The sequence below is a fragment of the Bernardetia sp. genome, from assembly GCF_020630935.1.
In the GTDB taxonomy this organism is placed as follows: Bacteria; Bacteroidota; Bacteroidia; order Cytophagales; family Bernardetiaceae; genus Bernardetia.
In genome coordinates this window covers 1-52,653 of record NZ_JAHDIG010000031.1, presented here as the reverse complement: position 1 = coordinate 52,653, position 52,653 = coordinate 1, and the positions used below count along the sequence as shown (strand labels likewise).

Below are 52,653 nucleotides of genomic sequence, written 5' to 3'. Positions count from 1 at the left end.
ATTCCACCATCCGTTTCTAAATAAGCTGGAAATTCTGCACTTAGTGAAATAGTTGCAGAAACCACCAAAGCACAGATAAGCATAGTAAAAGTCAAGCGATTGGTAATTGATTCAGCTTTCCTAAGAATCGGCTCATCTGCTTGAACTTTGATATCGAAGTTAAACTCTCCTTTTCTAAGTTTTTTGAGAATATATCGAATTTCAGAAGGGAAATTATATAAAAGTCCTCCAAATTCGGTCAGTGTGTAGGAAAGTTCTGAATTGACATTTGCTACTGAATATTCCTCTGCCAAAATCTTGACACCATAAGGACGAATATACTCCAAACTTTGAAATTCTGGATGAAGCGTGTTACCAATTCCCTCCAAAATTACTAAAGCACGCAAAATCAAGAACACCACTCCGGGCATTTCTAAACGATAGGTATAAATTATTTTTTGTAATCTTTCTGTCAAGTCTGCCATTCCCATATCGCCAGCAGCATCCAAAACAACAAACTCCTCAATCAGTTCGTGCAAATCGTACTCAAAACTTCGCATGTCTTCAATCTCACTATCAATGGCGAGCTTTCGAAGATTAGCAGCCATTCCACGAGCATCTTGTTTGGCAAGATTGATAAACACTCCAGCAAAAGCAAATTTTTGATGAGTCATTAGTTTTCCTACCATTCCAAAATCTAACAGAACAATTTTTCCGTTAGGTTTTATCAAAATATTCCCAGGGTGAGGGTCGGCGTGAAAAAGTCCGTATTCGAAGATTTGAGTTAGGTAAATATCCATTCCCTTTTCAGCTATGCGTTTTGAGTCTAAACCCCAAGCTTCAAGCTGTGCAATGTCCGTAATTTTACAACCACTTACATATTCAATTACCAAAACTTTAGAAGTTGAAATATCTAAATAAGGCTTCGGAACATGAAAATCTTCTTTTTTGTCTCTATACATTTTTCTGAACTGTTCCATGTGCCTTGCTTCAGTCATGTAATCCAGTTCTTTCTGCATTGTCTTTTCAAATGCCGTAACTACTTCTAAAGGGTTTAGAATACCAGCCGAGATAAAAAAGTTTTCTGTAAGACGAACAAATTCAGAGAGTAAGGCAAGGTCAGTCTTTACTTTTGCACGCACATTAGGACGCTGAACTTTTACCACTACATCTTCTCCTGTATGTAGCCTAGCACGGTGTACTTGTCCAATAGAGGCTGCTCCAATCGGCACTTCATCAAAAAATTGGAAAAGTTCTTCTGTCGTTTGTCCAGTCTCTATAAAAATAATTTCTTTAGCAATTTCTGTATCGAAAGGCTGAACACTGCTCTGTAATTTTTTAAACTCTACAATCAAATCTTCAGGCACAAAGTCTGGACGATTACTAAGCACTTGAGCCAGCTTTACGAAGGTTGGTCCTAACTCTTCAATAACCATTCTGACACGTTCGGAACGAGTGGAATATACCATCAGTGCCTCACTTTCTCCTGCTTCATTACTTGTCCAAGTGAGTGTTGTGCGTGGTGGAATCAGTTTTTGAAGAGGTGTATTCATTACAATATCTTCAAAACCATATTTCAACAATACTTGAATAAGCTGTCTGAGGCGATTTATATTTTTAACGGTATTTTGAAAAAACATATAGACTGAATTGATAATTCATTAATGGACAATGGATAATTATTCTTAGAGTACTGGACATGATAAAAAAATTGTTGGTGTTGCTACACTAAAAGACCAACGAACGGTGGTTTTTCTCTGTTCTGTGAATCAATGATTTAATTATCAATTATCCATTTTAAATTTTCCATTGACTTACTTATATAAAATTACATATATAAAGCAGAAAAGCCAAATTCCAGTCTTTTTGTTATGGAAAGACAGAAATTTGGCTTTATTTATCAATAACTAATTGCTAAGGTGCAAAAAGGTAATGCAATTTGTAAATCACCTTTGATTATTTTGCAGCAGCAGCTTTAGCAGGGGCTTTCTTTACAGTTTTAGTAGCTTTTTTTTCGCTTTGCTCTACTTCACCTACGATACCAGCGTTAGCTTCTAATACTTTAACACGCTCAGTAAGTTCAGTAACTTCTTTGTTTGAAGCAAATTTGAAAGAACGAACTACTTTTTCTACGATAGAAGAAAGCTGTCCTTCGAATTCTTTTTTCTTTTCTTCAGTAGTGTCGAAAAACTCATCTACTAATTTTTTTCCTTCATCAGCAGAGATTTTGCGCTCATCAACTAATTTGTCAACTACTTCTTGTAATTTTTCAGCAGTCAATGAAACAACACCAACACCAGTATAAACGAGTTTCTTTAATAAATCTTCCATAAGACTAAAATTTAAAAGGTTTTTATTTGGAATAAAAAGTTATACAGCAAGTCAGTAATTTAAGTTTTAAATCGCTGAAACAAGTTCACTTTTTACACACACTAAAAAAGTTTTTTTGTTATGCTTGCATACCAATAACGATACAAAGTAACAATAAGTTGCACTAAAATCCAAGTTTTTTATTACAAAAACTGAATATTTCGTTCATTTCTATAAAAATGATACTTTTGTTTCAATTTTTTCAATAAAACAAGTATTTTTTTTACAAAAAACAAACCAACATTTATAAAATGACCATTAGTCATTTTCAGCCATCTATTCATTGCTTGTTGGATAGAAAGAGTAAGTGTATTCTGTCCAAGAAGATAGTTTAGGCTCGCTTGAGCTTTCCAATGTATTATACTCTTCTAATTTAACTAAATAATCGTTATTGTATGTTTTTTTCTGATGCCAAGTAAGTTTTCCACTTGAAAAATGCCTTATCTCAACTGTATAAGAATCTTTACCTAGCTTTTTATAAGTATAGGTTATAATAGTTTCTGTTTTCGTATCAATATGCGAAAGTGTTGCTTTAAGCACTTTTTTCTTTACTTTTCCTTTGAAGTCTCCTTCTTCGATATAAAAATATTCTTCTGTTTTTATATCAGCACTCTCATAATTATGACTTTTTTCAGAAAAATGTTCACTTCTATTGAGCAAAGAGTTTTTGTTGTAGATGGCGTGCATCTCATAAATCATTTCTGTTGCAGAATCAAGAAAATGTAATTCTTCTGCTAAGTTTCCATATTTATCATACGAATAACTAATATTCACTTTATTACTAGAACCATAGTTATCCATTTTATCAAATGTAGAATCATATCTTACTTCTTGAACTATCTTATCTTTATCAAATACAAAGTTCGATTTTACATACTGATAGAAACCCATTTTATCATAAATTTCAATTTTCTGATTTTTTGAAAGGTAAGAATAAGAGACAGTTCCATTAGCAAAACTTTCGCCATATACCCCTTCTAATTCTGTAATTCTTCCTAACGAATCATATTCTCGTTCTTCGCCAGCATGGTAAAGAAATTGTTCCCATTTTATCAAATTTCCAGCTTCATCAAAATTGTATTCTGAAAAATCTTCTCTTGTAGTATCTTGTTTATAGATACTATATTGAACGCCACTTATTTTTTTGACTTTTTTAGGAATAGGTTGGAATTTTTCTAAGACAAAATTATCTTGAGAAAAAACAGCAAAAGGCAATAGTAAAAGTATAAGGGGGGCAACTATGTATTTCATAAGTTTTTTCTAGTAAAAAATGTATTGATAATATATCCAACAGTCGTTTCAAAATCATTTACAAATTCATACAAGGCAATTTGACTGTAAAAATAGAGCCTTCGTGAGGCTCACTTTCTAAGTGAATCGTTCCCCCTAATTTTTTGATAGCATTCTGAACAATGTAAAGTCCTAGTCCACTTCCCTTGGCTTGGTCGCTGGCACGAATAAACATATCAAATATAGTGGATTGATATTTCTTTGGAATACCAATTCCATTATCTAAAAACTCCATTTCTACGCCTCTGCTAGTGTCTTTTACTGTAACCTGCACCAGTGCATTGTCTTGAAAACGCTTAGAATACTTAATACCATTCTCAATAAAGTTCTGAATAATAGTATAAAGTAAACTTTCGTCTGTGCAAAACTCTTTTTTTGTATTTATATGCACTCTAAAATCAATATTTTCATAGTTTTCATAGAAAGAAAATGTATTGATGATACTGTTTATGAGTTCTTCAAAATCTATGACCTTTGTATTTAATTTTCCTTGTTTGATAGAGGATACTTTGGTCAAATCCTTGATGAGTTCGCTTAATTTTTTGACAGAGGTTTCTATCATTGTTGTGTATTGCTGTACAGTAGCATCTCCACTTTTTTCTATTCTGAAAAGATTCAAAACACCTTCTACTGAACTAATCGGTCCTTTCAAATCGTGCGACGAACGGTAGAGCAGCTGTTCCATTTCTTTATTTACAGAAACAATCTCATTTTGTGCTACTTTCAACGAATTTATATCAGCAACTGCCAAAATTGTCCCTAAAGACTCTACTTGGTCAGACTTTATTGGATTGCTACTTATCCATGTCCATAATCCATCACCAGATTTTTTGCGAAGTTGTAATTCATACTGTTCAGGTTGTATTTTTACTCTCTTTTGAATTGTACTGTGCGACTCTTCATCTATTGTATCTGGAAAAAGTAATTTATCAATAGTTTTACCAAGTAATTCACCTTGTACATGCCCTAAAAGTTCTAATACTCGCTCATTGACATATACAATTTCATCTTTACCATTTAATACAATGATTCCTTCACGCATTGTATCTATAAGCGTTCTATATTTCTGTTCACTTTGTTTTATTTTTCTTTCAGAACGTTTGCGCTCGCTAATATCACGTATCACAACAGCAATAGAAGTAGTCTCTTGAGTTTCGTTGAGCTTTATGGGAAAGAAAGAAACAGCTACATCTAATGGCATGTATTTTCTTCTATTGATAATTCGAAGTTCGGTTTCCCAAGACTCATACCTAGCAAACTGCAATACTTCTGTTCTTATTTTTTCTTGAGAAGAACGTGTAAAATATTCTAAAATACTTGTACCTATTACATCCTCTCTATTTTTTTTGTTGTATAGATTTTCTTCATCTACACCTAATAAGGTTTTGCCAGCTTCGTTTATAAATTTTATATTTCCGTCCTTATCTGTCAGTCCAATAAATTCATGACTACTTCCGATGAGCGAAATAAGTCTCTGATTTTCTTCTTTTGCAATTTTTTCTTGCGTTATATCTCTTGCCACTCCCAAAAACCCTATCAGATTACCCAAATTATCAAATTGTGGATTGATACGTTCTTCTAGCCACAAATATTTTTTTTCTGTGTGGTGTAAAATTCTGAATATTCTAGATATTTTAGTTTGTTTCCATATCGCTTCTTGTGTAGTTTCTAATACCTGCCTTCTATCTTTTGGATGAATAACACGCATCCAAGGAATAAATCCTTCATCAAAAAAATCAAGAGGGTAATTGAGAACGGACTGCAAGTGTTCGCTTACAAATGTGAGTTGATATGTGCCATTATTGGGGTCTATACCTACTGCATATACAATTTCATCAATATTATTGAGTAGTTGTTTATATTCTTGTCTATTTTTTACTATAGCTTCCTCATTTCGCTTTTGTTCTGTAACATTTCTAACAATCATCAAGACTTCTCCTCTCGTGCTGAGGTTCATACGAGCTTCCAAATGAATCAAGCCTTCATCTTTTGTAAGATGGTTGTATTGGATAGATTGTGGTTTTTTTGTCAGTAGCGTTTTCTGAATAGTTTGTTCTACTTTTCCAGAAACCATCAGTAGAAAAACATCTCCTATTTTCTTGCCCACAGGGTTTTGCAAATGATAGTAGTCTTGTTGGTCTGCTTTGTAATCCAAAATAGTTCCATCTTCTGAGAGTAAAAACATTTGGTCTGGAATAGTATCTAGTAAAACTTTGTTTTTAGCTTCACTTTGGCTCAACTGTTCTTGATTTTGTTTTGCTTTTGTAATGTCTGAAGCAATGAGAGCAAACCCTGTTACCTCGTCGTCTGTCATCATAGGAGCTATTCTGATGCTTAGCCATGTGGTACGAGATTGAGTATTAAAATTATAAATCAGACTTTCAAAACGTCCTATATTTTTAGTTTCATATACTTGTTCGAATATTTTTTTGAGTTGTCCTCTTTCATTAGGTGTAATGATGCCATAAACATTTCTACCCATCATTTCTGAAATAGAAGTTTCCTTCGGAGTACGGTTGATGTACTGTATATTACCATCTAAATCTACGTGCAATACATAATCAGGCGCAAATTTGATAAGAGAACGCCATTTGCCTTCATTATGACGACTCTTTGTAATGTCTGTAAACTGAAGTAGATAATGTTTTTGTTGGGCTATTTGCATCATCTGAACAGCCATCTTGACCCAAAAGAACTTTCCTTGCTCCTTGCGTCTCATCTTTATCTCAAATGTTCGTACAACTCTTCTTCTACGTGTACGGTTTCGAATTTGAGATAGGTCGCTACTACCAATAAGCATATTGATAGACTGCCCTATAATTTCTTCTCTATCATATTTGAATGATTTAAGAAATGGCTCATTGGCTACCTCTATTTCATTATCTGTGGCAGAAAAAATTAGTGTAGGGGAAGGGAGTAATTCTGCACATTTATAAATTAGAGCATCATTTGTTGAGCTTGAAGTAGAATCAGTGGTACTTTCGCTAGGTTGTCCTAGATTTATTTTGGTTAGCATTCCTGCTGTACCGACAAGTTTACTTCCTTTTTTGAGAGCCGTAATTTGAAGACGATAAAACTTTTCTTTATAATTTATAATTGAGTAAAACTCTTCTCCTAAAAGCACATCAGCGTGCGACTGCGCCGAAAAAACCCACTCATTGCCTTTTTCTTCTTCTAATACCCAAACTGTTTTTTGAATAATTTTAGTGGTATCAATTTCAAACTCCTCTGTCAATGCTCCCATAATATTCTCCACTACAAGCTCAGCATTTGTTTGCCAAACCAAAACAGGTAAATGCGACAACCATGCATACGGACTATTATCTGAATGAGCTAATTTAGGGTCTGAAAGTGGATTAAATTCTGGTCTTTCCATAAAAGTTATTTACTGCACCTATCTAAAATTATGAAGACTAAACTCAAATTACGTAAAAAAATTAGTATTAGAAATTTTCTGACCTTATAATTATAGTATTTTCATTTGAGTTAGATACCTTATTTTAATTTTATAGTTATTTTTATCTTCAAAAATACAAACTATTCGTACTTTTGATATATGCCAAAATTTTTAACAGGAAATGCTCTCAATCATAAGGTAGGAGAAATTATAGAAAAAGCTGAGAAAAGATTAATTCTTATTTCACCTTATATTCGTTTGCACTCATTTTATAAAAAACTTTTACAAGTAAAACTCATCAATCCTAATCTTGAAATTATTGTAGTGTTTGCCAAGAGTGGGAAAAATCCAATTAAAAATATTGCTGTCAGAGATGTTGAGTTTTTTAAACAATTTACCAATATCGAACTTCGAATTGAATCCAAACTCAATGCAAAATACTACGCCAACGAAAAAGAATCTATTCTAACCTCTATGGATTTGTACGACTACTCTCAAGAAAATCATATTGAAGCTGGCGTGTTGAGTAGCTCTCATGTTTTTAATAATATTTTGGGAGATTCCTTTGATATTCAAGCCTACGACCATTTTCTTACGGTGGTAGCTAAAAGTGAAATTATCTACAAAGCCGTTCCAGAATACTCCTATAATTTGCTTGGGCAAAAAAAATTTAAGGGAGTACATGTTGAAATAGATTTGATTCCTTTTGAGTAAAATGTATAGCTTTTCTGTCGTTATTTATGTATTGCCCAACAAGAATAAAAAATATCTTAGTCGAAAAACTATCTTTCCAAGAGTATTTTTTCAAAAAAAAATGCGTATTTTAGAATATTAGAGCAAAATTTCACAGTTTTGCATTCAAAAAATTAGTTGTATATTTTTCTATTACAACTTCTATCCTAACAACCAATAAGCCAACTCATCATTTTTCAATAGTATAGATTATGAATCCATTAGAAAGAGCCTTAAAAGCTGAACAGGAAGCTAAAGCTAAATCAGAAAAAGAAGAAAGCAAAGAAGAAGAGCAACAAGAAAAAAACAAAGACACAACAAGTAAAAAATCTGTCAGTCCGTTGGACATGGTTTTTGATAATGATGATGAAAATAAAACCAATAAAGATATAGAGGAAAAGACTACTTCTAAAAAAGCATCTAGTCCTTTAGATATGATTTTTGAAGAAGAGAAAGAAAGCACTCCCCAAAAAGCAAAAAATCCTTTAGATATGGCTTTTGATGATGAAGAGCCAAAAAATGACAGTATAAAAACTGAAGATTTAGAAGATGAAACTGCTACTTTTTCTAGTCCTTTAGACAGAGAAGATACTTTTTCGATAGAAGAGATGAATAGCCTAAGAGAAGAATTAGAGGAAATGCACAAAGAGTTGGAAGAAGAGAAAATAGAGATAGAAATCGAACTAGAAGGAAAAGAAATAGACAAAGACGACGACTTTTTTAGAAATATAGAGTTTTCACAAGATTTGCCTAAGCCTAAGGTTTATCTCAATGGTTTTTCTAAAAACCTCAATTCAAAAGAAAAAGAAGAAACTTCATCTTTGCAAGATAAAATTGATTCCATCCAAAAAGAATTGGAAATGGAAGCACAAACAATAGAAAACAATTTGTTAGAAGATAAAGACCACAAAACACAATTACTTACAGAAGAAGTGAACAACACAGAAGAACAAATCACAGTAGAGGCTACTCTTGAACAAAAAGTTGAAGAAAATAGCCTCACAAAAGAAAACAAAGATGCAGAAATCAGAAAAACCTATTCAGAGGAAGAAATGATTTTTGACAGAACAGATATTTCAGATGAACAACTTATCCATTTGTATAAAACTCTTTTGAAACCTCGTTTGATTGAAGACAGAATGCTCATTGCGCTCCGACAAGGTAAAATCACAAAGTGGTTTTCTGGATATGGACAAGAAGCTATCTCAGTAGGCGTTGCAGAAGCCATACAAACAGACGAATATTTGTTACCACTCCATAGAAACTTAGGACTTTTTACATCTCGTAAAATAGGTCTTAAAAAGCTTTTTGCACAGTTTCAAGGAAAAAAAGAAGGTTTTACGAAGGGTAGAGATAGGTCATTCCACTTCGGAACAAATGAACATCATATTGTTGGAATGATTTCCCACCTTGGCCCTCAACTGGCTGTTGCCAATGGTATTGCACTTGCTGATATTTTAGAAAGCAAAAAGCGAATCACAGTTACTTTCACTGGTGATGGTGGTACTTCACAAGGAGATTTTCACGAAGCATTAAATGTTGCCGCCGTATGGGATTTGCCTACTATTTTTGTGATAGAAAATAATGGATACGGACTTTCTACACCAAGCCACGAGCAGTTTCGTTGTAAGCAATTTATAGATAAAGGGATTGGTTATGGGATGAAAGCCGTACAAGTAGATGGAAATAATATTTTGGAAGTGTATTCGACAGTAAAAAAATTGGCAGAGGAAATGAGAGAAAATCCGAAGCCTGTTCTACTAGAAATGATTACTTTCCGTATGCGTGGACACGAAGAAGCATCTGGAACAAAATATGTTCCGAAAGAACTCTTTGAAGTGTGGGAGAAAAAAGACCCTGTAACAAATTATGAAAAGTTCTTGATAGAAAATAATATTCTGACAGAAGAACAAACACAAGAAATTAGAAAAGAATATTTTGAGGATATAAAAGATGCCTTAGATGCAGCTTTAGAACTTCCTCAAATTGAGCCGAACACAGAAGAAGAAGTTACAGACATGTATGCTTCTCATCAGCAAGAACTCATTGCACCTATTAGCAGTAATCAAACGCAAAAACGTTTAGTCGATGCTGTTTCAGATGCTCTGCGTCAGAGTATGGAGCGTTATCCAAAAATGACTATAATGGGGCAAGATGTAGCAGATTATGGAGGAGTTTTCAAAATTACAGAGGGTTTTGTAGAACAGTTTGGAAAAGAGCGTATCAGAAACACACCACTTTGCGAATCTGCCATTGTGGGGGCAAGTCTTGGACTTTCTATTCGTGGTTGGAAAGCTGTGATGGAAATGCAGTTTGCTGACTTTGTAACCTGTGGTTTTAATCAAATCATTAACAACCTAGCCAAATCGCATTACCGTTGGGGACAAAACGCAGATGTGGTGGTGCGTATGCCAACTGGTGCAGGCGTAGCAGCAGGTCCTTTCCACTCACAATCTAATGAGGCTTGGTTTGCACACACACCAGGATTAAAGGTAGTTTATCCTTCTTCACCTTACGACGCAAAAGGCTTGTTGAATGCTTCCATTGAAGACCCTAACCCAGTTATTTTCTTCGAACACAAGGCTTTGTACCGTTCTATTTCAGAAGAAATTTATGATGATTATTACACGCTTCCTATTGGGAAAGCTGCTACTGTTGCAGAAGGAGAAGATGTCAGTATTATCACCTATGGAATGGGCGTACATTGGGCAAAGAAAGCAGCAGAAGAATTAGGCGAAAATCATTCTTTAGAAATCACTGATTTAAGAACACTTTTGCCTTGGGACAAGGAAGCTGTAAGCGAAACAGTTAAGAAAACAGGAAAAGTAATCATTCTGCACGAAGACTGCCTCACAGGTGGAATAGGTGGAGAGATTTCAGCGTGGATTGCAGAACATCTTTTTACTAACCTTGATGCACCAATTATGCGTGAAGGAAGTCTTGATACGGCTGTTCCGTTTAGTGCAGACCTAGAGAAAAACTTCTTACCTTATAACCGTTTCTTAGAAAAACTTAGAACGCTGTTGCAGTATTAGGTTATCAGAATTATAATAATAAAAACCGTTATACTGACTCATAACCTTTCAGTATGACGGTTTTTAGTTAGATAAAATTAGATTTAGGAAACATGAGATTTATTATAATATCTGTGCTAATAATATTGGCTACTGCCTGTAACAAAAATAAGGAAGAAAAAATAAAGAATAATCATATAAACTATTCTAGTTATTCTAATGAAAATATTTCATTCGCATATGATATTTTAGATACTGTTAGGTATATTTCACACTATGATAGTGTTCCACAGCATGCAATGAAAATAAAATGTATTATTACCAATAACTCAGATACAACTATTTCATATCTAGGTAGAACTTGTGGTGAAATTGTTTATTCTCTTGAAATTATTCCTAGTAGCTATAAAGTGGATAAGGATTTTCATTGTAATGCTTCATGGTATTCATTATCAAACTTAAAAGCAAAAGAAAGTTTTGATTTTGAAACAACTATAGTAAGTGAAGGAGATTCTATAAATTTACAAAAAGTAGGTATAATGTTCATAAAAACCGTAAAAGGATTTCCACACGACACTCTTAGAAATAGTACTGACCAAGACGCCCTTCTTGACCAAATTATCATTGGAGGAAAAAATAGCGTTAATCAAAAAAATATAATATGGAGCTCAAATTAAGCTGAACACAGTATTAGCGAGAAATAATTTTAGCTCTCCTATCAAAGTGAGTAAATATAAAAATAGCTATCACTCATCTTTATATATTTTATGTGATTAGTTTAAACTATAAAAGAGTAAAAAGAAGAGAGAAGATTTTTCTACAATAGATCTGATTCTGTCTGAAGAAAATAAATTGTAACTGTATTTGAATAAGAATATAACTTTGCAATCACGAAAAATATACTAAGTAAGACGATATTTTACTATCTATCTTAAATATCTAAAGTCTTGACTTGATGTTATTAAACATAACTACCTCTTCAAGAGTTATTACTTTGACTGACGAAATGACAGAGCAATCAATTTTCTAAACATGACAATATAGAAAGCACTATATTTGTACACTCTTAGAAATATAAAGCTAATTCATTTTAGTTTGGGAAAGAATCCAACTATATTTTTATATAATTATTCATTTTTTACAAAGAAATTTAATATTATGGCAGCTATTGAAGCAACTCAAGCAACTTTTAAAGAGCTTATTAATACGGATCAACCTGTATTAGTTGATTTTTGGGCAGAGTGGTGTGGTCCTTGTCAGATGATGACACCTATCGTAAATGAGCTTTCAAAAGACTTTGCAGGCAAAGCAAAAATTGCAAAGGTAGATGTAGATTCTAATTCAGAACTTACTGTAGAGTTTGGTGTACGCAATATTCCTACTATTCTTATCTTCAAAAATGGAGAAGTAGTAGAGAAAATCGTGGGAACAACTACTAAAAAAGAACTTGAGGACCGTATTGGTAAACTTGTATAGTTCTAAAAAACCTTTCTAAATAAAAACTCTGTTTTCAAAGTTTGAAAACAGAGTTTTTTTATGCTAAAGTTTATTTGGAATAAAGATAAAAGTATTTGACTTTCTATAAATCTGCATCTAAAATGTTATCATCTTTTATGTACGTTTCTCTCTCTTGCTTGTTCCAAATATTTTTAAGAATGGTGTAGAACGTCCAACAGCCTGCAATTCCAAAGACAAGACCTATCAAAGCAATAGCAATATCATTTTCCATAAGTTCATAATATTGAGGAAGAAACAAGTCAATAATTAGAAATACGATTATTCCTCCTATGAATGTTCCCACATAATAAGAGAGAACACCTAAAAAAGCAAAGAGCCATTGCAAAGATGTAGATTTACCAGCTTTTTTAGCAAGGTTATAGAAGGCTTTCCCCAAAAAGTAGATAAGAAAAATTCCTATTATCATAATATTATAAACTTTAGAGTGTATTTTACTTCATTTTTTCCAATTCTTGTGCTACTAGCGCACTAGCTACTTTAGGGTCTGCTTTTCCTTTAGATTTTTTCATGACCTGTCCCATAAACATCCCCAAAAGTCCTGTTTTTCCACCATTGTATTCTTCTACTTTATCTGGAAACTGATTCAAAACTTCCTTTACGATAGGTAAAATAGAATCTTCATCACTACTCTGAATCATATCTAATTCTTTTGCCTTTTCTTCTGGCGACTTGCTTGTATCTTCAATAAGCGCAGGGAAAAGTTTTTGAGCAGCCAACGCAAAACTCACTTTATTTGCATCTACAAGAGCAATCAGTTCTACCATTTTATCTGTACTCATCTTTGAAGAAAAATCAGTAAAAGAAAGTTTGTTTTCATTCAAATAGGATTTGACAATATTGGTAATCCAATTAGAAGCAGCCTTATAATTATCTGTTTTTTGGCAAAGCTCATCGAAATAGAGAGCCGTCTCTTTATCATCAATCAGAATGTTTGTATCATATTCAGAAAGCTGATACGTTTTCATAAAACGCTCTTTTAATTCACGTGGAAGTGCAGGGAGCGATTTTTTAACCGTTTCTAAATATTCTTCTGTAACCACCAAAGGCTGTAAATCTGGTTCTGGAAAATAGCGATAGTCATTTAGTGTTTCTTTTGTACGAAGGCTGTACGTAATTCCTGTATTGGCATCAAACATACGAGTTTCTCCGTCTATTTTGCCTCCATTTTCATAAATTTCTATTTGTCTTACAGTTTCAAAATCAATCGCTCTCTGAACATTTCTAAATGAGTTCATGTTTTTGACTTCCACACGAGTGCGATACGTTTCTTCTCCTTTCAAGCGCACAGAAATATTGGCATCACAACGCATAGAACCCTCTTCCATGTTACCATCACAAATTTCTAAGTAGCGTAACAAACGACGAATTTCTTGCAAGTAATAATATGCTTCTTCACTAGCACGCAAGCACGGCTCTGAAACAATTTCTATTAGAGGAACACCAGCACGGTTCAAATCTACTAACGTATCTACTTCGGCAGCAAGGTGCATCGATTTTCCTGCATCTTCTTCCATGTGAATACGTGTGAGTTCTAGTTTTTTCTCTTCTCCACTTGGCAATGTAATCGTAACGAAACCTCCTCTACAAATAGGCGTTTTGTCTTGTGTAATCTGATAGCCTTTTGGCAAATCAGGATAAAAATAATTTTTTCTATCAAAAATATTGTACTCTGTAATTTGACTATCACAAGCTACTCCCATTTTGATTGCATACTCCAATACTTTTTTATTGCATTTTGGAAGCGTTCCAGGGTGAGCAAGCGTAATTACACTTACATTCGTATTTGGCAGACTGCCATATTCGTTAGGGTCAGAAGAATAGGCTTTTGTTTGGGTTAGAAGTTGGGCGTGAACTTCAAGTCCAATTACTACCTCATATTTTTCAAAATATTTATCTAATTTTTCTTGTACTTCTTGTAAACTCATTGTAGAACTTATATTGAAACGTATATTTTTATAGCAAAACTAAGATGCAAAGATAGTTTTTTTCTGTGTAAATTTATAGAATAAGAAGAAATACTATTTTTATCTAAACTTTAAATATATGAACTTAGAATGGTCAGATTTTTCGATTGACTTTACACACTTTGATTCTCTACAACTACTAGAGAGTTGGAAATGGCTTGTAGGAGAACAGAAAAAAGTAATTTTAATTACAAGTATCGGAGACTTGTTTTACACAGATGAAAAAGACAGAGTTTATTGGCTTATGACAGGACAAGGAGAATCTAAAAAAATAGCAGATTCATTACAAGAATTTGAAGCAGAGCTAAATAGTGAAAAAATATTTGAAGAATGGTTTTTACCTAACCTATTAAAAGAAATTCATCAAAACCAGCCCAAACTTACAAAAGGATTTCTTTATGGATACAAAAAAATACCAACATTAGGAGGAGAATATGAAGCTCAAAACTATGAAATAACAGATATAGAAGTTCATTTTACTATTTGCGGGCAACTTCAAGAAAAAGTCCAAAAGTTATCCAACGGAGTTATCATAAACTCTATTGAGTTGAAATCAAAATAAACAAAGTTGTTTTTTCTGTTGAAATATCTTATTCTTTTTTTTGCTCTGTTTTCTCTGCTTCAAAAAGTTTTTCAAAAAATTCTTTAGATTTGTTTCCTTCATAATGAAATGCCAAGCAGGTTATGACAGAAATAAGAATTGCCATCAGAATAGGCATGAAAAAAATTAGGCTTGTAAAAGATTGATTTTCTGGCTCTTGAAATAAAGTCAAACCAACTATCGAACCTACTCCTGTCATAAAGAAAAGCCAGATTATCAAAAATACTATGACAAAAGTGTGTAGTCTCATTTTAATATGAATAAGTGTATATTCTGTTTGGTCTTCTATTTCTCCCTTTATTTGTGGTAAAAAAGAGTTGCGATACCCAATAATTCGATTGATTTTAAAATTATTTGGCTGTATTTCTCCTTCATAGGCTTTATATTTTTTGTTAGAAGCCAAAAATCCCCTCATTCTAAACATCTGCTTAGGTTCGGTTTCTTGTTGTATTCGTCTAACTATTTCTTCTTTTGAAAGATGTGTTTTGTAAGTTAAGTTTTCGTAGGGCAGTAGAGTCATAGGTAAATTTAATTTTTATTGAAGTTCTGATTTCTTTAAGGTACAAAATCAATCATTATTTTTTACCTTTAACTCCAGTAAAATATTGCCAACTATTTATCAACAAACACAATGAAACAACTCATAGAATGCGTTCCTAATTTTTCAGAAGGTCGCAATATGAATATTATCAAACAGATTACAAACGAAATTGAAAGTGTAGAAGGTGTTTCTCTTCTTGATGTCGATCCTGGGAAAGCTACCAACAGAACCGTAGTTACCTTTGTAGGTGAGCCAGAGCCTGTTTTGGAAGCTGCTTTTTTAGCCATGAAAAAAGCTAAAGAACTTATAGATATGAGCAAACATACAGGAGAACATCCTCGTTTTGGAGCAACTGATGTTTGTCCACTCATTCCTATTGCCAATATTTCTATGGAAGAAGTTGCAAAACTTGCTCATAAACTAGCTAAAAGAGTAGGCACAGAATTGGATTATCCTGTTTACTTATATGAAAACGCTGCCACAAAGAAAGAACGTAAAAATTTGGCTTTTGTCAGAATGGGAGAATATGAAGGCTTAAAAGAACGTATCAAAACAGAAAAACCAGATTATGGAAAATCTGAATTCAGACCCAAAACAGGAGCAACAGCTATTAGTGCAAGAGATTTTTTGATTGCAGTCAATTTTAACCTAAACACAACTTCTGCAAGGCGTGCCAACTCTGTTGCTTTTGATGTTCGTGAAGCAGGAAGAGTATTGAGAGAAGGAAATCCGATTACTGGAAAAATAAAAACAGATGAAAATGGTGAACCTTTAAGACAACAAGGAACGTGTAAAGGCACAAAAGGAATTGGCTGGTATATCGAAGAATATGGCATTGCACAGGTTTCTATGAATATTACTGATGTGAGAGCAACCCCTCTACATACAGCCTTTGAAGAAACAAGAAAAAGTGCAGATTCTCGTGGAATGCGAGTAACAGGAACTGAAATAGTAGGTTTAGTGCCTTTAGAAATGATGACTTCGGCAGGGAGATATTTTTTAGAACAGCAACAACGCTCTACTGGCGTTTCAGAGGCAGAACTTATCAAAATCGCCATCAAATCTATGGGTTTGGATGATTTAAAACCCTTCTATCCACAAGAAAAAATCATTGAGTATAAAATTGCAGATACGTCTAACACGCCATTACTTCAAAAAAACTTAACTGAATTTGCAGAAGAAACAGCCTCTGAATCGCCAGCACCAGGAGGAGGCTCTATTTCTGCTTATGTAGGAAGTTTGGGAGCTGCTTTGGGAACGATGGTAGCTAACCTTTCTTCACACAAACGAGGTTGGGACAAACGTTGGAAAGAATTTTCAGAGTTAGCAGAAGAAGGGCAAAACTACAAAAATCAGCTTTTGGCTCTAGTAGATGAAGATACAAATGCTTTCAATGCCATTATGGATGCTTTTGGTATGCCAAAGGAAAACGAAGCAGAAATTGAAGCAAGAACACAAGCTATTGCTGATGCTACTAAAAATGCCATTGAAGTTCCTCTAAAAGTGATGGAAATTTGCGCTTCTACGTTTGAGTGGTTAGAAAAATTAGCTAAGACAGGAAATCCAAACTCTGCCTCAGATACAGGTGTAGGTGCGCTTTGTCTGCGTGCTGCACTTCGTGGTGCATATCTAAATGTAAAAATCAATATTGCTTCTTATAATGATGAAGTATTTGTTGAAAATGTCCTAACAAAGGCTAAAGAATATTATACAATAGCCAAAGAGGGAGAAAAGAAAGTTCTAAAAATTGTGGAGAAAGCAATAGAAGAGATGTAGCTAAAGAAAATTCTCGTTGAGGGTTAAACTATAACCTTCAACGAGTTTTTTTATATGAAAATCTTCTAAATCTCACATACCCACTAAAACAATAGTTTTAAATACTACTTTTTAAAAAACTTTAAACTATCACTTCAAAACTGAGTTAAGAAAAGACACAACACATTTTTTAGACTAAATATTTTTCTTGTAATGACATTTTTTACTCACTACAAAACACATTTTTTTGTACGATTATCTCTGTTTGTTTTATTTTCTATTCTCTCAATTTTCACTTTTGCTCAAAACGATAGTACCGAAAATACGGCTTCTAATAAAGATGAGCTTCCTGATAAAAAATTTGTAGTCGATACACTTTTAGATACAGATGATGAACGCTCTTTTATAGGGGAACACAATGATTATTATTTCAACCTAAAACAACTAAATAAAGGACTGTCAACTTCAGAAGAGTTTATTAATCTTCAAACTCCACAGGCAGCCATGGAGCATTTTATCTTGGCTTGTCAAGAAAAGAAATATGAATTGGCTGCTCATGCACTCAATTTTAACTTATTACCACAAAAAATACGTTCAGAAAAGGCAGCTACTCTTGCAGAAAAGTTGTACTATGTCATAGACAAACGAGTTAGCATTAACTGGGACGACCTTCCTGACCGACCTGACGGACAAATCAATCAAGCAGGAGCTGGGAATAAATCTATTTCTGGAAAAGCTCAAAAAAGTATTCGTTTTGGTTCACTTCCGTTAAATGGGCGTTCTATACCTTTGCGTTTGGATAGAGTAAAAATAAAGGACAAAGCTCCTGTATGGGTCATTTCTGCAAATACTGTCGAAAATATTGAGCTTTTGTACGAACAGTATGCACCTTCTAAGTTAGACCGTCTCGTTCCAGAATGGGGAGAGTTTGAAATCTTAGGCATTCAAGCCTGGAAAATGTTGGGCATGATTATTTTTGGCTTGGCTTGTTATTTATTAGGAAGACTCATTGCATTTGCTATAAATAAATTAGTAAAACTTTATGATAAACATTGGGTAGATGAGATTGGTGACAAAATAGCTCCTCCTGTTTCTTTAGCAGTAGGTGTGCTTGTTTTTTATTTCATAATGAACAATTTTCTTTCTATTTCTGGCTCACTGTCGCCTATTTTTTATGCGATAATGCTTGTAGTCGTCATTGGTTCTTTTACGTGGCTCATACTTCGTGTAGTAGAATATATTATTGATAGAATTTCAGAAACACAAGTAGGAGATATTTCAGACGAAGAAAATTTAGAATCTAGGCGTTATCTTACTCACATTTCAGTAGCTCGTAGAGTTTTTACGTTTGTGGTTATTGCGATAGGCATCGGCTTAGTTCTTTCACAATTTGAATCTTTACAAAACCTTGGTATTTCGCTGATGGCATCGGCAGGAGTAGCGACAGTTGTTTTAGGACTTGCAGCACAAAGTACACTCGGAAATATTATTGCAGGAATGCAGATTGCTATTACAAAACCAGCTAGAATTGGAGATACTATTTATTTTGAAAATCAGTATGGAACAGTAGAAGATATTCGTTTTACGTATCTGATTATCAAAACGTGGGATGAGAGAAGAGTCATTGTTCCCCTAAAACATTTTATCACAGAGCCTTTCGAAAACTGGTCTATGAACGACCCACATCTTATGAAACCAATAATGATTTACGCAGACTTTCATATTGATGTAGAAAAAGTACGACAAAAATTTTCAGAACTCTTGAAAGCATCAGATAATTATGATGAAGCAAAACCACCAAAATTACAAGTTATTGGAAGCTCAAAAGAAGGAATTGAGATGAGAGCTTTATGTAGTGCAAAAGACCCTTCAACAGCGTGGATTCTGCATTGTGATATTCGTGAGAAAATATTAAAATATGTTGCTGAATTAGAAAATGGTATCTATCTTTCAAAAGAAAGAGTCTTGCTTCAAAAATATGAAAATAACAGTTCTAGTAACAGTAAAAGCAAAGAAGTAAATCCAAAAAGTGATGAAGATGGAGTATTGACTAAAGACAGAAAAGAGTTTGAAGACTAAAACAGTTAATTAAGTAATCATATCCTACAATTTTGTTACTTTTGAATGTTAGTGCAATTTTCTAAAAAGCTAGTTTCAACTTTGTCAATGGTCTTTTTCGAAGAAAAAACAGACCTTGACAATAGTTGTTACGAAACAAATTGCACCCATCAATTACTTAATATTCCTCATTAAAAACTAACGTAAACTCGGTATTATAACGTGAACTTGGGATTAAAAACCAATCTTAAATGCTTCTCTATACACTACAAAAACTATTTTCGGTCTGCTCTAACGAGACTGACCTACTTTTAATCAAGGTCAGCCCAAAGGGCAGTACCGAAGATTAAAAGAATGCCATAACTTATTGATAATCAAGAAATACAATTCCGATTTCACGTTATTATACTAATTGATTATCAAAAATTCGTTTCTTCATAGGGTTTGCAAACCCAACGCTATGAAGAAAATAAGCTTTTAAACAAATAAAATTTGGTTGGCTTTTATTTTTGCAAAAATCCTACTTTTACTTTGGACAAAAAAATAAAGAGGCTGTATAAATAACATTTTTTATACAACCTCTTTTTTGCGATACACTTTATTTTAACTTTGCTGCTTATTTAATAACAACCGTTCTTGAATAAGTTGCTCCATTTTGATTAAAATGGATTAAATACACTCCTTTTTGCTGGTTAGTCAAATTAACTTTGAATTCTTGACTTCCTTCTTTGAAAGTTTGTGTACTTACCTTTCTACCAATACCATCAAATACTGTTACTTCTGTATCTGATAATAATATACTTTCAAAGTGTATTTTAAATATTCCCGCACTTGGGTTTGGATAAATACTAAAGATACCTTCTTTTGTAATGTCACTTACAGCTTTTATTTTGGTAAGTGGAGGTGCAGTAGAAGGAGTAGAACAGCTATTAAATGTTATTTTTGGCATTAATCCACTTGCTGAATGCATACTTACATCAGCAATCAATGCTCCACTACTACTTACTGTACTAGTGTAAAAAGATGCTCCATTTTTATAATATCTAACTGTAGTTCCTGTACGTCTGACTTCAAAGTAATCATCTGCTTCATAAGTAGTAAATTCTCCTCTGTACACCCCATTTTCATAGACAAATACTTTACCCAAAGCTAAATAAATAGCATAGTCAATAGTTGAATAACCAACTCCTTGTTCTTGAGATGAAAGCCCTACCATATAAGATAAATTAGTAACAGCTAAGAAAGACAGACCACCGTCTCCTGATATAGAAGATGTAGAATTAGCTGAACTACTCCAACTACCTGTGGTAGATGTCTTTCTTAAACGATTATCTTCTAAAGTAAAATCTGTTAAACCCGTCCAAGTAATTGGAGCTCCAACAAAGTAAGAACTTCTATCATATAGTTGCCCTCCTAAGGATAGCTCTAAAGTATAAACTCCAGCAGATAAACCACTAATATCTTGCGTAGTTGCACCATTTGACCAAGAATAAGTAAATCCTCCAACATCAGTAACATCAATACTTCCTAGTCCTGAACCTCCACAATCTAAGTCTGTAACTACTGCAGAATAACTCTCGCCACCTGTAGTACCACAAAAAGAATGTTGTAAAATACCTGTACTTCCACTAGCAGTATGAATAGCAACATCAGCAACAAGTCGTTCTTCAGTATTTACAGTTTGTTGATAAACTACAACTTCATTTTTATAAAATTTAACACTGTTCCCCTCTCTAGCTACACGGAAATTGTCTCCTAATTGATAAGAAACCGAAGTAGTTGTTTGAGAGTTATAACTAGGATAAGCAATTCCTCCTGCTACTATATACCAAGCATAAGTAACTGATGAAAAATAAGCAGAAGTATTAGGTAACCCTAAACCAAACATATATGAATTTGTAGTAGAGTTAACTGTATTGTTTACCCATCCATCAACTCTAGGGCTCAACTGGTCTGCTGAATTAGCACCACTTGTCCATCCAGAAGCATTTGTTTTACTTACTACATTTCCTGTCGTAGTAACGTTGACATTGTTAGAGGCTTCCCAATTAATAACATTACCTATACTTACCGTTTTACTTAAACTAAGACCTGCACTAGCTATAGTAGCTGTTACTTCATACAAACCTGCTGATTGGTTAGAGATAGTTGCACTTGTAGAACCTCCTGGTGTCCACGAGTAAGTTACTGGAAGACTTTCACCTACTAGACTTACAGTTGCAGAACCTACGTCTGATGAACAATTACTTAGGGTAGTTGCAATATCCAAAGAAATAGGACAATCTATAAATTGTACTTGAGGAGTGACTGCATTTGCATCATAAATGGATGCACTTGCAAAAAGATCAGATGGGTTAGCATTATTTTGTGTATAAAAAACACTACCATTTTTAGAATAACTGATAGTAGTACCACTGCGAGTAACACTAAATAAATCACCTGATGTATAAGAACCAAAATCACCTTTAAAAATACCTTGTTGATAGACTTCTACCTCGCCAAGTTTATTAAGATAAATAGCATAACCAATATCAGAAAAACCTCCTGTAGTATTAGTATATGATAAGCCTACCATATAAGAGGCACTACGAATAGAAGCTGTAAAAGCAATTCCTCCATCTCCTACAACACGCTCAACCGAGCTTGCATCACCTGTCCAACCTGTAGAAGCATCTTTAACTAAGTTACCAGATCCATTATCAGTTTGATTAACCAAACCTGTCCAATTCAAATCATAACCTACAGTATAACGAGCCTCATAGGTAAGTCCACTACCTACATCTGTAATAGTAACATTATAATTTCCTGCTGTCAAACCCGAAATATCCTGTGTTGTTGCACCTGTATTCCATAGGTAGGTATAAGTGCCACTTCCTTGAGTTACAGTAAGGTCAATAGCACCTACTGAACTTCCTGTTGCACAACTTACAGGGGTAATAGTAGCAGAACTTATAACATCACAATTAGTGAGTTGTACTTGTGGAACGGTAGCATTCGCTGAGAACATGGTAGCACTAACAAATAAAGAAGAACTTATAGCACTATTATTTGTATAGAATACACTACCATTTTTTGAATAAGTAATATCACCATTATTACGAGAAATTGTAAAAAGGTCTCCTGCTTGATAGGCACCAAATTCTCCTATAAATGTACCCAATTCATAAACTCGTACTACTCCTGTAGAAACTATATAAATTGCATAGTCTATATCACTAAATGAAAGAGTGGGGTCAGTGTCATTCGCAGAAAGTCCAACCATATAAGAAGAGGTAGTCTCAAAAGCTGTAAAAGCAACACCACCTGCACCAGGAACTGTTTCTACTGAGTTAGCATCACTATTCCAACCTGAAGTAGCTCCTTTTTGAAGATTTCCATCTCCATTCAGAGTAAAGTTTTGCAAATCTGTCCAACTTATGTCATAGCCTACGTAATAACGAGCGGTGTATGTATCTCCTCCATCACTCACAGTAACATCATATTCGCCTGGCAACAAACTTGAAATATCTTGAGTTGTGGCACCATTTGACCAAAGATAAGTTTCTGAGCCACTAAACCCACTTACTGTTAAATCAATAACTCCTGTGGCACCTCCTGCACAATCTACACTAGTAATGTTGGAACTTATCGTTTGAGAGTAAGCTGGAAGCCAAAATAAAAATAAGGTAAGAAGTAATACACCATACTTCATAAAACTGAATAAATGTTTCATATAAAGTTTAAATTAATAATTTTGAAAAATTGTGTGAAGTTAAAAATAAAATATTTTATAAATACCTATAATATTTATGCTTTTCTAAGGTAGTAAAAATTCGTATTTATTCCCAAATAAAAAAACACTATTTTTTTCTAAAAAGAAAGAAGGCAACAAAACTTTATCTTAACTAGATAAAAATATTAAGAATGTTGTTTGAATTAAATTTTGTTAGTAAGAGCTTATTCAAGAGTGGCAAAAACTGTGTTCTGTGTTACAAAAAATTCTGAACAGGTATTATGTTTTTCACGGTCTGATACTTTTATAAAGCATATTAATAAACTCAGGTACAATGCTTTAACCAAAGACATATTGCCACCTCTTTGCAGATGGTTTCTCATTATAGAAAATAGCAAACCAAACAAAACTTGCTACTTCTAGTTTTATTTTCAGTAACAAAACTACACAGATAAAGGTTGATTATTCAGATAGTTATCAACAAACTACAACTATTCATTTTTTAATATTAATCAAACAAAAATTTTTTAAACTATTTATTTTTATGATTTCGATTAGCTCATTACCCACAGACAAAAAAGATTCCCTAGAAAAGTTTGCTAAATCTGGCTACTTTATGAAAGGGTTAGTATATTTCCTTATAGGCATACTTGCCACTATGACAGCCTTTGGACTAGGAGGAGATGTAAATGGTAAGACAGGTATTTTTCAATTTATTCTAGAACAACCTTTCGGACGCATTTTGTTAAGTATTGTTGCATTAGGTCTGTTCGGATACACTGCTTGGCGATGGACACAGGCATTTATTGCTCCAGAAAAAGATAATGACGATAGTGCAATGGATAAAATAAATCGTATAGGCTATTTCATTAGTGGATTTACGTATGGTACTTTAGCAAGTTTTGCAATGAAAATGGCGATACAAGGCGTAAAAAATGATGCTGGTGGAGGACGTTCTACTGTAATAGCTCAAATATTAGACATGCCTGCTGGTAGTATTATTGTTGGTATTTTGGCTCTTGTTATTATTGGAAAAGGAGGGTATGAAATATGGAAAGGCTTTTCGGACAAACACATGAAGAAAATAAATACTTTAGCAAGGAAAACAAAAGAAGTTGTCAGAGAAGCAGGAAAAGTAGGTTACATCTCAAGAGGTATAGTCCTTTTGGTAATTGGTTATTTGACAGCAAGAGCTGCTATTGAAAACAATGCAAGTAAAGCAGGAGGGACAGAAAATGCCTTTGAATTTATGTTCTCCTCAACGAGTGCATGGTTAGTTGGTTTAGTTGCTCTAGGTTTGGCTCTCTACGGACTTTTTATGGTTATCAGAGCAAAAGAATTTAGAATTCAAGCGTAAAACCATAAAAAAAACTCAATCTATAAAAAAATGGATTGAGTTTTTTTTATGCTATAACTTTTCCTATAAATCATATTCTATTTTTACATTCACAATTCCATCACGAATAAAATCTAGTTCTCTTGCACCTCTACTTGTTAGGTCAATAATTCTGCCTGCTACAAAAGGTCCTCTATCATTTATCCTAACTCTAATACTCTTACCATTTTTCAAATTCGTAACTGTTACCATTGTACCGAAGGGCAATGTTTTGTGTGCTGCCGTCAATAAATCTTGTCTAAATATTTCGCCACTTGCTGTGGGTCTGCCTTCATATTTGTCTGCATAATAAGATGCAATACCTTCTTCTGTGTATTCTCCTGCACTTGTAGTGTCTTCAATAGGAGCAAATAGCTCATCACAAGAAGACATAGAAAATACTAATAAAAGAGAAAAGAAAAGCACATTTACTTTGTACTTCAAAATATTTTTAAACTTTAAATTCATTTTTCGAAGGGTTTTATAAGATAAACTTGGATAATTTTGATAAATAAAATTAGTTCTATACTTGTTAGTATTTTACAAAAGCCTTACCAAAAAATTAATTGAGATGCGTTTCATTTTTTTATTCAGAAGTACCATACTTGAAACTAATCAGTTGTATAAGGTCTTCTTCTTTATTCGGGTTTAGCTTGTTTTCTTTCGCTTTTTTCTTGATTTCGTCACCCAAGAATTTAAAAACCTCTTTTTTACTTGAAGGTATTTCTATTAGTTTTTCATCTTTTGATAGACGAATAAAGTAACTTTCTTTTATCTCACTAAAAGCATCAGCAATTTCAACTTGATAGCCTCCATTTCCTTTTCTGCCTTTCTGAAAAGTAACAACTTGTCTTTTGATTAGCTCAACACCTGTATTATTGTTCCATATTACTAATCCAAATCCTTTTCCAAGAGAAGGATAGGTTACAGCAATATAAGATTGATTTTTTCCTACCAAATCAAAACGATAAGATTTTGTAGGTTGAAGAATTTTTGCTTCACCATGATAATCTTTTTCTCTCAACTGCATTACTTGTTTGTAAGCATCATATCTTATGAGATAGCCTATACTGTCGCCTACTAAAGTAGCTTCTTGGAAAGAATCATTAGTGTAAGGAGTTCCTTTTACCTGTTCATATTTCAAATCTCCACCTTCAACAACACCAGTGTAAGTTGTATATGGAGTATCAGAAAATAAATTAACTTGAGATTTTTGTGCTTGTATTTGTAAAACAATACTTAAAGTACAAATCAGAGTGAATGTTAGTTTTTTCATTTTTGTGTATTTTTAAATTCAATAAAAATACAAAATATCAATAGACAAATAATTTTGCAAATTCTGAGGTTTAATAAACTCTTCATACATAAACTTAGATACAATGAAAATACGATTTTCTTTACTTCTATTTTTCCTCTCTTCCACTTGCTTTGCTCAAAAAGCTGTAGTGTTGTTGTCTTACAATGCTTTCAGTGCCAATCAAGATACTTTACAGATAGGCGACACACTTTCTTATGGTTCAAACAGCAAAAATGAACTCATTTCGTTGCAGAAAAATACCTACTTAGCTTTAATGGACACAGAAAACGGAAATATTTTAGAATGGAAAAATAAAGAAGCAGGAAGTTATAGAATTGAGTTTGATAAGAGTAATGATTCTACTTTCAATAAAATCAAGAGGTTTACTGTCCGTTCTTTTATTTCAGAAAGGGCAAGTAGAGGACGAAAAGGAAAAAACAAGTATTTTGGGATGAAAAAAACAGGAGCAGTTCATATATGTGGAGGATTAGATGAAATAGATATTTTGGCAGATATTAAAAGTACATATCTGAGAGACAGCACTAAAATTTTTATAGAATTACTTGATTTTGAATTAGCAGAGGACGAACAGTTTATTCTTGATTCTTTAGCTATTGAAGTAAAAGACTTGAGGAATAACATTATCACAACTCAAAAATTAGACACTAGCTATTTTTGTTTTCATTGGGACAGTTTACCACAATACAAAAAAACGATTACGAAGAAAATAAAGATACAAGGAAAAAGAAAACAACAGGAGATAGAAGAAAAAGTAGTTGTTTCTCCTCAATCAACCTCAGTCGTTTTATATGATTTTTCAATCAAAACAACAAAAGGAAGAGAGTGTAAAAGCTCTACAAAGGTGATAAGAAAACCAAAAAAACCATTACACTCAGAAGAAGAATATTTCAAAAGCAAAGAAACTACAGCCATCGGACTTTTCTTACAGTTTCTGATTTCTTGTGAAAATTCGGACTTGAATATTTATAGCTATGAACTCTACCAAGAAGTTTTGAAAGGCTTACCTAAAGAAGCTCATTCCATCATACCAACTTGGAGAGAATACAGGGAATACTATGGAATAGGGCAGCCAATATTTTATTTTGAACCTACTTCAAAAGATTAAAATAATTTCGTACCTTTGTGCTTTGAAAAAATAGCATTTTTAAAATCATAAGCTATTCATTTTCAGAATGTTACAAAATTGAATTATTCTCTTAGAAAATGCTTTCTATTTCTATTCAAAAAAGAAAACAATGAAGCATTTTTATTAAAAATATACACTCTCTTTATGTTAGATGTTTCTAATTTAGGCTTACAGTTTGGTAAGCGTGTTTTGTTTGATGAAGTAAATTTAAAGTTCACTAACGGTAACTGTTATGGTGTCATTGGTGCAAATGGAGCTGGAAAATCTACTTTCTTAAAAATTATTTCTGGTGAAATTGACCCTACTCGTGGAAATTATACGCTACAAGATGGCGCACGTATGGCAGTTTTGAAGCAAAACCACTTTGAATATGATGAAGTACCTGTTTTGCATACTGTAATGATGGGACACCGTCCGTTGTGGAATATTATGCAAGAGAAAGATGCTATCTATCAAAAGCCAGATTTTTCAGAAGAAGACGGAAATAAAGCTGCCGAACTAGAGGCAAAATTTGCAGAAATGGACGGCTGGAATGCAGAAAGCGATGCTGCTAACCTTTTGAGTGGTTTGGGAATTACAGAAGATAAGCACTACAAATTGGTAAATGAACTAGACGGAACAGAAAAAGTACGTGTTCTTTTGGCACAAGCTCTTTTTGGAAACCCTGATGTACTGCTTCTTGATGAGCCTACCAACGACTTAGACATCGAAACGGTAATGTGGCTAGAAGATTTCTTAGCTAACTTCAAAAATACAGTAATTGTAGTTTCTCACGACAGACACTTTTTGGATACAGTTTGTACACACATTGTCGATATTGACTACGGCAAAATTCAGATGCACACAGGAAACTATACGTTTTGGTACGAATCTAGTCAGCTTGCTCTTCGCCAGAGAAACGATAGAAACAAAAAAGCTGAAGAGAAAAAGAAAGAATTACAAGAATTTATCGCTCGTTTTTCTGCTAACGTGGCTAAATCTCGCCAAGCGACAAGCCGTAAGAAAATGTTAGAAAAACTCAATGTAGAAGATATTCAGCCTTCTACACGTAAATATCCAGCTATTATCTTCGACCAAGAGCGTGAAGCTGGAGATATTATTTTGGAAGTAGAAAAACTTTCTAAAACCTCTGCTGATGGCGACCGTCTTTTTCACGATGTAAACCTTTCAATGAATAAAGGCGATAAAATTGCTGTTTTGTCTAAGAATAGTTTAGCAGTTACAACGTTTTTCCAAATCTTGATGGGAGAGCAAAAAGCAGACGAAGGAACAGTAAAATGGGGTGTAACCATTACTCCAACCTACTTACCAAATGAAAATCACGAATATTTTACAGATGAACTAAATCTTGTTGATTGGCTTCGTCAGTACACTAAGACAGAAGAAGAAAGAGATGAAACTTTTGTTCGTGGTTTCTTAGGTAGAATGCTTTTCTCTGGAGAAGAAGCATTAAAGTCTTCAAATGTCCTTTCTGGAGGAGAAAAAGTGCGTTGTATGCTTTCAAGAATGATGTTGCAGCGTGGAAATGCTTTAGTTTTGGATGAGCCTACCAACCACTTAGATTTGGAATCTATTACAGCATTCAACAACGGTTTGAAGAGTTTCAAAGGAAGTGTTTTATTTACATCTCACGACCACGAGTTTACAGAAACTGTTGCCAATCGCATCATAGAAATTACTCCAAATGGAATGATTGATAGAATGATGACTTACGATGAATATATCACAGATGAATCAGTTAAAGAACTTCGTAAGTCTATGTACGAAAACGTGGCAGCAAAATAAATAATTTTTATTTATTCTAAACGACAACTCTACGCCTCGTTTACGGTCAGAAAATAAAAAATCCTTTATCAAACTATTTGATAAAGGATTTTTTATTAAATCAATCTAATAAACTGACTTCTAAAATCTGTGTCTGAGTAACATCCGATGTTTTATTTATTTTTTTTGATAAAGCCTTAATTACTACCTTCTCATTAAGGTTATAATGGAAATGTGATACAGAATCAAATGTAAAAGTAGGTATTTCTTCTTTATCAAGACTTCGGTTTTGTTCTTCAGTCATTCGTTCGAAAATATCTTTTAAAATTCTATTTACATCCTCATCTTCAATTTTTGAGGTATCTTTTACTTTTAATGTATCCTTTTCCACTGATTCAATCACAACTTTTCCCTTAACAGGAAATGCTTCTCCACCAAAGGGATTTGGATATAGACCTTCATAGTCATATACAGCATTCTTTTCCAAAGTATTTAAATACAAACTAAAATATAAGTCTATTTCTGGAAAGTAAGTAGCAAGTAATAGACTAGGTGTAGAATATGTAGCCTCTAACTGCTTCATAATTTGTATGCTTTGAGTAGAATCTATGTCAGCCGTAGCTTTATTTGCATACATTTTTGTAAAACTATTAGCAAGGTTATCCTTCATCTTTCCATAGTTCAACAATTTTATTTCCCCAGTTTGCTTGTCCAATGATAATTCTAACTCAAAATTTTTATATAAATTAATTAATTCAACATAATCTGAACCTATTTGACTTGTTATATCTGTTGTCTCCATCATTGCTTTTGTTTCTCCATACTTCCAAAGAAATCTTAATTCATTTTCGTCTAAACGAGTAAATTTCGTTGTTATCTGAGTAAGTTGTGATAAATCTTTTGTAGCAGGGTTTTGTGAAGAAATTTTAGCTCTTTTGACTGTAAAATTATATACTGTATCTAATTTAAACTTTGCCTCTATTGTATAAGTTTGGCTAGTAGCTTCAAAGAAGGTCAGCATAAATAAAAGAAGTAAGATCGTTTGTATTTTTCTTTTTTTTGTCATAGTATAAAATATAAATCTATTTGGTGTTCGTAATTCTCTTTACATTTTCCTCCAAAGTTCCATTTTCTTCCCACTCCAAATATTTTTCCATAGAATCAGTTCTATACTTTTTCTTGTCTTTAGTTTGTTGTCTAATTTTTTTATAAGTAACAAGCATCCCATTTACACCAGCCAAATTTGCCTCAAAATCTGTACTTTTTGAGCCTTCATTTTCTAAAAGATAGGTAGTTTTGGCAAACATCATGGCTAAAAGCAAATCTGACGAATACTTAAACTTCTTATCAGAAAGCATTCCACCTTCAATTTTTCCATCAATCGCCAAACTTACCTGTGGCGCACCTGTTAGCCACGCCATCAAATAGGCTTGTAAAACGTTTCGTAATTGAATCGTCGTATTATCAGTTTCTAGTGGATTGTAGGTAAACCAATCTTTCAGTGCCTTTTCCACTTGTGGCTGATGCTCATAGTAATCTTCTTTCGTCTTAAAGGTCTCACTAGAGAAGTTTTGTGCTTTTACATACGAAAACGCAACGAAGAAAAATAATAAAAGGAGAGTGTATTTTTTCATCCAATCATTTGTTTTAATGTATATCAAACAAACATCAGCAAAACTGATATAATCTGTAATTGACTTTCAATTCATAAAATCAGAAAATCTAAATTGGTTTTACTCTCCCATTGCCTTCAATCGTTCACTCAGTGGAGGATGTGAATAATTAAAAAACACGTACCACGGATGAGGTGTAAGGTTAGAGAGCGAATCTGCTGAAAGTTTTTTAAGTGCTGTTGCAAGTGGTTTGCTTCCATAGGTTTCCTTCGCATAATTATCGGCTTCGTATTCATTTTTACGAGAGAAAATATTGAAAAGTACACTCGTAATCGTAGAAATAGGCGAATATAAAAAACCAAAAGCTACCATATTCAGATGAATCTGCCACTGATTTGCTCCTAAAGCTAGTGAAATTTCTTTATTGAAAATAATTTGAGACAAAATAAAAAGCGTAATTCCTGTTTGTAAAATAGAAATTGCCATCGTCTGTAAAATATGATTTTTCTTGTAGTGTCCTACTTCGTGAGCAAAGATAGCTACCAGTTCTTCTGTACTGTGCTTTTCTAAAATTGTGTCGTAAAATACTACTTTTTTCTGCTTGCCAAATCCCATGAAAAAGGCATTGGCTTTCGTAGAACGTTTTGAGCCATCAATTACAAAAATATTCTGTAAAGGAAAATATACGCTCCCTGCATATTCTTCAATTGCATCTCTTAGCTCTCCTTCTTCTAAAGGCGTGAGTTTATTAAAAAGTGGCATAATCAGAGAAGCATAAAAAAACTGCATTCCGACAGAAAAAACAGTAATAATTATCCAAAAGTAAATCCAAAAATTTTGCCCAATTTCTAAAATTAGATATAGTAAAACATACCCTATAATTCCTCCCACAACTGCACCGAGTAAAAGTCCTTTTATTTTATCACTAAAAAACAGTTTTTTTGTAGTCTTATTAAACCCAAACTTTTCCTCAATGACAAAAGTTTGATACAATGAAAAAGGGAGTCCTAAAATTGTTGAAGCTACTGTTACAACACCAAAAAAGGCTAGAGCGTGCCAAATAGGGTTTTGAAAATAGGTTTCCAAATACTGACTTAGCCAACCAAAAGCACCTGTAATGAGTAAAACCAATGTGATAACAAAACTGACCGAGTTACTAATCAGAGAAAATGCTGAATTGGCTTTTTTGTAGGCTTTAGCTTTCTGATATTCGTCTTCTGTGTAAATATCTTTAAATTGAGGAGGTAAATTAGCTGGCTGTTTTTGAGCATTGAGCCACTCTAAAAAATTTTCCAACAAAAAATTTCCTATTAAAATAGCTATGATGAGAAGTAAAATTTGAGATGCGTTCATTACATTCCTTTTTGATTATGTTTGTTATTTATTTTATGCATTTTATTGAAATATTTATAGGGTAACAAGAAAAATGGTTCTATGGTTTGAGATAGCTATTTTTTTCTTCTTTTTTCTGAAAGAATAATCTGTTCAGCAAAACATAAAAATTCAATTTTAAATACTTTTTTTCTACAAAAATCCGTATTTTTCGGAAAAATATCATAACCATACCCTCTAAGGCAACATTTAGAATATATCCATGAAAATATCTATCGCAAACGACCACGCAGGAACAGCATATAAAGAATATCTAACTAACTACCTCACAAATTTAGGTCATGAAGTAAAAAACTTTGGTACAGATAGTTCAGATTCGGTAGATTACCCCGACTTTGCTCATCCTTTAGCAGAATCAATTACTAAAAAAGAAACAGAACTTGGTATTCTGATTTGTGGTAGTGGAAATGGAATAGCCATGACAGCCAACAAACATGCTCAAATTCGTGCTGCTATATGTTGGAACGAAGAACTAGCTGCTCTAGCTCGCCAACACAACAACGCTAATGTAATTTGTATTCCTGCTCGTTTTGTAAGTCAAGAACTGGCGCAAAAAATGGTAGAAACTTTCTTAAAAACAGATTTTGAAGGAGGAAGACACGAAAGAAGAGTAGAAAAAATCTCTTGTTGATTTAATCAAATCTTATTTTTTCATACTTTTACATCTTCTTTAATTTTTTGAGTTTCTTTGTTTATGCAAATTTTCTTTACTGTTCGTGAGCATTTATCAGAATCTACGCCTTGTGTTTATTTATTAGGTGAAAACTTTGATGCTATTCCAACTACTTTTTCCGATAACTTTCCAGTTTCTTCTCTAATCAATTTTTTTGAGAAAGAACAAACCCCTACAACAATTTTCTTAGACGACCAAGTTGTTTTTGCAGTTCCTTATCTTGCTCCTACAGAAGAAAATTACATTCAGAAGGAAAAAATGCGTAACCAAGGTTTTTTGGTTTCACAGATGTTGAAAAAACACTCGCTTAGTAAGTTACAGGTTTTTGCTGATGCTATTCTTACAAAAGATAGTGTTCTTTGCTTTTTAGAAGGTTTAAATTTAGGAAGTTATAGCTATGAGAAAAAAGGAAGTTCAGAAAACTACTTTAGAGACACATTGCAAGTAGAGGTTGTATTTCCAAATGAAAATGAAATCTTAGAACAAGAAGAATTAGAACGACTCACAACGCTTTGCGATGCCGTTTGGCTAACAAGAGATTTGGTAAATGACCCACCAAACTTTAAAAAGTCGTCTCTATTAGGACAAAAAATTGAAGAACTAGGACAAGAAGCAGGTTTTCAAACAGAAATTTGGGACAAAGAACGCATAAAGGCAGAAAAAATGGGAGGACTTTTAGGTGTTTCTCAAGCAAGCTATGAAGACCCTATTTTTGCTAAGCTCACTTATTCTCCAAAAGACGCTACCAATGATACTCCTATTGTTTTGGTAGGAAAAGGAGTTACTTTCGATATTGGTGGTTCGAATATCAAAACAGGAACATCAGCTTTAGAGATTATGAAATCAGACATGGGAGGTTGTGGCACTGTTATAGGTCTGATGTATGCCCTTGCAAAAAATAATATTCCTCTTTATGTGGTTGGTCTGCTGCCTATTACTGATAATGCGATTAGTAACAAAGGGTTAGTTCCGGGTGATGTGATTACGATGCGAAGTGGAACAACAGTAGAAATTACCAATACAGACGGAGAAGGAAGACTCATTATGGCTGATGCTTTAGATTATGCTAAAGAGTTAGCTCCAGAATTGGTTATTGATTTGGCGACACTCACAGGAAGTGCTGTTCGTGCAATTGGAGAAGAAGGAATTGTATTTATGGGAAATACAGACGAACTTTTGAAAAGAAATTTAGAAAAAATTGGGAGAGACGTGTATGAGCGTTTGGTTGAATTTCCTCTATGGAATGAGTATAAAGATTATTTAAAATCGGATGTCGCTGATATTAAAAACGTAGGTGGAAGTTTTGCTGGAGCAATCACAGCAGGAAAATTTTTAGAACATTTTGTAGATTATGATTGGTTGCACTTAGACATCGCTGCTCCAGCCTACCTTATGAAATCTTCTAGTTATAGAGGTAAAAGTGCAACTGGAACAGGTGTGAGACTTTTATATCATTTTTTGATAGAGAAGTTTTTATAGTATAGTAAGGATAATGTGTGCATTATCCTTACGCTGATTAAAAACGATATAAGTAAGTAATTGTATTGACCCATTCTCTTGAAAGCCCATCTGGGTTTTTATAACGTTGCTGCACTTGCTTTCCTAACAAAACTTTCAAGCTAGAACGAACAGAGAAATTATAAGTTCCTCCAATAAGTCCACTAACAGCAACTCCTTTCGTATTCTCTAATTTTTCTCGTTCTCCTGTTTCTGGATTGGTAATTTTATCTGATGTAAATCTGTAAATTGGTAGAATTCCAAAATTCATACTCCACTTTGAAAAACGAAGATTGTACTCAACTCTTAACATTGCATCTGTTCCTCTGTCCAAAAACTGTGAAACTGGATATTCATTAGCTGTTTCAGTAAGAGGATGTTCTGACCAAATGCCCCACTTAAAACCATTATCAATCTGATTGAAGGGATGCTGTACTCCTGCTGCAATCAAAAAGTTTTTATTTATAAAAGAAATTCCTGCAATTATATCATACGTTCCCAAACTGGTTTGGTAATACATAGGCAAAGCTAACCCTACATCATTTGTAAAATTAGCATCATTAGTAGGAATCTTAGCTCCTAAAGTTCCATTGATTTGCCAATCTTGATTCTGAACAAGGCTTCTTGTAAGACTCAACGAAACATCTCCCAAACCGTTCGTATTTGCCAAAGGTCCTTGTACGAAAGTGTAAGGAAGTTTAATTTGTGCTTGCCATTTGTCTCCAATACCTACATTTGCTTCTGCAATGTATGAAATAATACGGTCATCGAATTTTGTAAGCCCAATATACTGTGTCATACTGACCGAACGAAGTTTGACATTGAGATTTTTACTAAAAGGCTGGTCTGGGCGCATTGCTCCCATCGTACAAAAACCTGCATCGCTACAACCTTGTGCGTTGGCATAGTTTGAAGTCAAGACAGACGTAGAAAAAATAAGAAGAGCTAAGAGAAAAAATTTGTGGTAGTGGTTAGAGGTAAGTGTTCTTTTCATAAATTGTGAAACAATAATGTAGTAGTCAAAAGGCAAGCTTTTGATAAATAAAGTGAATAAAAATTTTTAAAATTCAGAAATGATACAAAAAACACAAATTAAGATTCTATTTTTTAGTTTATTGCTTATTTTTCTTTCAAATTCAAAAAATAGTTTTGCTAATGATGTAAAAATAGAAAATTTAAGGATTACAGAAAATAACTTTTTAGAGTGTACGGTAAAATGGGAAAACAGTTGGTTTTTTAACAAAGAACTTACCATAATTTCTGAAAATTCTACTTCTACAGCTCAAAAGGACTTTATTTTTAAAGATGGTGTTTGGTGTTTTCTCAAAATACGAACCAATGATTACAAATGGAAACACATTTATTTATCAGAAAATGATGTGTTTATAAATAATCAAGATTCAGATACAGAACTAGAAAACGTTGAAGACAAAGGAGGTTTTTTTCTAAGTTCTATCATTAGAGAAGAAAAAAACGGCAGTTCAGAAACTTCTATTTCTATAAGATTACCAAATGAAATTAAAAATCAGTTTGGTGTGTATGACATTGCGCTTTATGCAATAGAGATGGTTTGGGTAGATGAGGGAAGTTTTTTTGTAGGTGACGGAGTTCATTCTCAAAATGCGCTTCGAAAAGCTAGTTTAGAAAACGATAGTACAGCAGTAAAACCATTTCTAATAGATTCGGAAAACGAAATTGCAGTAGGAACAGCTGCCAATAATTTGTTTGGAAATGATACAGAAGAGTTTCCACAAAAAAACATTCCAAATACTTTTCCAAAAGGCTACGACGGTTTTTGGATTATGAAATATGAAATTAATCAGAGCCAATACACAGATTTCCTCAATACTCTGACTTTCAAACAGCAATCAAATCGTACAGCAAATAGTCCAGAAAGTGAAAATGGAACATCAGCTTTAACATCCACATTACCTTTAAGAAATTCAATTTTCATTAAAGTAAAAGGAAATCAAAACTTAAATATTCCAGCTACTTATGAAGTGAGAGAAGGAAAATATAGAGCTTGTAACTGGCTTAGTGCAGAAGATATAAGTGCATTTTTAGATTGGGCAGCCCTTCGTCCTATCACAGAACTAGAATTTGAAAAAGCTGCAAGAGGAATAACACATCCCACAAAAGGAGAATTTTCTTGGGGAACGCCTTATATTGTTGATGCTAATACCATTCAAAACGACGGAACAGAAAATGAAACCGTTACAGAAACAGCAAATTTTGCAGATTCGGCAGGGCTTGCACCTTATAACTCTGGAATAGAATTTAACCAGTTAAATGGTGTGTTACGAAATGGGTTTGGAGCAAAAGGAGCAGATTTTTCTACTTCTGAATTTGAATTACGCCTACAAGCAGGAGCTAGTTTTTGGGGTGTGCTAGAACTTAGTGGCAACGTTTGGGAATACTGTGTCAAAACGAATAACACAGATGCTCTAAGTTTTGCAAGAAACCAAATAGGGGATGGAACGTTAGATGAAAATGGCAATGCTAATTTCCTTTCCTTTGATGTAATGCAAGGTTTTATAGTTCGTGGTGGGGCGTGGGATAGTGTTACTTATCCTGTGGGAGATTTTAGAGATTTATCTGTTTCTGCTCGCTATTATGCTACGCTGCCAAGTGAAAACCGACGTGGAACAACTGGAGGACGAGGAGGAAGGTAAATAAAATTATAAATTATTAGTGATGAAATATTTATTCAGCAAAGCTAATGATAAATGGAAAATACGTTATTGAATTTATTTAAAAATGAGAAAAACTATATTCTGACACATAGGAAGTAGATAATAGACTTTCGCAAAACAATCATCAGATAAAATCTTGTTTTTCCACTTGTAAGGAAAAGGCATGCCTTTTCCCTAACAATAAAATACGTTTTTATAAAAATAAAATTGAATGTAGATTTTTAATAACCTAAACTACCGAAACCCTAACCTTCTTTTTCTTTAGCTTCTGATTATTTACTTTTGGCAATACCGTTTTGATAGTGTTTTTCTTAACAGCAACAAAAGCACAATCATTTTTGAGTTCGATAATTCCTAATTCATTTTTTTCTAACTTTCCCTGCTTGAAAAATAGTCCTGCAATATCGCCCTTCGAAATTTTGTCTTTTCTTCCTCCAGAAATAAATAACGTTGTCCATTCAGATATTTTTGGTAGATTTTGTTTCGTTGAAATAACTAGGTTTTGAGTAGATAAATTTAATTGCTCAATAAAATCTGGTAAATTTTCATTTTCGTAATGCAGAATATATGCCGTTCCTTTTGCATCCATACGTGCTGTACGTCCGTTTCGGTGCGTAAATTCTTCGCTTCTGTGTGGAAGATGATAATGAATGATAAAACTAAGTTCTGGAACGTCTATTCCCCTAGCTGCCAAATCTGTAGCAAGCAAAATTTGATGCGTTCCGTTTCTAAATTTTATTAAAGCTCTCTCCCTTTCTGTTTGCTCCATTCCTCCAAAAAAAGTACCGTGAGAAATACTGTTCTCTGAAAGAAAATTACTTATCCTTTCAATAGAATCTTTATAATTGCAAAAAACAATTCCATTCTGATTTCCAATATAAGAAAGCAATTCTAAAAGCATATCTAATTTATCTTTTTTGGGAGACTCTACCAGTTTTATTTCTAACTTACTTCGCTTTTTATCATCCAAATAATCAATTATAAGAGGTTTTCGAAGCCCTACAAAGCTGGGTATTTCTATTCCTTTTGTAGCAGAAGTCAGTATTTTTTTATTCACTTTTGGTAATAGCTCCAAAATCTCTTTCATCTCCTCTTCAAAACCAATTTCTAATGATTTATCAAACTCATCTAAAACCAGTGTATTTATGTGATGTGTTGAAAATGTTTTTCTTCTTAGATGGTCAGCTACTCTTCCCATTGTTCCTATCAAAACAGCAGGGCGATGTTTTATTTCTATCTTGTCCTTTGAACCTGCACGCCCTCCATAGACAGCATTTACCTTAAATCCTGTTCCCATCTGTCGCATTACTTGTTCTATCTGAATGGCAAGTTCTCTTGTCGGAACAACAATGAGTGCTTGTATTTCTTCTACATCTGCATCTAATTTTTCAATGATAGGTAATAGAAAAGCAATCGTTTTTCCTGTTCCTGTGGGAGAAAGCAAAACCACTTCATTAGCCGAATCCATTGCTAGTTTAGATTCTTCTTGCATTTCATTGAGTTTCTCTATTCCCAATTTCGCTAAAATAGCTTTCTGATTTTTGATAGAATTAGACATTAAAAAATAATAAAGAGTAGATAAGAAAATATAAAATGTAGCTCAAACAGAACTCAAATAAAAAAATGGGAGTACTTTAGCTAAAAAACAAGTTCAAATTTACAAAATAAAACAAGATATATGTCTATCAAAAATGAATACATTAGCCCCATCGAACTATTTACAAAATGGTTTGACGAAGAGAAAAAAATATCACAAACCAAACATATTAGTGCAGTTTGCTTATCTACTTTGGGTTTAGATGGCTTTCCAAATGCTCGTTTTGTTTCTTTAAAAGAAATTATGGATGAAAACTTTGTTATCACAACTTCTTTCAATTCAAGAAAAGGACTAGAAATAAGTGGCAATAATAAAGTAGCTCTGACATTTTGGTGGAAAACTACAGAAAGACAAATCAGAATACAGGGAATAGCAACAAAAACACCTACATCGTTAGCTCAAAAATATTTTAAAGAAAGAAATTTAGCCTCCCAAATTGTATCTTGTATTTCCAATCAAGGACAAGAAAGCAATGCTATTGAATCACTTGAAAAAGAACTAGAACAACAAATTTCACAGAGACAAAATGTTGAAGTGCCAGCAGACTGGGGCGGATATTTTATTTCTCCTGTCCGAATAGAGTTTATGCAATTTAAAGACACTCGTTTTCATGATAGAAAACTATATGTAAAACAGGAAAATGAGTGGATTTGTAAACAACTTCAGCCATAAGAATACTCAAATACGAAGCAAATTTTGGAGTAATTTATATTGTTCAGCTTTTAGATAATTTTAAAGGTGTTTAAGACCTAAAAGTGAGCGAAGCTAATGTAGCTTTATACAATTGTCGGTACTGACCTTAGTCTATATAGGTCAGTCTCGCTAGCGCAGACCGTAAATAATTTGTTTTTTCTCTATTTCAATATTAATATACTTGACAGAGTTATTAGTCTTAACAGTTTACTCCTCATATTGAGTATGTTAATTCACTGCTTTTACTCTACAAAAATAAAATATAGTTGCAACAGATTTTATTGAGTGTGCGTCTTATTTTTAAAGTGCTTAACACATCTTTAATTTTATTTGAAATATGAGAAAATATGTAACAAAAAACTCTGCAAAGAAGATGAGCCAACTATTACTTTTTGCAACGCTTCTATTTGGCTTTACAGCTTGTTTTTATGTTGAAGAACCTTCAGAACCTGTTTATAAAACAGAATATACTCCTGTTTATATGAGTCGTGAAGACTTAAACAATTCAGTAAAATTCGAATCTGCACGTGTACTCAAAAACACAGGCAAGATATTTATGAAAGGCTCGTATGTTTTTGTTGGAGAAAGATATGAAGGAGTTCATGTAATTGATAATAGAAACCCTAGAGACCCAAAAAATGTTGGTTTTATTGCCATCGCAGGAAATGTAGATGTAGCTACAAAAGGCAATGTTATGTATGCTGATAATGCTGTTGATTTGGTAGCGATAGATATTTCTAACCTACCAGTAATTCGTGTTTTGAAACGTGTGGAAGAAAGTTTTCCAGAAGCTAATCAAGTTCGTCCACCCGACGGAGGACAGTTTGATTATGATGCTAGTAAAGGATATATCATAGATTGGGTCAAAAATGACTAATCCTAGATTGTATCTCAATTATTTATTCCAAACGATTAAAATCCATACAAAACATGAAAACTTATATATATATTCTTTTTGGTCTTATACTTTTTGCATCTTTTGGTTGCGAAGCTGACCAATTTACAGAGAGCGTAGATGCTGTCAATCCAAATGGCAAAGGTGGTTCACTGGCTCGCTTTACAGTAGTAGGAGATAAACTTTATACTATCGATAACGACCAAATGAGAGTTTTTGATATTGAAGAAAATACAAACCCCACCTTCGAACAAACTGTAGATTTAATAAGTGGAGTGGAAACTGTTTTTCCATACAACAACTATTTGTATTTGGGGACACAAACAGGAATGCTAATTTATGATATTTCTAACCCTTCTGCTCCTGCTTATGTATCTATGTACGAACACGTACAGGCTTGCGACCCTGTTGTGGTACAAGATAATTATGCCTATGTTACTATACGTTCGGGAACAACTTGTAGAAACACTGTACAGATAGACCAACTGGAAGTGATAGATGTTTCGAATCCAACTTCTCCATTTGCTCTCAATCAGTATCCATTAGAAAATCCTTATGGATTAGGGATAGACAATAATTTGCTCTTTGTGTGTGATGGAAATGCAGGATTAAAGGTTTTTGATGTTACTTTTACACCAGACCGTATCGAACTTTTACACCAGTTTGAAGAAATAAATGCTAAAGATGTCATTCCACACAATGGATTACTTTTACTCATTGCTGAAGAAGGATTTTATCAATATCAGTATAAAACTTCTGGAGAAATGGAGCTACTGAGCCTTATTGAAGTAGAAGAAGAATAATAAACGAATTTGTCTCCTTCTCAAATGTTATCGCCTGTGTCGTTTTCTGTCAATTTATCACATTAGACAGAAAACGACTTTTTCTTGTGCCTTCTCCTATAAATATTTTAATTTATATGCTAAGTGTTTCATAAAAAAAAATATTTATGAAAATGACTTTCATTTCTTTTATTAACTTTGGTGCAAATATTGTCTTAAAGATATATAAAAACTAAACTTCTTGCCTATACTCTACTCTACAAAACCCTATTTGTCAATCTCACTTATTATTTACTTACTTGATTTAGAATTTTTTATGCAAAAAAAAGGTTTTTTTGGAGTTACTAGGCGTTCAGATTTCGACCATCGCCTAACTGTTTTATTTTACTCTTCTATATTTGCCCCTCTTATCTTGTTATTTTTTGGTTTGGGTCGTTATCAAAGACCAAATAGTTATGTCTCACCGTATGTTATTTTTCCAGAATGGTTTGTGTGGGCATTAGCTATCTGCTGCATTGGAGTATCTCTTTTTGGTATATTTTTATATAAAAAACGTATTCCTGAAGCCAAATCACAAGTATTACTACGTTGGAAAGCACAACGTTTTCTCCGAGCAGCAAGTTATAAATATACACTTTCTGCTTTTGCTGGAGTTTTTGCTGCTTTTGGATATTATATGACTGGCGAGAGCCAACTGGCTATTGTTGTGATGGGTATTCTGACTTTGTTTATCTTCCAACGCCCAACTAATAAAGCAATTTATAAAGATTTATCATTAAAACAAGATGAAATTTTGCTATTTAAAAGTAGTCAGACTTGGGCTTAAAATAAGATTACTTAGCTCTTGCAGGTTCTTCTTTAGTAATTGTGCCTTGTTTTTTTGATTTTTCTATTTTTGTTTTTGTATAGTTTTTCATGTAATCACTTAATATAGGATAAGCGAAAACAGAAATCAACAAAAGCCCTGTTCCTATATAAAACCCTGTATTCATCACATTCTCTTGAAAAAGAAGAATTGCTGCAGCAGTTCCATACACAGGGTTTAGATTACTTACCAAAGCTACTGTAAACGGAGGGATAGATTTCATGACACTTATAAATATGGAATAAGCGTAAATTGAAAACACAAAAGCAAGCCCTAGAATAAGTATATAATCTACTGCACTTGCATCAAACTGAAACGACTTGCCTTCTGGCTGCAAGAAAAAATAATAATAGAAAGGTAGAAATATCGTCGTGCTAATAAGTGCTCCTCCCATTTGATAGAAAGTAACAACATAAGCATCGTGCTGTTGAGCCAACTTAGCATTATAAATAGTGAGTAAAGCTCCAAAAATAGCTCCTATAATACCAATAGCAAGTCCCCATCCATAGTCAAAATCGGAATTAAAAATGATATAGATGCCTAAAATAGCATTCATTCCCACCAAAACTTGAAATGGACGACTTTTGCGTTTGGATAATATAGGGTCTAAAAAGCTAATCCAAAGAGAGGTAGTTGCCATACCGACCAAGCACACAGAAGCTGTCGATATTTTTGCAGAAATAAAAGAAAGTCCCCAATACAAAAAGACTAATATCCCAGAAGATAACATTTGAACAATAGCTTGTCTTGTAAATAACTTTGGAGAAATTTTTCTGTTCATCAAAACAAGCAACATAGCAAAAGCAGCCAAAGTACGTAGAAAAAGTAATTCAATAGCAGGCATATCAATGAGTAATACTATTGAGGGAATAAAGCTACTCAATAGCACTATCATGTGAAGCATGACATACATACGTACGTTAGAAGACATTAGTATTTCTTGTTAAGAGTGCATCAAATATAGAGTTAGGCAAAACACTGTTGAAAAATTACTATAAAACTTAAAGACAATCCTATTTCTGTACTATTTGTAAAGATAATAAAAAATGATTGGCTCAATTAATCACTTTTTCACCTAAAAGCACTCACAAAGTACAAACTATTGTTCAAAACACCAATTAGAAAACTAAATCTTTACGGAAGTAACCATTTTGGTAGCATGCTCTCGCCAATATTTATAATCAGTACCTGATACATTAAAGTTTACAATAAGTACTTTTCCATTATAAACACTATATAAAACTTGATGATAACGAGACTTTCCACCTTGATTGATGATAGCATTAGGGTCTTCGGGAATAGCTCCAATAAATTCGAACAGAACACCTTCCCTACTACCAAGATTAATAATTTCTCCTTCGTTAAGAAACTTTACTTTCTCATAAAACGAATTAGCAATCGCACCTTTGTAAAACCCCATCAAAAGCTCCATACTGAGTTCGCTTTCCAAACCTACTTCGCCCCACTCAAAAAGGCTAGAGTTTACGCCTATTTCGGCTCGCCTATCTGGACTTCTGAAGATAGCTAAAGGTCTTTTTGGTGTAAAATATTTTGCAGCTATCTCCTCGTCGGACATTTCCACAAAATTATCTGGAATAAGAAGCGTTACTCCTTCTCCAATACGTTTTCTTTTATACTTATCTGGCATTTGTCCTGCAAAATTAAAGGCAGAAAATACGCACAGCAATAAAAAAATAAAGACTGTTGTTTTGACTGTTTTTATTTTATGTTTTTTGATTTTCATAAAGTTGAAATGGTTCTGATAGGAAATAATTTTTGTTTTAGATAGTTTTTATAATCAAATTATTGTGCCAAAACTTGAATATAAACTTATCTTATCTCCATATTAGCTTCTTGCTTCCACCTTTACTTTTTGAGCAGCTGTATCATTCATTCCAAACCAAGCAAAAAACAATATGAACCAGCCTCCCAAAAGTATAGCAACTACGGTAGATAAAATAGAAGCATCAAAAGGAAATTTTGGTGTTGCTCCATTTTCTACTTGAACAGAAACCAAATAAATGATTATAAAAAGATTGATAAAAATACCGATGCCTTTTGTCCAAAGTTTGAAGTTTTTGAGCAACATTTGGCGTGTAGCTTGATTTTTTGCCCAAAATTTTCGTTTTGGAATAGGTAAAAATTGTTGTGGTAAATTAGGAATTAATGTCCCTAAAATCAGAAGTATGCCATTACAAACTACAATAGCTGCTAAAAACAAATAGAAAAATCCATTTTTTGTAAGATTGAAAACTCCACCTACTTCATCGATTTTGATAGTAACAGGAGGCTTCAAAATTACATTTTCATACAAAAGAACTCCCATTACGGCAAGCATAGAGAGCATCCAAATAAATTTTATAAACTTTATCATATTGCTAGTTAAAAATTACAATTATAAAATAGTATAGAAACTAATTTTGTTTCTACTGTTTTGCTAAAAGAAGTTGCAAAGGTACTAAGAAAGAACAATACTTTCTTTCAATAGGGAATAAAAAAACCTAGTACAAATGTAATAGTACTAGGTTAATAATAGTAAGTGTGTTTACTTTTTATTGTTTCTTCATCTTAATCAGTTTATCTGCTGGTGGACGCAATGGCACACAAAAACCTATGCTAAATATTGCACCTTGATTTGAAATATTTGTATTGTCATTTACTCCATATTGTTGTACTTCAGCAAGTGTAGTTACTGTTTCTTCACTTACATCTCTTGGAGGGATAGATAAACTTGCTGTAACCAAATCATTATAAGCATTTACATATTTTGAAGTAGCTACTGTATTTTCTTTTGGTTTTTCAGCTATATTGCGTAGTCCATAATAAGCACGAGCATCTAAAGTAAGATATGCATAACGAGTAAGTTCTATCAAATAACTAAATCCAAAACTTGCACCTATATCTGTCTGGCGAATGTTTGCAATTCTTTGATTCATTATATTAGATTCATTACCTACAGTAGAAGCTGTATTTCCTATAAGCAGACGAGCAGAAGGGCCTGCTAAGATATAGAAGTGATTACGACTATTTGGAGCAATACGAATCTGTAACATTGGGTCTAAAGAAAAATAACGCAACTTGTATTTGTTTCGCTGATTAAAATTGATTGTATCTACCCTTCCCATTTCTACATAATTGAGTTCCATACGAACTCCTATTGCTTTTGTAAACTCTTTTCCAGCAAATACGCCAAACTGTCCTCCTACTTGAAATTTTCCGTTTGCTTTAGTATTCTCTACCTCAAGAAGAGGTAATTGAAGTAGATCTTCCTCATCTATTTCAACAAAACGTGCTGTTTCAAAAGACATAGGCATACGAGAAATAGATAATCCTCCCTTAAAACCCGAATATGAAAATCCTTGTGCTTGCAACTGATATGTTAGAGCAAGGCAAAAAAGAAGAGAGAGAAAAAATGTTTTTTTCATAATAGTCATAACTAATATTTATATAGGATGTAAAATTTCTTTTTAGTCAGTTCTTGATGTTAGAATGTCTATTTTTACTACTTTATCAAAACAAAATAAGTACTCCAAAAATAAGCAATACTCCCTAATTAAACGAGAGAATCTTAAAAAAATTGAATGTTAGGTCTAATTTGTTTCTATTTTGTAGTATAGACATACATTTTTGTTTTGGTTAGTGCATAAAATTGTAAGCTATAAGGAAAAAAATATTCTAACTTACTAATTATATTTTTTTCAAGAGGTATCTCATCCAAACCATTTTTATACAAGCTCTTTTTTATAATTTTATTTTCTGCAACAATGAAAATAGCTTCCTTTTCAAAAGAAATTGATTTCCAGTGTGGATATTCTAATGTGGTTTTATAGTTTCCAAAACTATCAAAAACCAAGATGCCCTGCTGCTCTACCCCCAAAAATATCTGCCCTTGATAAAATTGTAGATGTGTGATAGGATATTCTTCATTGCTCAATACCAAATCTAAAGGCGTTTGAGATAAAATTTGTTTATTCAAAACATCATAATTTTTCAAGCTAAAATCAGATTCATCGAAAAACCAAAGTGTGTTGTTCGGAGCAGGCACAAGCAAACGTACAAAACCCACTTGTCCGTACTGATTATTTGTTTCTATTTTTTCAGACACTCTGTAACGTTCTATTTCTGTCAAAAAACGATTCAAGATAACCCATTCTTGTAACTCTTGATAAAAAACAAAAATTTGATTCGGGTTTTGAGTCGTAAAATTAGTAGGAACAATAGGAGATGACGGCGAATAGAGAACTTCTGTTTTCCCCAAACTGTCTAAGCGTTTTATATTTCCTTTTGTATCGCAGATATACATTCTGCCATAAGAATCAATATCAGCCAAAACCATCTCTTTTTCAAAAAACACTTCCTTATCTATATGTAGAGTATCTTGTCCTAAACAAATAGTAATAGTTATTAATAGAAATAGTGCTGACAAAATTATTTTTTTCATACAGTTTGTTCTCTAGCTTTTTGTATCGTTTTCTCAATAAAATCTTTTGCTTCTTTCTCTTTGAGTTCTGCATATTCTTTTTTCATTTGATTTGTTCTTAGTGCAATATCAAACTTTATACTCTCATATTCTTGTCTAGCTTTTTCATTTTCTCTCAAAAAATTTCTAAAAAGCAAGTGGCGTTTCAGTTCTTCACTATCAGACGGGCAAACATATAAATGGTGGCTTATTTTATCTAAAATTTCATCAGCATTTTCTTTCTCTCGTTTGAATACTTCTCTATCTTCGATTCCTTGATTTCCATTATGATAATAGCCTCGTTTTACTAAATCTTCTTTGACTTTTTGAAAAGTTGTATCGGCTTCATCAAAATAAACAATGTCTATATCAATAATATCTTTTGCTGCTAAATTAGGAACTGCTGTACTCCCTATGTGTTCTACTTTTGTATTTTTGGGTAAGACAGTTTCTAGTTTTTGCTTTATTTTTTCAAAATCAAAAATCCAGTTAGGATTGTATTTTTGGATTAGCATAACTTTTTATGAAATGATATTCTCTATCTGCTTTTTAAACCATTCTGTCTTGACTAGCTTATTCTTATCAATATTTTGTCTTGCTTCTAAACTTTTACAATAGTCTTTCATAGGAAGCACTTTATAAAAAACTTCTAGGTCGTTACTTTCTAAGTAGGAAACAATGATTTCTACTTGTTCGAAATTAGATTTGCCTTTTTTAAATCGCTTGGGAAGTTCTTTATTCTTGTTTGTAAATTCTGATTCTCCAAAATAAGGATAACTCTCACGTTCAGAAGCTATACGTAATGAAATTCTACTCACAACTTTGTTTTTTTCTTCCACTAAAGCACCAATATATGCTACTTTATCAAACTCTTTATTTGATTCAGCATAATATTCCTCTAAGTTATCTGGGTGATACAGATAGTTTTCTATACTGTAATATTTCAAAATAGATAGTTTTGGATAATTCTCTTTTATCAAAAAAATATCTTCATCAGAGAGAAAATCCCTATCTACAAGTCCTTTTAATTCTGTTGTACGTGTTTTGTGATACACATCATTTCTTGTATTGGCAGCAATAAAAACAGTATTTTCAATTCCTGTACTTCCATACAGTTTTGCGTCTTTATTTTCTACAAAAAACAAATTAAAATCTTTGAAAATGGAAGGTAAAAACTCTTTTCCAATGGCTATTTCATAAATATCTGGATTGTTTTTAAGTTCTGGCTGTAATATTTGGGGTAAGTCAAAATCTAAAGAATCAAAATCAATGATGGAGGCGTGTTCAGATTGCTTGGCGTATTCTATAAAACCCAAAGAATGAGAAGCTGTCCAAAGCTGACTTTTTTCTGGAATCCAGTTTTCAGTAATTTCTTTTAAAAGATTATACTGAATTTTAGTATTTAGGTGCAAATCTATTTCATCAAAAAAGTAAATCGTTTCTTGATACAAGTCTTTTCTACTAATGAGATTAATAAGCAAATTTACCACTTCTTTTTCTCCAGCCGAAAGCTGATTGTAGTGAAACTCTGTGTTTCCTTTTCTAAAATTTATCTGTGCAACCTTTCCATCTAAAGGAGGAATAATTGATAATAATTCTAGCTTCGTTCCATTTTCATCTCCAAAAATATTTTGTAATGAATTATTGATAGGCTCTATGTATTTTTGATTTATCTCTTCTCCTGATTGTTTTTTTATAAAAACATCATTCAAAATAATACCAGTAATTTTCTCTACATCATTTTCAAAACGTTCGTCTCTGTCAATAAAATACTTAGGTCGGTCAGAGTCTTTTTCAAAATCAAACTCTTGTTGCCCTAAACTTTTTCTAGTCAATCTGGGTATTTGTCTAAAACTTGTTCTTCCATAAAATATAAATTTTGAATCTGGGCTATAAACAGGTTTACTTGTTTGTCCTTTGAAAAGTCCCCAAGTATCATGAGAAGTAATTTTGAATTCATCTGCTTCTATTTCTATCGTTGTGTTTTTTTCTTCATCCTTTGTCCAATAATCTAAAAATTGTTTTTCGTAGCTAATATTATTCTTAAACATCTCATTAGCAAAAACAAAAGCATCAAAAACAGAAGATTTCCCAGAACCATTTGCACCAATAAGCAAGACGAGTTTAGAGTCTTGTGGAATATCTTTAATAGTTAGGTCAGTAAACCTTTTGAAATTTTGAAGATGAATTTGAGTAATTCGCATAAAGAAAAAAATCAGAAATGGATAACGTTTAAGAGTGAATTTAGAATAAAAAACATTCTGTTACAAACTTCCCTCCCAAGTAAAATAATAAAGGCAAGGAACAAGCCAAGACAAAAGCCAAACAAAAAATGATAGCCTGTAATAGCGTTTCCAAAATGAAGAATAATTCGTACTCAAATTGTTTTTTACAGCTTCAAAAATCAGTTTACTTGTCAGAAATAAGCCTAAGAAAAATAAGTTAAAGAAAATTAGATAACCGACGTAGTTGTATTTTTCGAAAAATATATCAAACAAACACAGGTGGGAAGGCAATCCATAAATATACTTTACAAAAAAGAATTTCAAGACATATACGCTCAAAATGATATAAAAAACACCTATAAAGAAAATTGCAAGTGTGGAAATAAGGCTGTTTTTTGGATTTTTATAAAATGAATTATAAATAAAATAAACTCCTAAAATACTTCCCATTACAATCCATAAAATAATTCCTTCATTTAGCAGCACAGAAGTATTTAAAAAATCTGTTGTATTTACTTCACTACTAAAAAAATTAACACTACAACACGTCGCTATCAAATCTGGATTGATATTCCAAAAGTAAAGCAGCATCAAAACAAGTTCTGTACTGACACAAAAAAAAGCTGGAAAAACCAAATAATACTTTTGTGGTGTAAGAGGATAAGTAGGTTCTTTTTTATCTAAAAAATGTAAGAATAAAAAGCTACTATACACAAACAGGCTAAAAATCTTAAAATATAGTAGTGGATAGCCAAACTCGTTTGCCTCTAACGCACCTGTGGCACACATCGCACCACGCAGAAGCGATGGAATATGCTCATTGACTGTCATCAAAAAAGCTATCAATGAAAAAACTTGAAATAAAAGCACCATTTCCACAACTGCTCCTACTAAAAAAGTCCTTCTTTCAAGATTAATTTGAATTTCATCGCTACTTGAAATATTCCATCTCTTAATAATTTGAAAAACAGTTCTCAAAATCATAAAAAGTAAGAAAAAACAGCAGCTCTGTGCCAACAGTTGGGCAATTATCCACGTATCGGTCATGATTTTTTAATTATTCCTTTTTTTCTCAAAAATACAAAATTTGAAGGAGTTGAAATTACGTTTTGGCAACTCCTTTAATAGGATAACAATTTTTATATTATCTTTAAAATTTATCTAAAATAACTTAGCTATGAATAGCAAAAATACCTTACTCCTCTCTTTGTCTTTTCTACTACTTTTTATTTGTTCGGATGAAGCATTTTCACAACTTCAGAAAGAACAAGAATACTACCTTACCCTAATAAAACCTGGTAAGAAAAAGCGTATTCGCTTTTATGTAGGAGAAGAACTCAAATTCAAACTCAAAGGAGAAAAATTTAAACGAAAAGCTACCATTACAGCCATAGATTCAAATTCAGTAAGCATAAATGGACTAGCAACTATTCCTTTGGAAGACTTTAAAATAATTCAAGTCAATAAAAAAACGATAACAAAGATTCGCCATATCGGAGAAAAAGGAGGGATTGTTTTTGCTGCTTTAGGAGGAATAAATACTTTATTTAAAATACAAGGGTCAGAGGCAATGATATATGGTGGTGCTACTTCTTTTGTATTGGCACAAATTCTTAGATTATTTGAAAATAGAAATTACAAATTAAACTCTTATCGTCATCTGCGAGCAGTGCCTAAAGCAGAGGGATTAGATTTGGAAAGAAAAAGAAGTTATTAACAATTTAAGAGTAGAAAGCAGAAACAAATTTTGATGATTAAGATTATGAAATCTAGGATTAATTTCCGTTATTCGGAAAGATTTTTCAAAAAAATCAAATTATCAGAACAATATCTAACAACACACCACATAATAACATAAGTTCTAATACAACTACTCACTTATTATTATTTATATCAACTAGCTCTTTGTGAAGGAATTTCAATCTCTTTTAAAAAAATATACCAATCAATATTCTCGTTTTTTAAGTGTCGATGGTGCACTGATTCATTATCGTATTGAAGGTGAAGGTGAGCCTCTTGTCTTGCTACACGGCGCATTTTCTTCTCTCCATACCTTCGATGAATGGACAAAACGACTAAGCAAACATTATAAAGTCATTCGCATAGACTTACCTGGTTTTGGGCTTACAGGAACAGTTCCAGATGATGACTATTCTATGCCAAAACATCTTCACTATTTCAATGGTTTCATAGAAACTTTGGGCATTGATAAATTTTATTTAGGAGGAAGCTCTTTGGGAGGTTGGCTTTCTTGGGAATATGCACTTCAATACCCAAAGAAAGTTAAAAAACTCATTTTAATAGATGCAGCAGGTTTTTTAGATGCTCAAAGTATTCCATTGCCTTTCAAAATGGCTCGTACTCCATTTTTTGGTCGTGTGATAAAATATGTCATTCAGCACAATGTTTTAGAACAATTTGTACGAGAAGTATATTACAATCAGTCTAAAATTACGCCTCAGCTTATAGAGCGTTATTACGAACTCTTCACTAGAGATGGAAACCCAGAGGCTTTTTTACTTTTGGTAAATAACAAGCACAAGGAAAATACAAAAAGTCTCAAAAAACTCTCTATGCCAGTCTTGATTATGTGGGGACGTGAAGACCGTTGGATTCCTGTCCGAAATGCTCACCGTTTTCATGACCTTATTCCACAAAATAGAATGCTTATCTACGACAGAGTAGGACACCTTCCGATGGAAGAAGTTCCTGTCCGTACAGCTAAGGCTGTTATCAAATTCTTAAGTGAAGATTTTTAGTTTGAAAAACAAAATATTTAAAATCTACGTTCAGAAATACGATATTACAATTTCGAATAGCTCATTTAAGTAAAAGTTTAGTATATGTAATTTAGTAGAACAAAAAGGAAAAATGCTTGTGTATAAAATCAATTATTTTTTGCATAATTGATAGCAATTCATTTTCTTAGTAGCTAAATAGAATACAACCAAACTCTTTATACTAGAAACTATTTATTTGGTCTTCTTTTGAAATTCATTTAAAAAATTCTTACAAAAAATATATAACTCCAAATATGGCAGACGTAAATGTAAACTTTGTACACCCAACAGACGGACGCATGATTAGTGCTACCCTAGACGATACGATGAGCGTACAAGAAATTATAGGCGAACTTATTACACATGATTTTATCAAAAATAGTCAGCAAGGATACAATTTGGCTATAAAAGGAGGGAATCGTCTGCTGAATCATCAAACATTAGGGCAAGCAGGCATCACGCATGGCACTACCTTTAGAGTAATTCCAGCTACAGATGCAGGAAGGTAAATTCAGAGTGAAATAAACTTAGAACTATAAAGTTTAGATTTTAGAATTTTAAAATACATTATTTATAAAGTTATATAGGATGGTTTATTAAAAACTGTATAACTGATAACTGATAACTGAAGTATGGCTACTCCTCAACAAATACGAAACCGTCGTTTGGCAAACGATTATAAAGAAATGGAAAATATCAGTGGTTCTTTGCTATCTTTTGAGCCACTTGTAGGTACGCCTCCACATGTGGAAGAATATGAAGTAACAATTTTTGTACGTAGTATTCTTGACACACAGCCTACTTACAGAGACCAACACAAGTTAAAAATCACACTTCCTGAAGCCTATCCACAAGCTCCACCACAGTTGGAATTACTAGATGAGCCTTTTGTCTATCATCCCAATTGGTTTAAAAATGGACGTTGGTGTTACGGAACTTGGGAAATGTCGGAAGGGTTGGGAAGACACATGATTCGCATGATTCGTACATTACAATACGACATGGAAATTACCAATGAACACAGTCCAGCCAACGAAGAAGCTCGTAATTGGTATTTACGTATGCGAAATAGTGGTATTTTTCCTTGCGACAGACAAGAAATGCCAGACCCAACCAAAGAGCGTGCAGCCAAGAAAAGCTCTGGTTTCAGAATAACAGGTTTTGGCACAGAATCTACTCCAAAAGAAGAAGCTCCCCAAGAGAGTTCATCTTCACACGAAGGAAAACGAGGAGGATTCAGAATACACTAATCTTATGTAACGCAGACTTTTGGTCTGCGTTATGTGTTTAAAGCAAATATTGATAAAGAATAAAGTCAAACACAATACATTGGATAAAATACAATTAGACAAACTTCGCTATCCAATTGGAGATTTTGAAGCTCCAAAAGAAAAAAATTCCGAAAAGCGTAAAGAGCTAGTGTTAGAATGGAAAAATGATATTTCATCTTTTCCTAACCGATTAAAAAAAGTTATAGAAAACCTAAATAATGAACAGTTAGAGTGGAAATATCGCCCTAATGGTTGGACAATCAAACAAGTGATTCATCACTGTTCGGACAGTCATATCAATGCGCTTATTCGATTCAAACTTGCCCTTACAGAAAATGAGCCTACCATAAAACCCTATTTAGAAGCCAAATGGGCTGTTTTGCAAGACATGACATTATCTATTGATGTTTCGCTATCTATTTTAGAAGGAGTTCATCAAAAACTAAATATTATTATTGAATCTCTTTCAGAGTCAGATTTAGAAAAACGTTTTTTTCACCCAGAGCATCAAGTTTATTTCAATCTTTTCGAACTGGTAGCCAACTATGCTTGGCACTCCAATCATCATTTGGCTCATATTAAGCAAGCCATTGCAGCAAAAGGAAGTTATTAGGGATAGTTTTAATAAAAATCTTAACCATCAGTATGTTTAAAATCATAGAAGAAAAACCACCTTATATTCCAAAAAATGCAATAGATATGCC

Annotated in this window: 45 protein-coding genes; 22 read left to right on the top strand and 23 right to left on the bottom strand. The window is 33.1% G+C overall.

The features are described from left to right. The 4 genes from QZ659_RS10390 to QZ659_RS10375 all read right to left on the bottom strand — a co-directional run. The coding region (locus tag QZ659_RS10390; protein WP_291725736.1) for an ABC1 kinase family protein at positions 1-1,619 on the bottom strand (1,619 nt) is incomplete at its 3' end. A gap of 316 nt (positions 1,620-1,935) precedes the next feature. Next, a complete protein-coding gene (locus QZ659_RS10385) occupies positions 1,936-2,310 on the bottom strand; it encodes a phasin family protein (protein ID WP_366935861.1) in 375 nt (124 codons plus the stop codon). Positions 2,311-2,625: 315 nt separating this feature from the next. After that, a complete protein-coding gene (locus QZ659_RS10380) occupies positions 2,626-3,600 on the bottom strand; it encodes a hypothetical protein (RefSeq protein WP_291725734.1) in 975 nt (324 codons plus the stop codon). A gap of 58 nt (positions 3,601-3,658) precedes the next feature. Further along, positions 3,659-7,015: a PAS domain S-box protein gene (locus tag QZ659_RS10375; RefSeq protein ID WP_291725732.1), complete on the bottom strand. Its 3,357-nt coding sequence runs from the start codon at positions 7,013-7,015 to the stop codon at positions 3,659-3,661. A gap of 180 nt (positions 7,016-7,195) precedes the next feature. Here QZ659_RS10375 and QZ659_RS10370 point away from each other — a divergent pair, with 180 nt between their 5' ends. The 4 genes from QZ659_RS10370 (at position 7,196) to trxA (ending at position 12,258) form a co-directional block, all read left to right on the top strand. Then, positions 7,196-7,750 carry a hypothetical protein gene (locus tag QZ659_RS10370; protein ID WP_291725730.1) on the top strand — a complete coding sequence of 185 codons (555 nt, stop codon included), beginning with the start codon at positions 7,196-7,198 and terminating at the stop codon, positions 7,748-7,750. Between the two features lie 1,070 nt (positions 7,751-8,820). After that, positions 8,821-10,803, top strand: coding sequence for a dehydrogenase E1 component subunit alpha/beta (locus tag QZ659_RS10365; protein ID WP_291725738.1), 1,983 nt, complete (start codon positions 8,821-8,823; stop codon positions 10,801-10,803). Positions 10,804-10,895: 92 nt separating this feature from the next. Beyond that, positions 10,896-11,459, top strand: coding sequence for a hypothetical protein (locus QZ659_RS10360; RefSeq protein ID WP_291725728.1), 564 nt, complete (start codon positions 10,896-10,898; stop codon positions 11,457-11,459). A gap of 481 nt (positions 11,460-11,940) precedes the next feature. After that, positions 11,941-12,258 carry a thioredoxin gene (gene trxA, locus QZ659_RS10355; protein WP_291725726.1) on the top strand — a complete coding sequence of 106 codons (318 nt, stop codon included), beginning with the start codon at positions 11,941-11,943 and terminating at the stop codon, positions 12,256-12,258. Positions 12,259-12,361: 103 nt separating this feature from the next. Here trxA and QZ659_RS10350 read toward each other — a convergent pair whose 3' ends face one another. Continuing rightward, positions 12,362-12,706 carry a hypothetical protein gene (locus tag QZ659_RS10350; protein ID WP_291725724.1) on the bottom strand — a complete coding sequence of 115 codons (345 nt, stop codon included), beginning with the start codon at positions 12,704-12,706 and terminating at the stop codon, positions 12,362-12,364. Between the two features lie 25 nt (positions 12,707-12,731). Further along, the gene (gatB, locus tag QZ659_RS10345) at positions 12,732-14,225 is read right to left on the bottom strand and encodes an Asp-tRNA(Asn)/Glu-tRNA(Gln) amidotransferase subunit GatB (RefSeq protein WP_291725722.1); all 1,494 of its coding nucleotides are present in this window, start codon (positions 14,223-14,225) and stop codon (positions 12,732-12,734) included. Between the two features lie 118 nt (positions 14,226-14,343). On the opposite strand from gatB, the gene QZ659_RS10340 reads away from it, so the two are divergent. Further along, positions 14,344-14,826, top strand: a complete 483-nt coding sequence (locus tag QZ659_RS10340; protein WP_291725720.1) for a T6SS immunity protein Tdi1 domain-containing protein — start codon at positions 14,344-14,346, stop codon at positions 14,824-14,826. A 28-nt stretch (positions 14,827-14,854) separates the two neighbouring features. Here the strand turns inward: QZ659_RS10340 and QZ659_RS10335 are convergent, their stop codons facing one another. Further along, positions 14,855-15,385 (bottom strand): hypothetical protein, encoded by a 531-nt coding sequence (locus QZ659_RS10335; RefSeq protein WP_291725718.1) that lies wholly within the window; start codon positions 15,383-15,385, stop codon positions 14,855-14,857. A gap of 111 nt (positions 15,386-15,496) precedes the next feature. On the opposite strand from QZ659_RS10335, the gene ftcD reads away from it, so the two are divergent. Both ftcD and QZ659_RS10325 read left to right on the top strand, forming a co-directional pair. Continuing rightward, the gene (ftcD, locus tag QZ659_RS10330) at positions 15,497-17,182 is read left to right on the top strand and encodes a glutamate formimidoyltransferase (RefSeq protein WP_291725716.1); all 1,686 of its coding nucleotides are present in this window, start codon (positions 15,497-15,499) and stop codon (positions 17,180-17,182) included. Between the two features lie 192 nt (positions 17,183-17,374). Next, a complete protein-coding gene (locus tag QZ659_RS10325) occupies positions 17,375-19,240 on the top strand; it encodes a mechanosensitive ion channel family protein (protein WP_291725714.1) in 1,866 nt (621 codons plus the stop codon). Positions 19,241-19,835: 595 nt separating this feature from the next. Here QZ659_RS10325 and QZ659_RS10320 read toward each other — a convergent pair. After that, on the bottom strand, positions 19,836-22,931 hold the full coding sequence (locus QZ659_RS10320) for a T9SS type A sorting domain-containing protein (protein WP_291725711.1): 3,096 nt from the start codon (positions 22,929-22,931) through the stop codon (positions 19,836-19,838). Positions 22,932-23,475: 544 nt separating this feature from the next. Between QZ659_RS10320 and QZ659_RS10315 the strand changes: the two genes are divergently transcribed. Then, positions 23,476-24,288 carry a DUF1206 domain-containing protein gene (locus QZ659_RS10315; protein ID WP_291725709.1) on the top strand — a complete coding sequence of 271 codons (813 nt, stop codon included), beginning with the start codon at positions 23,476-23,478 and terminating at the stop codon, positions 24,286-24,288. 63 nt (positions 24,289-24,351) lie between these two features. Here the strand turns inward: QZ659_RS10315 and QZ659_RS10310 are convergent, their stop codons facing one another. Both QZ659_RS10310 and QZ659_RS10305 read right to left on the bottom strand, forming a co-directional pair. Continuing rightward, positions 24,352-24,774, bottom strand: coding sequence for a septal ring lytic transglycosylase RlpA family protein (locus QZ659_RS10310; protein WP_291725707.1), 423 nt, complete (start codon positions 24,772-24,774; stop codon positions 24,352-24,354). 118 nt (positions 24,775-24,892) lie between these two features. After that, positions 24,893-25,582, bottom strand: a complete 690-nt coding sequence (locus QZ659_RS10305) for a hypothetical protein (protein ID WP_291725705.1) — start codon at positions 25,580-25,582, stop codon at positions 24,893-24,895. A gap of 103 nt (positions 25,583-25,685) precedes the next feature. Between QZ659_RS10305 and QZ659_RS10300 the strand changes: the two genes are divergently transcribed. Both QZ659_RS10300 and QZ659_RS10295 read left to right on the top strand, forming a co-directional pair. After that, positions 25,686-26,729, top strand: a complete 1,044-nt coding sequence (locus QZ659_RS10300; protein ID WP_291725704.1) for a hypothetical protein — start codon at positions 25,686-25,688, stop codon at positions 26,727-26,729. A gap of 165 nt (positions 26,730-26,894) precedes the next feature. Then, positions 26,895-28,535, top strand: a complete 1,641-nt coding sequence (locus QZ659_RS10295) for an ABC-F family ATP-binding cassette domain-containing protein (protein ID WP_291725702.1) — start codon at positions 26,895-26,897, stop codon at positions 28,533-28,535. A 100-nt stretch (positions 28,536-28,635) separates the two neighbouring features. Here the strand turns inward: QZ659_RS10295 and QZ659_RS10290 are convergent, their stop codons facing one another. The 3 genes from QZ659_RS10290 to QZ659_RS10280 all read right to left on the bottom strand — a co-directional run bounded on the left by QZ659_RS10290 (position 28,636) and on the right by QZ659_RS10280 (position 31,480). Further along, a complete protein-coding gene (locus tag QZ659_RS10290; RefSeq protein WP_291725700.1) occupies positions 28,636-29,580 on the bottom strand; it encodes a hypothetical protein in 945 nt (314 codons plus the stop codon). A gap of 16 nt (positions 29,581-29,596) precedes the next feature. Beyond that, positions 29,597-30,148 (bottom strand): hypothetical protein, encoded by a 552-nt coding sequence (locus QZ659_RS10285; protein WP_291725698.1) that lies wholly within the window; start codon positions 30,146-30,148, stop codon positions 29,597-29,599. Between the two features lie 99 nt (positions 30,149-30,247). Beyond that, positions 30,248-31,480 carry a M48 family metallopeptidase gene (locus tag QZ659_RS10280; protein ID WP_291725696.1) on the bottom strand — a complete coding sequence of 411 codons (1,233 nt, stop codon included), beginning with the start codon at positions 31,478-31,480 and terminating at the stop codon, positions 30,248-30,250. Between the two features lie 241 nt (positions 31,481-31,721). On the opposite strand from QZ659_RS10280, the gene rpiB reads away from it, so the two are divergent. Then, on the top strand, positions 31,722-32,150 hold the full coding sequence (gene rpiB / locus QZ659_RS10275; RefSeq protein ID WP_291725694.1) for a ribose 5-phosphate isomerase B: 429 nt from the start codon (positions 31,722-31,724) through the stop codon (positions 32,148-32,150). Between the two features lie 63 nt (positions 32,151-32,213). Beyond that, positions 32,214-33,671 carry a leucyl aminopeptidase family protein gene (locus QZ659_RS10270; RefSeq protein ID WP_291725692.1) on the top strand — a complete coding sequence of 486 codons (1,458 nt, stop codon included), beginning with the start codon at positions 32,214-32,216 and terminating at the stop codon, positions 33,669-33,671. 37 nt (positions 33,672-33,708) lie between these two features. On the opposite strand, the gene QZ659_RS10265 is transcribed toward QZ659_RS10270, so the two are convergent. After that, positions 33,709-34,683 (bottom strand): hypothetical protein, encoded by a 975-nt coding sequence (locus QZ659_RS10265; RefSeq protein WP_291725690.1) that lies wholly within the window; start codon positions 34,681-34,683, stop codon positions 33,709-33,711. 79 nt (positions 34,684-34,762) lie between these two features. Here QZ659_RS10265 and QZ659_RS10260 point away from each other — a divergent pair, with 79 nt between their 5' ends. Then, the gene (locus tag QZ659_RS10260; RefSeq protein WP_291725688.1) at positions 34,763-36,361 is read left to right on the top strand and encodes an SUMF1/EgtB/PvdO family nonheme iron enzyme; all 1,599 of its coding nucleotides are present in this window, start codon (positions 34,763-34,765) and stop codon (positions 36,359-36,361) included. A gap of 250 nt (positions 36,362-36,611) precedes the next feature. Here the strand turns inward: QZ659_RS10260 and QZ659_RS10255 are convergent, their stop codons facing one another. After that, positions 36,612-37,940: a DEAD/DEAH box helicase gene (locus QZ659_RS10255; protein WP_291725685.1), complete on the bottom strand. Its 1,329-nt coding sequence runs from the start codon at positions 37,938-37,940 to the stop codon at positions 36,612-36,614. A 120-nt stretch (positions 37,941-38,060) separates the two neighbouring features. Between QZ659_RS10255 and QZ659_RS10250 the strand changes: the two genes are divergently transcribed. The 4 genes from QZ659_RS10250 (at position 38,061) to QZ659_RS10235 (ending at position 41,175) form a co-directional block, all read left to right on the top strand. Beyond that, the gene (locus QZ659_RS10250) at positions 38,061-38,651 is read left to right on the top strand and encodes a pyridoxal 5'-phosphate synthase (protein ID WP_291725683.1); all 591 of its coding nucleotides are present in this window, start codon (positions 38,061-38,063) and stop codon (positions 38,649-38,651) included. 394 nt (positions 38,652-39,045) lie between these two features. Further along, positions 39,046-39,549 carry a hypothetical protein gene (locus QZ659_RS10245; RefSeq protein WP_291725681.1) on the top strand — a complete coding sequence of 168 codons (504 nt, stop codon included), beginning with the start codon at positions 39,046-39,048 and terminating at the stop codon, positions 39,547-39,549. A gap of 53 nt (positions 39,550-39,602) precedes the next feature. Further along, a complete protein-coding gene (locus QZ659_RS10240; protein WP_291725678.1) occupies positions 39,603-40,370 on the top strand; it encodes an LVIVD repeat-containing protein in 768 nt (255 codons plus the stop codon). Between the two features lie 295 nt (positions 40,371-40,665). After that, on the top strand, positions 40,666-41,175 hold the full coding sequence (locus tag QZ659_RS10235; protein WP_291725676.1) for a hypothetical protein: 510 nt from the start codon (positions 40,666-40,668) through the stop codon (positions 41,173-41,175). A gap of 7 nt (positions 41,176-41,182) precedes the next feature. Here the strand turns inward: QZ659_RS10235 and QZ659_RS10230 are convergent, their stop codons facing one another. The 8 genes from QZ659_RS10230 to QZ659_RS10195 all read right to left on the bottom strand — a co-directional run bounded on the left by QZ659_RS10230 (position 41,183) and on the right by QZ659_RS10195 (position 48,945). Then, positions 41,183-42,145, bottom strand: a complete 963-nt coding sequence (locus QZ659_RS10230) for a DMT family transporter (protein ID WP_291725674.1) — start codon at positions 42,143-42,145, stop codon at positions 41,183-41,185. Positions 42,146-42,340: 195 nt separating this feature from the next. Beyond that, entirely contained in the window at positions 42,341-42,958 is a 618-nt protein-coding gene (locus tag QZ659_RS10225) for a hypothetical protein (protein ID WP_291725672.1), read from the bottom strand. A 102-nt stretch (positions 42,959-43,060) separates the two neighbouring features. Continuing rightward, a complete protein-coding gene (locus tag QZ659_RS10220; protein ID WP_291725670.1) occupies positions 43,061-43,588 on the bottom strand; it encodes a hypothetical protein in 528 nt (175 codons plus the stop codon). A gap of 178 nt (positions 43,589-43,766) precedes the next feature. Continuing rightward, the gene (locus QZ659_RS10215; protein WP_291725668.1) at positions 43,767-44,639 is read right to left on the bottom strand and encodes a porin family protein; all 873 of its coding nucleotides are present in this window, start codon (positions 44,637-44,639) and stop codon (positions 43,767-43,769) included. A 176-nt stretch (positions 44,640-44,815) separates the two neighbouring features. Then, a complete protein-coding gene (locus QZ659_RS10210) occupies positions 44,816-45,655 on the bottom strand; it encodes a hypothetical protein (protein WP_291725666.1) in 840 nt (279 codons plus the stop codon). Then, complete coding sequence (locus tag QZ659_RS10205) at positions 45,652-46,188, bottom strand: GrpB family protein (protein WP_291725664.1); 537 nt, start codon at positions 46,186-46,188, stop codon at positions 45,652-45,654. The genes QZ659_RS10210 and QZ659_RS10205 overlap by 4 nt, the downstream gene beginning before the upstream one ends. Positions 46,189-46,194: 6 nt before the next feature. Next, positions 46,195-47,877 carry an AAA family ATPase gene (locus QZ659_RS10200; RefSeq protein WP_291725662.1) on the bottom strand — a complete coding sequence of 561 codons (1,683 nt, stop codon included), beginning with the start codon at positions 47,875-47,877 and terminating at the stop codon, positions 46,195-46,197. A 60-nt stretch (positions 47,878-47,937) separates the two neighbouring features. Beyond that, complete coding sequence (locus QZ659_RS10195; protein WP_291725660.1) at positions 47,938-48,945, bottom strand: hypothetical protein; 1,008 nt, start codon at positions 48,943-48,945, stop codon at positions 47,938-47,940. A gap of 130 nt (positions 48,946-49,075) precedes the next feature. On the opposite strand from QZ659_RS10195, the gene QZ659_RS10190 reads away from it, so the two are divergent. The 5 genes from QZ659_RS10190 (at position 49,076) to QZ659_RS10170 (ending at position 52,562) form a co-directional block, all read left to right on the top strand. Then, a complete protein-coding gene (locus tag QZ659_RS10190) occupies positions 49,076-49,615 on the top strand; it encodes a hypothetical protein (protein ID WP_291725658.1) in 540 nt (179 codons plus the stop codon). A 190-nt stretch (positions 49,616-49,805) separates the two neighbouring features. Then, positions 49,806-50,657 carry an alpha/beta fold hydrolase gene (locus QZ659_RS10185; RefSeq protein ID WP_291725656.1) on the top strand — a complete coding sequence of 284 codons (852 nt, stop codon included), beginning with the start codon at positions 49,806-49,808 and terminating at the stop codon, positions 50,655-50,657. A gap of 275 nt (positions 50,658-50,932) precedes the next feature. Continuing rightward, positions 50,933-51,187, top strand: coding sequence for an EsaB/YukD family protein (locus QZ659_RS10180; RefSeq protein ID WP_291725654.1), 255 nt, complete (start codon positions 50,933-50,935; stop codon positions 51,185-51,187). A gap of 123 nt (positions 51,188-51,310) precedes the next feature. Next, entirely contained in the window at positions 51,311-51,928 is a 618-nt protein-coding gene (locus tag QZ659_RS10175; RefSeq protein ID WP_291725652.1) for a ubiquitin-conjugating enzyme E2, read from the top strand. 49 nt (positions 51,929-51,977) lie between these two features. Further along, positions 51,978-52,562, top strand: a complete 585-nt coding sequence (locus QZ659_RS10170; protein ID WP_291725650.1) for a YfiT family bacillithiol transferase — start codon at positions 51,978-51,980, stop codon at positions 52,560-52,562. Positions 52,563-52,653: the final 91 nt, after the last annotated feature.

What these genes read in the sequence shown, in the direction of transcription:
- QZ659_RS10385 (WP_366935861.1), bottom strand. Translation starts at nt 2,310, where the DNA reads ATGGAAGATTTATTAAAGAAACTCGTTTATACTGGTGTTGGTGTTGTT.
- QZ659_RS10380 (WP_291725734.1), bottom strand. Translation starts at nt 3,600, where the DNA reads ATGAAATACATAGTTGCCCCCCTTATACTTTTACTATTGCCTTTTGCT.
- QZ659_RS10375 (WP_291725732.1), bottom strand. Translation starts at nt 7,015, where the DNA reads ATGGAAAGACCAGAATTTAATCCACTTTCAGACCCTAAATTAGCTCAT.
- QZ659_RS10370 (WP_291725730.1), top strand. Translation starts at nt 7,196, where the DNA reads ATGCCAAAATTTTTAACAGGAAATGCTCTCAATCATAAGGTAGGAGAA.
- QZ659_RS10365 (WP_291725738.1), top strand. Translation starts at nt 8,821, where the DNA reads ATGATTTTTGACAGAACAGATATTTCAGATGAACAACTTATCCATTTG.
- QZ659_RS10360 (WP_291725728.1), top strand. Translation starts at nt 10,896, where the DNA reads ATGAGATTTATTATAATATCTGTGCTAATAATATTGGCTACTGCCTGT.
- trxA (WP_291725726.1), top strand. Translation starts at nt 11,941, where the DNA reads ATGGCAGCTATTGAAGCAACTCAAGCAACTTTTAAAGAGCTTATTAAT.
- QZ659_RS10350 (WP_291725724.1), bottom strand. Translation starts at nt 12,706, where the DNA reads ATGATAATAGGAATTTTTCTTATCTACTTTTTGGGGAAAGCCTTCTAT.
- gatB (WP_291725722.1), bottom strand. Translation starts at nt 14,225, where the DNA reads ATGAGTTTACAAGAAGTACAAGAAAAATTAGATAAATATTTTGAAAAA.
- QZ659_RS10340 (WP_291725720.1), top strand. Translation starts at nt 14,344, where the DNA reads ATGAACTTAGAATGGTCAGATTTTTCGATTGACTTTACACACTTTGAT.
- QZ659_RS10335 (WP_291725718.1), bottom strand. Translation starts at nt 15,385, where the DNA reads ATGACTCTACTGCCCTACGAAAACTTAACTTACAAAACACATCTTTCA.
- ftcD (WP_291725716.1), top strand. Translation starts at nt 15,497, where the DNA reads ATGAAACAACTCATAGAATGCGTTCCTAATTTTTCAGAAGGTCGCAAT.
- QZ659_RS10325 (WP_291725714.1), top strand. Translation starts at nt 17,375, where the DNA reads ATGACATTTTTTACTCACTACAAAACACATTTTTTTGTACGATTATCT.
- QZ659_RS10320 (WP_291725711.1), bottom strand. Translation starts at nt 22,931, where the DNA reads ATGAAACATTTATTCAGTTTTATGAAGTATGGTGTATTACTTCTTACC.
- QZ659_RS10315 (WP_291725709.1), top strand. Translation starts at nt 23,476, where the DNA reads ATGATTTCGATTAGCTCATTACCCACAGACAAAAAAGATTCCCTAGAA.
- QZ659_RS10310 (WP_291725707.1), bottom strand. Translation starts at nt 24,774, where the DNA reads ATGAATTTAAAGTTTAAAAATATTTTGAAGTACAAAGTAAATGTGCTT.
- QZ659_RS10305 (WP_291725705.1), bottom strand. Translation starts at nt 25,582, where the DNA reads ATGAAAAAACTAACATTCACTCTGATTTGTACTTTAAGTATTGTTTTA.
- QZ659_RS10300 (WP_291725704.1), top strand. Translation starts at nt 25,686, where the DNA reads ATGAAAATACGATTTTCTTTACTTCTATTTTTCCTCTCTTCCACTTGC.
- QZ659_RS10295 (WP_291725702.1), top strand. Translation starts at nt 26,895, where the DNA reads ATGTTAGATGTTTCTAATTTAGGCTTACAGTTTGGTAAGCGTGTTTTG.
- QZ659_RS10290 (WP_291725700.1), bottom strand. Translation starts at nt 29,580, where the DNA reads ATGACAAAAAAAAGAAAAATACAAACGATCTTACTTCTTTTATTTATG.
- QZ659_RS10285 (WP_291725698.1), bottom strand. Translation starts at nt 30,148, where the DNA reads ATGAAAAAATACACTCTCCTTTTATTATTTTTCTTCGTTGCGTTTTCG.
- QZ659_RS10280 (WP_291725696.1), bottom strand. Translation starts at nt 31,480, where the DNA reads ATGAACGCATCTCAAATTTTACTTCTCATCATAGCTATTTTAATAGGA.
- rpiB (WP_291725694.1), top strand. Translation starts at nt 31,722, where the DNA reads ATGAAAATATCTATCGCAAACGACCACGCAGGAACAGCATATAAAGAA.
- QZ659_RS10270 (WP_291725692.1), top strand. Translation starts at nt 32,214, where the DNA reads ATGCAAATTTTCTTTACTGTTCGTGAGCATTTATCAGAATCTACGCCT.
- QZ659_RS10265 (WP_291725690.1), bottom strand. Translation starts at nt 34,683, where the DNA reads ATGAAAAGAACACTTACCTCTAACCACTACCACAAATTTTTTCTCTTA.
- QZ659_RS10260 (WP_291725688.1), top strand. Translation starts at nt 34,763, where the DNA reads ATGATACAAAAAACACAAATTAAGATTCTATTTTTTAGTTTATTGCTT.
- QZ659_RS10255 (WP_291725685.1), bottom strand. Translation starts at nt 37,940, where the DNA reads ATGTCTAATTCTATCAAAAATCAGAAAGCTATTTTAGCGAAATTGGGA.
- QZ659_RS10250 (WP_291725683.1), top strand. Translation starts at nt 38,061, where the DNA reads ATGTCTATCAAAAATGAATACATTAGCCCCATCGAACTATTTACAAAA.
- QZ659_RS10245 (WP_291725681.1), top strand. Translation starts at nt 39,046, where the DNA reads ATGAGCCAACTATTACTTTTTGCAACGCTTCTATTTGGCTTTACAGCT.
- QZ659_RS10240 (WP_291725678.1), top strand. Translation starts at nt 39,603, where the DNA reads ATGAAAACTTATATATATATTCTTTTTGGTCTTATACTTTTTGCATCT.
- QZ659_RS10235 (WP_291725676.1), top strand. Translation starts at nt 40,666, where the DNA reads ATGCAAAAAAAAGGTTTTTTTGGAGTTACTAGGCGTTCAGATTTCGAC.
- QZ659_RS10230 (WP_291725674.1), bottom strand. Translation starts at nt 42,145, where the DNA reads ATGTCTTCTAACGTACGTATGTATGTCATGCTTCACATGATAGTGCTA.
- QZ659_RS10225 (WP_291725672.1), bottom strand. Translation starts at nt 42,958, where the DNA reads ATGAAAATCAAAAAACATAAAATAAAAACAGTCAAAACAACAGTCTTT.
- QZ659_RS10220 (WP_291725670.1), bottom strand. Translation starts at nt 43,588, where the DNA reads ATGATAAAGTTTATAAAATTTATTTGGATGCTCTCTATGCTTGCCGTA.
- QZ659_RS10215 (WP_291725668.1), bottom strand. Translation starts at nt 44,639, where the DNA reads ATGAAAAAAACATTTTTTCTCTCTCTTCTTTTTTGCCTTGCTCTAACA.
- QZ659_RS10210 (WP_291725666.1), bottom strand. Translation starts at nt 45,655, where the DNA reads ATGAAAAAAATAATTTTGTCAGCACTATTTCTATTAATAACTATTACT.
- QZ659_RS10205 (WP_291725664.1), bottom strand. Translation starts at nt 46,188, where the DNA reads ATGCTAATCCAAAAATACAATCCTAACTGGATTTTTGATTTTGAAAAA.
- QZ659_RS10200 (WP_291725662.1), bottom strand. Translation starts at nt 47,877, where the DNA reads ATGCGAATTACTCAAATTCATCTTCAAAATTTCAAAAGGTTTACTGAC.
- QZ659_RS10195 (WP_291725660.1), bottom strand. Translation starts at nt 48,945, where the DNA reads ATGACCGATACGTGGATAATTGCCCAACTGTTGGCACAGAGCTGCTGT.
- QZ659_RS10190 (WP_291725658.1), top strand. Translation starts at nt 49,076, where the DNA reads ATGAATAGCAAAAATACCTTACTCCTCTCTTTGTCTTTTCTACTACTT.
- QZ659_RS10180 (WP_291725654.1), top strand. Translation starts at nt 50,933, where the DNA reads ATGGCAGACGTAAATGTAAACTTTGTACACCCAACAGACGGACGCATG.
- QZ659_RS10175 (WP_291725652.1), top strand. Translation starts at nt 51,311, where the DNA reads ATGGCTACTCCTCAACAAATACGAAACCGTCGTTTGGCAAACGATTAT.